The organism is Paenibacillus algorifonticola, assembly GCF_000971975.1.
GTDB lineage: Bacteria > Bacillota > Bacilli > Paenibacillales > Paenibacillaceae > Pristimantibacillus > Pristimantibacillus algorifonticola.
The window spans coordinates 57672-115342 of the sequence record NZ_LAQO01000027.1; the positions used below are offsets into that span (position 1 = coordinate 57672).

Here is a 57671-nt window from a genome sequence, read left to right on the forward strand (position 1 = left end):
TATAAATAAGTGCGATTGCTGTAGCCATGCTCCTTATAGCGCTTGCCTAAATCCTCAAGCAGCTCCTGAATTTGCGACATCGGAATTTCCGGGAAATTCGAAATGGTGCCGACGATCCATTTGTATCGCCATAACAAGCTCTGCCCATCGTATTCCTCAGGGTTTCGATCATATTGGCCTAGCTGCCAGGAGAAGGCGATAATCGCTTTCAGCGGAAAACCGTGAAATCCTGCGGTTTTCACGATTTGGTGGCGTGCATAAAAACCATTTTCGATATCGCCCTCGGCATCAGCGAGCCGAACGGCAGCCTCCAGCACCTCGAGCTGGGCAGCGCCGGGAGGAAGGTCATACGCCTGATTCATTAAATCTTCAAAGTCCATTTCCATATTTGATCCTCTTTCTATGTATTCAATGCTTGGCAGCGGAGGCGCTGCCAAGCTTCATCAGGTGGGCTAAACGAGCAAGCCCGCTGAAATCTTTTTGCTATAATAATCATTGCCATTGCGTGTATCAAAACGTTTTGCCGCCGATAGGGCGAGAGCTTCAAAGTGCGGAGCAAGCGCGGGCAGGCTCGTATCCTCATGCGCAGCGAGGAAGGAGGCTGGCAGCCGCAGCCTCGCTTCGGAGCCTTCTTTAAGCAGCTTCTTCAGCAGCCGTGCTGTGAACAGATTAAACTGCATGACCTCATAAGGATTCTCATGATCGAGGATGAACGCCAAATGCAGCTCGACGACCTCTAGCGCCTTCGCCGGATTCACATCCGTCAAATAATGAATATGCTGTGCGACGCTTTCGAGCAGATCGCGCTTGCCTTTGACCAGACGATAGCCTTTCGTATGAAGCTTTTGGGCTTCCTCTGGGGAACCTTGGCGCAGCAAAGGTGAAAGTAAATGCGGCAGCGTAATATGAGGCACCTCAGCGCATTTCATTTTGCCGGATAAAATCGGCTCCGCCGCCTTTAAAGCTTGTTCATCTTCGCCCAATTGCGCATAAAGCTGGACGATATGATTTTGCTCACAGGCGATGCAATCCGTCATAAAGTCCCGATCCACTTTCATCATCTGCTGGAGAAAATCCTTTGCTTCATCCAGCTTTCCATGGCTCAGGGCATGGCGGGAGCGGTAATATAAATAAGTGCGGCTGCTGTAGCCGTGCTCCTTAAAGCGTTTGCCCAAATCCTCGACCAGCTCTCGAATTTGCGACATGGGAACTTCCGGAAAGTTGGAAATGTTGCCGACGATCCATTTGTAGGACCACATTAAATCACTGCTATCGTAATTTTCGGGATCTTGGTCATATTGTCCCAGCTGCCAAGAGAAAGCGATAATCGCTTTTAGCGGGTAACCGTGAAAAATAGCGGTCTCCACAATTTCGCCTCTCGCCTCAAAGGCGTTATCGATATCGCCTTCTGCATCTGCGATTCTCACGGCAGCCTCCAGCACCTCCAGCTTAGCTGCGCCGGGGGGCAGATCATAGGCCTGATCCATTAAATCCTCAAAATCGAGTTCCATTTATGTTCCTCCTTGTGTATCAAGCTTTTAGGCGTTCGAGGATAGTCCCCAATCGATAAATTTAACCATGCCTTGGCCCAGTACACCAAGCTCCTGGCGCGTCATCGGATAATGTCCCATCAGCAAGGCGTTCGTGTACAGCATTTGGGCAGCGGTCGTGAACATTTGGTTGTCGGCGCTGTTGAAAATTTTCTGGACGAGCGGATTGTTTAAGTTAAAATAAAGCGTCGAATACGCCGATTCCGTAAAACTCGTGCCAAGGTTGCCGAGCACGGAAGCGAGCAGGTCTGAGCTGTTCTCCTTCGCTTTTTCCAAGGAGCGCAGCGACGATGATTCCTTCGACAGCGTATAAAGGGCGGGAAGCTCTGCCGGAGCAAAACGTTTGAGCTGAATTTGGCAGCGGAAGCGCTGCAAAGCTCCATCAGCAAGACGGATTCGCTCGTAAAACTGATTGCGCTCCTCGTTTGTTAAATCCTCGAAGGACAGCGATACATCTTCCGGCAGCAGCCTTTCCATATCCAGCTCGGGAAGAAGGATCGACAAGCGCTCAAGCAATTCATGGTTATAAATATAGCCGCCATTGAGGACGAGCATCGATTGTGCTGCGGCAACATGGGTAATTTGACGATATTCATCAACAGATAATGTGTAAAATATTTTTTTATTATCGGCCAGCAGCTCGCCAAATGTTCGTTCTCCGTATGTGCTTTCGAAAGTAAGCCAGCGGTAAATCGTTTGCAGGAAATCCTCATCCTGTGCAGCGAGTGCCTTCATCGACAAAGCATGCAGCTGAATGATGCGTTTCAAGCGGTCCGGCTCATAGTCGCCTATGCGCATAAGCTCATTGCGAATCGATTGTCCAAGCTCCTCACGCACCGATTCCAGCCGTTCATCCTCATAAAAATGCTCGCGGGAAGCCGTCGGCTGCAGCTCATCCGTCCAGATGAGGCATTTGACGAAAAAGGCCCATTCCGGTAAAATATTCTCCGCTTTGTCGGAGACGAGCATTTGCTTCAAATACACTTTATGGGAACGGCGGGTATTCAGGTTTACACTATGCGGCAAAATAAAAGCGATTCCGCCCGTTCGGCCATTCGCTGTTTGGAGCGGGATGAAATCCTGCATCGGCTCGCCCAGCAGCTTTTCACCGAAGGCAAGCACTTCACGGCGACGGCCGCGCGCAAGCTCCGGCTGCATAATCCAGTCCGGACGCGACTCATTAATCGTCTTCGCGACTCCATTTGCCTGCAGCCTAACCGGATAGGGCAGCAAGGCGCCATAATAGAACAGTAACTCTTCAACCATTTGCGGCTCGTAATAAGGCTCGCTATCTGGCTTGCAGCGCAAATAGATTTTCGTTCCCGGCGATAGCTTCGTGCTCAGCTGGCGGATCGTATACGTTCCGTTCGGCTTGCCTCGCCATTCCATAGACGGTCCGCCCTTCACCGATTGGGTCAGAACGACGATTTCGTCGCTGACCATAAAGCAGGACAGCAGACCGATGCCGAAGCGGCCGATGAACGAGGTTTCTTTTGCGATAAAATCTTGACCGACCTTGGAGGAGTGGCCGATCATCGCTAGAAACTGATGAATATCTTCCTCGGTCAGTCCTACGCCGTTGTCTTCAACAGTCATCGTCGTTTGACTGCCACTGCCTGAAATTTCTACCGTCACGTTCCCGATAAAACCAGGATCAAGCTGTCCTCGTGCCGTAATAGCGTCCGTCGCGTTTTGCAGAAGCTCGCGTAAATAAACATTAGGGCTGCTATATAAATGGTTGGAAAGTATGTTGATCATTCCGCTTAGATTAACTTGAAATCGATACTCTTGTTCGTTGCTCATCGGATTCTCCTTTATTATAGAAGGATTTTAGTTTACATCGTCCTAGCTATTCTACTATTTTCCATACATGCAATTCCAATATTTATAGCATAATGAGCCGTACGACCCATAAGCTTATTCCCTAAATTCCTATCTTTCAAACATCTATAGTCGCAGAGGCGGGCAGTTGGATGGAGGAAGCAAGAATGGAGCTTGCGATTTACCGTTTTTTCATAGAGAGCTTATCGCATATGGAGCAAAATTTTCGATACGGCTCTTCACTCATAGGGGGAAAGAAAGAGCCGCTTTAGCAGAATGAGTCATGGGGCCCATAAGCTTACACCCTTATCGTTACCTAGAGATTGCAAATAGTCACGTATGCTTCTCGGATCGGTATAGGAGGAAAGGAATGGGGTATAATAAAACTATACAGTATAATAGAAGGAGGCGGCATAAAATGATCTTTCGCAAAGGAAGCCTAAAAGTTGGCATATTAAACGGTATTCTTCTCGCGCTGCCCTTCTGGATCCTCTTAATTTGGTTATTATTCAAACTAATTAACTAGCCTTATGCGGCTATTGAATCAGGCATTTCGGGATAGAGTATTGAAACATTAGAACGCTTGCAAAGCTCAGAACATTGGTTCAGAGCGCAAGCGTTTTTTTGTTCATTTTTCTGAAAATAAAGCAAAGGTCAAAAACGCCGTCATGCCGCACGGCGCCTATAAAATAAACTGACATGCCGCGCCGCCTCATGCTAGCGAAACAACAGCTCTTTATTGCGTCAATAAGACGCAATAAAGTTCTCATTTTGCGTTATGCAGCTTAACCGCTGTACCTATGCTTGAAATGGCTTTTTGTAGACAATAAAGCATGGTTATACAATACCTTAACAATTTACTGAAATTGGATATAGGACGCGTGGGGCAGTTAATGGGCTAAATGATCAATTTATTTAATTCGACACAAACTGACACTCTTTTCGAAATTCTTCTTTTATAATTATTCAATACGCGTAATATACGACACACTAAAAAGAGCGCATTGGATAGGTTGCCTGATAAGCTTTAACGAATTTGAGCTCCTTTGGCAGCAAAGTTCGTTTGGCGTAGAAATATAAGCCGTTTATAAATTCGTCATTTATACACGCTTATATTTTCAAAAAAGAGGTGGAGGGATTAGGATGGTAACGAATCAACAATCACTCAGACAGGTGGATGATTACGGCGTTAAGGGCGAGCAGCCCGATCAAACCACTGATGATCTTCACGAGCTTGTGCAGCGAAAGCAGCGCGCTCTAAAGGCAAAGGCCTTTTTCAAAAAGCTTGCTGACGATCCATTGTTTGCACCCGAACCAGGCAGAACCGCAGGAAGAAGCCTGACGGAATGGCTCCTTATGGCGCAATATCCGATTAAGCAAGAGATGGTATTCGATTATCATGAGCAGCGTTATGTACCTTCCGAGACGAGGCCGCGTATTGATTTAGCCGAATTGCTGACGCTGCTGCTGCGTAAAAAAGGGATTAATGGCACGTTTGAAGATATGATGGATCACGTCCTTGAAGGCGGTTCGTTCCAACAATTTTTGTCGGAACACAAGCTGGCGAAAAGGGCCTCGATGTGAATAATTGTTTTGAAAATTCAGAAAACTAATTTTCAAAACACCTTGAAAAAGTTATTCTTTATGAATATAATCAAGTCGAAAAAGCTCATATTGAGTATTTTCGCAAAAGGATAGAACTGTCGAATGATAGAGAAAGGTGTAAAATGGCTGCCTGCCCGATGTTGGAAGTTGCTTATAAGGGCTGGGCAGCTAGGCGGCGAAAATGGTAGGCACCTCTTTTTTTTACCCAAAAGGTCGCGTTTTGAATAATTTAATGTGGAGGTAAATGCATTGGAATTAAAACAATATTGGCAGGTTGTGAAAAAAAGAATTTGGTTGATAGCAGCGCTCGTCTGCATGGCAGGAGTGGCGACAGGCATCTATTCTTATTATTTTCAACAGCCGGAATATGAAGCGTCGACCAAGCTGATCGTCAATCAAACAGGCAGTCAAAACGATATTATCGCCAAGCTGGATTTAAGCACGATCAACTCCAACATTCAACTGGTAAAGACGTACAAGGAAATTATAAGAACGCCGAGGGTGATGGATAAGGTTGCCCAGAAGTATCCAGAGCTTGGCCTCACGGCAGGCGAGCTGATTGAACGGATCAGCGTAACCTCGGTCAACGACACGCAGGTGATGTCGGTCACTGCAAGGGATTCCTCTTATAGCCGGGCCGCGAATATCGCAAATGCGGTATCTGAAGTATTTATGCAGGAGCTGCCGGGCTTGATGCAGGTGGACAATGTTTCGATTTTGAACGAAGCGGTCAATAAGCTCAACCCGCCTCCTGTATCGCCTAAACCGACGGTGAATATTGCCATTGCGCTGGCACTCTCTATGCTGGTGGGCATTGGATTCGCTCTGCTGCTCGATTATCTCGACGATACGATTAAGACGGAGGAAGACATTCAGGCAGTGCTTGGCTTGCCGACGCTGTCACTCATTCCGAAAATCCGCGAGGTTGATCTAGGCAAGCACAAGGACAATTCCATAGATCAACCGATGAGGGGGAAAAATAATGTCACGTTCGAAGCCTAATTGGCCGCTCATTACGGAAACGAACCCCAAGTCGCCGATATCGGAGGCTTACCGCATCCTTAGAACGAATATTGATTTCTCCAATTTGGAGGAGGAAATTCGTACCCTGATGGTCACCTCCACGAAGATGAATGAAGGAAAAAGCACAACCTCGGCCAACATTGCCGTCACTTATGCCCAGTCAAACAAGAAGGTGCTGCTGATTGACGCCGATATGCGCAAGCCGACGCAGCATCAGCTGTTCCGGGTATCCAATCAGGTTGGCCTAACCTCGGTGCTGAGCAATCAGAAGGAATGGGAGGCCGCGATTCAGACCACCTCGGTAAGCGGGCTCAGCATTTTACCGGCTGGACCGGTTCCGCCAAACCCTTCGGAGATGCTTGCCTCGAAGCGAATGGACCAGCTGCTGGAAAAAATGAAGGAGCGTTACGACATTATTATTGTCGACACCCCGCCGATCATGGTCGTGACGGATGCGCAAATTGTAGCATCCAAGTCCGACGGCGTCGTACTCGTCATCGATTCCGGCACAGTCAAGAAGGAAGCCGCGATCAAAGCGAAGGCGAGTCTGGAGCATGTGAAAGCCAGGATTTTAGGGGTAGTGCTCAATAAAATCAAGCGGAGCAGCTCGGAAGGGTATTTATATTACTATCAATGAGTGTAAGGTTTCGTTTTGAGTATTTGTAATCTCTTAATCGGGATGATTAAAAGCGTAATGAAAAAGGCTCCACTGCATGAAAAGCTTGGCTTCCGATCGCCATTTTCATCACCATTTTAAAACCGTAAGTGAAGTGATTCAACAACTCAAGAAACTCGCTTTTTTAAAAGGTAATGTCTCCTGCACCTATATCACTGGAGGCACTCGATCATGCTGTGGGCCGTGGGACGGCCTTAGACGTAGAGCGTCGGTGGTGTGGTGTGAGGAGGGGTTAGATGCCCTTTAATTTAGTGAGGAGCCCGGTGAAAGGGGCAATGGCGATCGAAATCCAAACCTTTCACGCAGCGCCGACCCCCTTTCACCGAGCTCTTCCCCATAATTACGTGCAGAAAAACGGGCGAAAAGGAGTGAAAGCATTTAGAAGTTCGAGCTATACGATCATGTATAGGAGAGGAGCCAGACACACGAGAGTATAGCTGGAACTTTTAACTCCCATGAACTGCTTCCAATTAAATAAAAAAAACGAAGAAGGATAGGGTGATGGATGATGAAAAAAGTGACAAAAGCAATTATTCCTGCAGCTGGACTTGGAACACGCTTCTTGCCTGCAACGAAAGCAATGCCGAAGGAGATGCTGCCGATTGTCGACAAGCCGACCATTCAATACATCGTCGAAGAAGCCATCGCATCCGGTATCGAAGACATTATTATCGTAACAGGCAAAGGGAAGCGGGCCATTGAGGACCATTTTGATATCGCATTTGAGCTGGAGCATACGTTGATTGAGAAAGGAAAGCTGGAGCTGCTGCAAGCGGTACAGCGTTCCTCCAATGTAACGATCCATTATATTCGTCAAAAAGAAGCAAAAGGGCTGGGACATGCTGTATGGTGCGCCCGCAAATTTATCGGCAATGAGCCATTCGCCGTTTTGCTCGGCGATGACATTGTCGAATCCGAGGTGCCTTGCACAAGGCAGCTCATTGAACAATATGATGCCACGGGAAAATCGGTTATCGGCGTTCAGACCGTATCCGTCGATCAGACGCAGCGTTACGGGATTGTCGATCCGGTAGGGATGGAAGTAGAGGGCAGCCGACTCGTGCAGGTTAACCGTTTCGTCGAGAAGCCGAAGCCCGGACATGCGCCATCCAATTTGGCGATTATGGGCCGTTACGTGCTGACGCCGGAAATCTTTGATTTTCTGGAGCTGCAGGAGCGCGGCGCAGGCGATGAAATTCAATTAACAGACGCGATTCAAAAGCTGAATGAAAGCGAAGGCGTTTTTGCTTATGATTTTGAAGGCAAACGTTACGATGTCGGAGAAAAGCTTGGCTTTATTTTAACGACGATTGACTTCGCCCTGCGCAATAAGGAGCTTAAGCTTCCACTGATGACGGCGCTTGAGGAAATTGTCGAGCAGCAGCAGGCCAGCCAGCTCCAAGCACTGAGGAGGGATAGCGTATGAGTGTAAATCGGCCACAGTACAAATCAGAAACCCGCACGCTGCCTCTCTCGCTGCAAGCCGCAGCGAAACGGATCATTGATGTCTTGTGCTCGCTTGCGGGCATTATTTTTCTGCTTCCGGTGTTCATGCTCGTCGCTTTGCTGATTAAGATCAGCGATCCGAAGGGCACGGTATTTTTCAAGCAGAAGCGGATTGGACATAAGGGCAATACGTTCAGCATCATCAAGTTTCGCTCCATGCTGCATGATGCCGAGCAGCGGCTGCGCGCCGACCCGGTATTGTACAAAAAATACATCGACAACAGCTACAAGCTTGATCCATCCGAAGATCCACGCGTGACGAAAATCGGCAGCTTCCTGCGCAAAACGAGCCTGGACGAGCTTCCCCAGCTCATCAATGTGCTGAAAGGCGAGATGAGCCTGGTGGGACCGCGCCCGATCGTACGTGACGAGCTGAAGGAATATGGAGAGAAAGCGGTCCCCTTCCTATCGGTCAAGCCGGGAGTAACCGGATATTGGCAAGTAAGCGGACGCAGCGACGTTGGATATCCTGAGCGCGTCGATCTTGAGCTTTTTTACGTATACAACCAGTCCGTATGGCTGGATCTAAAAATATTATATCGCACGGTCATAATCGTGCTGCTGCGCAAAGGCGCTTATTAAATAAGAACTCAGAAGCAAGGTGAAAAGGCAAGCGGAGTGAAAAGGTTGAGCTGTAGGAGCGTGAGCGTCCGCCTTTGTTACTTGAATCTTACCGCTAAAAAGTTAATTCAAAGAACTCAAGGAACAACAGCGGCCGAAAGCCAACCTTTTTACGCAGCGCAGTTCCTTTTCATCATGCTTCTGATTCACACGACACTAAGCAAGAAGAAGGAGATGCCTTATGAGAGTGGCTATCGTTCATGAATGGCTGGTAACCTATGCGGGTTCAGAGAAGGTAGTGGAACAACTGCTGAATATTTACCCTGACGCGGACCTGTTCTGTGTAATTGATTTTCTGGAAGAGAAGGACCGCCATATGCTGAAGGGAAAAAAGCCAATTACAACTTTTATTCAGCAGCTGCCTTTTGCGAAAAAAATGTACAAAACCTATCTTCCTTTTATGCCGCTGGCGGTCGAGCAGTTTGACTTATCCGGCTATGATGTCATCATATCGAGCTCGCATGCGGTCGCGAAAGGCATTATTACCGGGCCTGATCAAATTCATATTTCCTATGTGCATACGCCGATCCGTTATGCCTGGGATTTGCAGCATCAATATTTAAGCGAGCTGGGCAAGCTGAAGCAGCTCGTTTCCAAGCTGCTGCTGCACCAAATTCGCATGTGGGATGTGCGGACGGCGAACGGAGTGGATGTATTTCTCGCGAACTCTTCTTATATCGCCCGGCGCATTCACAAAATTTATCGCCGCCAAGCACAGGTTGTGTACCCGCCGGTTGAAGTGAAGGCGTTCGGCAATCATTCCAATCAGGATCGGAAAGAGTATTATTTTACCGCTTCGCGGCTTGTGCCGTATAAGCGAATTGATCTAGTGGTTGAGGCATTTGCCAAAATGCCGGACAAGGAGCTGATCGTCATTGGCGATGGTCCGGAGATGAAGACGCTGAAGCAGCTGGCAACGCCGAACGTCAAGCTGCTCGGTTACCAGCCGAATGCCGTGCTGCTTAAGCATATGCAGCAGGCCAAAGCTTTTATTTTCGCAGGTGAAGAGGACTTCGGCATTAGCATGGTCGAGGCGCAGGCAGCGGGAACCCCGGTTATTGCCTATGGCAAGGGCGGTGCCCAGGATATCGTTAAAGGGCTGGGCGAGAACAATCCGACCGGCTTGTTTTTTGAGAAGCAGGATGCGGAATCGGTCATTGATGCGGTACGGCAGTTTGAGCTGCTGTCCTGGATGATGACGGATGCGAACTGCCGCCAGAACGCACAGCAGTTTTCGGTGGAGGCGTTTTTATACCACATCTCCAGCATTGTCAGCGGCAGCTTTAATGAACGGTTTAATCCGATGAAAGTGCAGGCCTAGCTCGATGTTTGCCCGTTTGCCGAACAAGCTGGCGCTTTATGCCGCGATGCTGCTGTCACTGGGCGTTATATGCCTCGCTTCCGTGCAGCATGTTTATGTGCTGCTGTTCGTTATTGCTGGAGCGCTCGCCTATGTCGCGATTAGGAAAGACGCCATTTATTATGTCGTCATCCCAGCGCTGCTGGCATACCAGTTGTATTTGCCGCTTGCGGTTTCGGTGACGCTGTCGAGTCTCGTGCTCGTTATGCTTCTGCTGCGCTCGGCGTCGCAAGGAAAGCTGATGCATTATTTTCGCACACAGCGGCTTGTTCGTTATTATGTCGCCTTGCTTATCGCGATGGGAGTGGGCATTATTTATGCCCCGGACCGGGTGCTCGGCTTTAAGCTGATTGCTTACTCCATCATTGGTCTGCTCGCTTTGCTGGCAGGCTACTATTACCGGACCCGCGGGCTTTCCGTTGAACAGACGCTGCGCGGCATTCAGCATGTGTATTTGCCGATTGGCCTGCTGAACATTTATTTTATTATTGCGCCTGATCTGGAGCTGCAATTTTTAAGATCAAAGATCGCGAGCTTTCTGATCGAGCCGAATACGCTGGCGGCGTTAATTAATGTAGATATTAAAGCTAATATTTTGGACCCCTATAAAGCAGGAACGTTGTTCGTTAATACGAATGTGGCTTCGGTTTTCTTCGGAATGATGCTTTGCATTGCGCTGTCGCTGCTGCTTCGCAAGGGCAGCCTGCTGCAGCTCGGCATCTGCTTCATTTATTTAGGCGCTATGCTGGCGACACAGTCACGCGCTGGCGTGTTGGCGCTTGGCATTGTGGTGCTGGCTTATGTGTGCATCCGGTTCCGCGTGCAAAAGCTGTTCAAGCTGTCGCTGCTGCTCGTCATACCCGCAGCGATTATTCCTTTTATCGTTACCGGCGACATTATTACGAATTTGACGAGCAGGCTGAATGCCGATGCGATCGAGGGTGATCCCCGGACTTATATTTGGAAGTTCACCTTCCAAAACTTTGCCGAGCATCCGCTGCTGGGCCTCGGCTATGGCGGCTGGGAGCGGATTTTTCCTTTCTACGCAGCGACGGTTGGCTTCAGCAGCAAATATCCGCCGCATAATTTGTTTGTCATTATGTGGACTTGGAGCGGCCTGTTTGGACTGATTGCCCTTATTTTGCTGCTGTTCGGCATTTTGTGGCGCGGCATTCGCCTTTATTATCGCACGGGCTCGGCACTCGATAGCTGTGTAGTAGGAGCAGCGCTATTCGTTATCGTGCAAGGGATGTTTGATAACTTTTTCCTGCATGATCTGCGGGTTGCTTCCGTTTTCTTCTTTCTCGCGGGGCTTATCTTATACGAGCAGCGCAAGGATAGCGATGGGGAGCTAAGCAGCATGGATGGGAGAAGCCAGAGCGGAAAGCAGGCGGGTAACGGAGAAGGGCAAGCGGTTCAGGAGCGGGCTTTGACGCCGCAGACGGCAGAAGTTGGAGGGAAATAATGAGGATTGGCGTACTGAGAAATACCTTTTTGCCTGCATCGGAAACATTTATTTATGAGCAGCTGAATCAATATCGGAATGTGCAGGTGGAGGTCATTACCCGGGAGGTCGCGAATCGCGATAAATTCCCTAATCAATGGAGCATCAACACAATCGTTGGCGCAGCAGGGTCGTCGCTTCAGAAGAAGCTGACAAAGCTGCTTTACACGCTGACCTTTACCTCCACCCGCCATATTAACCGGATCGTCGAGCAGCGCGGCATTGAGCTTGTGCATGCCCACTTCGGGGTAGATGCGGTATATGCGGTTCCCGTCTGCAAGGAGCGCGGCATTCCGCTGTTCGCTACGTTTCACGGGTACGATATTACAAGGCTGCCGAAGCTGATGCCTGGGCCGCTTTCCTGGCTTGTCTATTATGTAAAGTTCAAGCGACTTGTGCGGGATACGACGTTGTTTCTCGCCGTTTCCAACCATATTAAGCAAAAGCTGATGGCGCATGGCGTGCCTGAGCATAAAATCAAAATCCACTATATCGGCATCGATTTGAACAAGGTTTTTTACCGGGAAGCGCCTGACCGGGACATTGTCACCATTATGACGGTTGGCCGCCTGACCGAGAAGAAGGGAATCGCTTATTTAATTGAAGCGTTCCACCTTCTGGCAGCGCGTCGAGACAATGTGCGCCTTGTCGTAGCTGGGGACGGGCCGCTGAGGCAGGAGCTGAAGCAGCTTGCTGCATCGCGGGCCGGAGCCGGACGAATTACGTTTCTGGGCAGCATTCCCCATAGTGAGGTGCTGCGGCAGCTCAGCGATTCGGATATATTCTGCTTGCCCAGCGTAACGGCGAAGGATGGTGATCAGGAAGGGCTCGGTATGGTCATTCTGGAAGCTTCCGGAACGGGACTTCCCGTTGTTGCCACCAGCAGCGGCGGTATTAAGGATGCGGTGCTGAATGGCAAAACCGGCTATTTGGTAGAGGAGCGCAGCGCCGCCCAGCTGGAGGAAAAGCTCGATATGCTCGTATCCAACCAACCGCTGCGTGCAGCCATCGGACAAAATGGCCGCGCCTTTGTTGAGCAGCAGTTCGATCTGTGCTTGCAGACGGAGAAGCTGGAGCAGCTCTATAAACAATATATTGGAGAGAAGCAGCATGTCTAAGCCATTTATTATTGTGTCAACTGCCGATTGGGATAACCCCTTCTGGACGAATAAGCAGCATATTGCGGACAGGCTTGCGGGCCGGGGGCATCAGGTGCTGTATCTGAATTCGCTCGGTTTGCGCAAGCCGTCAAGCAATGGCAAGGATATTAAGCGCATTATAAAGCGGCTCAGCCAATTTTTTAGCGGGCTGCAGCAGAAAAAAACAAATCTATGGGTATGGTCGCCTGTCGTCATCCCTTATCAGCGGTTCAGCTTCGTTCGGAAGCTGAACTTTTTTATTGTCCGGCAGTATGTTAAGCATTTTGCTAGGAAGCTCGGAATGGAGGATTACGTGCTGTGGACGTACAATCCGCTGACGCAGCCGCTGCTGGATATGCGCGAGCAGCTGTCGGTTTACCACTGTGTAGATGAAATTTCCGCGCAGCCCGGTATGCCCGAGCAAATTATTAAGGAACAGGAAGCGCGGCTGGTGAAGGAAGTCGATGTCGTTTTTGCTACGGCCCCCAATCTGTATGAGACGCGCAAGGCGATTAACGACAGCACTTATTACAGCCCGAATGTAGCGGAATTCAATCATTTTAACAAGGCGCTGTCGCCGGGCACGGTCATTCCCGCGGAGCTTTTGCGAATGAAGGGTCCGAAGGTTGGCTTCATTGGAGCCATTAGCGGCTACAAGCTGGATCTGGCATTGATCGAATCGGTCGCGTCTCGCAACCCTCATGTGCATTTTGTGTTCATTGGGCAGGTAGGAGAGGGCGACCCATGGACCGATGCAGATCGGCTGGGCAAGACGCCGAACATTCATTTGATCGGGCCGAAGCCGTACAGCGAGCTGCCGGGTTATTTGAAAGGCTTCGACGCCTGCCTGCTGCCGAACGTCATTAACGAATACACCACGAATATGTTTCCGATGAAATTTTTTGAATATTTATCAGCAGGCAAGCCGGTTGTCATGACGCCGCTGCCGGCAGTTAGGGATTACTATTCCTACTGCTATGTTGCGGCCGATGCCGATGCCTTCGACAAACAGCTGGGACTGGCGCTGAATGAGGGGCTGCTTGACAATTACGAGCAGTTGATCATGGACCGTGTCGCTGAAGCGAAAAAGCATGACTGGGAGTCGCGCATCGATACGATGCTTGCCGTCGTGGATGCGCATATCAAAGGTGCAGGCGCACCTGAGGCGCTGAGGGCAGCGAGCTTGCCAGGAGCAGTGCCGCTGCCCGCAGCCGCTTCGCCAAGAAACGGCAAAACGGGCAAAACCGCTCGCAGCGTAGGCAGCAAAGCGTAGACATACAGCTTAGCATCAACGGTTAGCTGCTGTGCAAGCTGCCACATCAAGCAGCGATAACAATCGAAAAAGACGAGGATAGAGGAGTGGAGGAGCTTGTTCGAACATATTGTGAACGAAGCGAATGTTCCGCTAAGCCGCATTACGACGATGAGCGTTGGCGGTCCTTGCCGTTATTACGTCGTTCCGAAAAGCGTAGAGGACATTCGTTTTGTAACGGCGATTTGCGAGCGTTTTGGCTGGAAGCTGCTCATTATCGGCAATGGCTCGAATGTGCTTGTGGGTGATGAGGGCTTTGACGGCGTCGTCATGCATGTCGGCAAAGGGTTGAAGGAATACGGCCTTCAAGACGGTGAGCTTTACGCTGAAGCGGGAGTAGCGCTGCCAAGGCTGGCATATTCCATGGCGAATGAAGGCATCGCCGGATTCGATTTTATGGCAGGCATTCCCGGCAGCGTAGGCGGCGGGCTCGTCATGAATGCTGGCTGCATCGGCAAGGAAATCGGCGATGTCGTCAGCAGCGTCACGCATATCAGCGACACGGGCGAGGTGATTACGAGCAGCGCCGAGGAGCTGCAGTTTTCCTTTCGCCGGAGCTGGTTTCTGGAGCGGCGCCACATCATTGTGAGCGCGCGTTTCCGGGCTGAAGCGGCAAGCGATCCCGCGCAGGTGATGGAAGCGACGAAGCGGGCGGCGGACATCCGCAAGGGCAAGTTCCCCATCAACGTCAAAACGGTGGGCAGCACCTTCAAAAGCCCTCCCGAAGGCCCGCATCCCGGCAGACTGATCGAAGAGGTCGGGCTGAAAGGCTTTGTTATTGGCGGCGCACAGATTAGTACGGTGCACGCGAACTGGATCATTAATCAAGGCAGTGCAACAGCCAGCGACGTAAAGCGGCTCATTGAGCTGATGCAAACGACAGTAGCCAAGCAGCTCGGCATCCAAATGGAGCCGGAAGTGTTGTTCGTATAAATAAAAAAACAAAAGGGTGAGGAAAAAGGCGAGCGGAGTGAAAAGGCTGGTTGGAGAAGTGAAACGTCCGGTTTTTGAAACAGCGGTCGGATACCAGCCTTTTCACGCAGCGATGCTCCTTTTTCCACACCCTTTACAAAGGGAGAGAAAGCATATGGTACAAGCTCATTCAAGAGCGCTCGGCACAAAGAGGATTTCGGAGCCTTATTTATTAATTGAGGGAGGTTATCCCCTTTCAGGTGAAGTCTCGCTTCCCGGAGCCAAAAACTCGGCGCTGCCGGCTATTGTGGCCGCCTGCCTCTCCGATGAGGAGGTCGTGCTGCATAATGTGCCGCTTGAGCTGAATGATGTAGCCAAGCTGATCAAGCTGCTGAACGATTCCGGCGCGAACGTTGAGATCAAAGGAGACGAGCTTCACTGCAAGGGCAGCGCGTGGATGGGCGGCACGTTGAACGCCGAGCTGGCGGGCAAAATTCGCCACTCCCTGCTGCTGCTTGGAGCGGCGGCGCACTGGCGCAGCTCGCTCTTTCTGCCGCTGCCAGGCGGCTGCAACATTGGCAGCCGCAAGCATGACATGCACGTAAGCGCGCTGCAGGAGCTTGGCTTTGCGATGGAGGAGAGCGAGCTGGGGCTTCACTTGCGCGAGAGCCAGCCGAAGGAGCGGACGGTCATTACGTTCCCGTATCCAACCTTTGGCGGCACGCTGAACGTTCTGTTCGCTTCCGTTCGTTCGAATGCGGTTGTTGAGCTGCATAACGCCGCCCGCAATCCCGAGGTGCTGGATGTGATCAAGCTGCTGAATGATATGGGGGCGAGCATTGAATGGCTGTCTTCGAACAGCCTGCAAATTACTGGCGTAGAGCGTCTGCACCGCGCAGACTTTACGGTGATGAGCGACCGCATTATCGCTTCAACGATTATTTCAGCAGTCGGTGCGACGAAAGGCTCAGCAACGATTCGCAATGCAACGACCCGCATCCTTGAGTCCGAAGTAGCCGTATGGCGGCAGGCGGGCCTGAAAATAGAAGAAATCGACAATGGCATTTATGTGGAATGGAACCGACCACTGGAAGCAGTGAACGTCACGACGGCTGCTTATCCGGGATTCCATACCGATATTCAACCGCTGCATACCGTATTGATGATGAATGCAAGCGGCACGAGCGAGCTCAAGGAGACGATTCTCGACGGACGATTCTCCTACTGCTACGAGCTGAACAAGCTGGGCGCGAATATCGAGGTGAAGGACGGCGGTTTCCTTTGCGTCAATGGGGCGGCGGGACAGACAGCTGTCATTCATGGCGTAGATGAGCTGTATGGAACTGATCTTGTTGCAACCGATATTCGCGGCGGAGCGGCTGTCGCGGTTGCTGCACTGGCGGCTGTTGGGACAAGCCGGATTACGAATTTGTACCAGCTGGAGCGGGGCTACGGCAACTTCACTGAAATTTTCACAGCGCTGGGCGCGCAGATTATGAAGGTGAACCACTAGCATGCTGTTCCAGATTTTAACGACGATCGGCACCCGGCTGCTTGTATTATTCGGAGCTTTTATCGTTTCGGTACTGACAGCCAGACTGCTGGGTCCCGAAGGCAAAGGGATGATAACGGCTATACTCGTCATCCCTACGCTCGTTGTGACAATCGCCGATCTTGGCATCCGGCAGGCGGCTGCTTATCTAATCGGTAAAAAATTATTTAACTATAACGATATTGTATCGACCTTATTATTTATGTGGCTAATCTCCTCGACCCTCAGTGTCGCAGTGGTCATGGGCATTTTGCTGCTCCAGTATGGAGGAGAGTACAGCTGGGAGCTGCTTGTCATTTGTACGCTGACCGTGCCCGTCAATCTAGCGATTCAATATTTACGCGGCATTATGCAGGGCAAAGGCAATATCGGCAGCATTAATAAGGTCGAAATGATTAAGACGGCGCTTAATTTCATCATTTTGCTCATTCTCGTCTGGGCGCTTGGCATGGGGGTTCTCGGAGCGGCGCTGACACAGCTGCTGATGGCGGCATTCACGTTAGGCTACTCCATGAAACTGCTGCTGGGCGAAGTGAAATTCAAGTTCAAATATATTCACCCTATTCCGCAGCAAATGATGCGGCAGGGCTTTTCTTTTGCGCTTGCACTGTTCATCATTCAGCTTAACTACCGGGTGGACGTCATTATTTTGGAGCGGTTCACGGGTGTAATCGAGGTCGGCATTTATTCGGTTGGCACGAATCTCGCAGAGCTGATCTGGCAGCTGCCAGCCGCTATTGGACTGATTTTATTTTCACGCAGCGCAAGCTCAAGCAGCAATCAGGCGGCGGTCGAACGGACAGCGAAGCTGATACGCGTCATTATGCCTGTGCTTATCGTATTCGGCATCTTCTTCTGGTTCATGTCGCCGCTGTTTATCCGCCTGCTGTATGGCGCTGAATTTGCCGAATCGGGGCAGGTTATTCGCTATTTGCTGCCAGGCATCATCGCCATGGTGCTGTTCAAGCTGATTCATTCCGACCTGTCGGGCAGAGGTGCGCCGCTGTTCTCGCTGCGGGTATCGGTTATTGCGCTCATTATGAACGTCGTGCTCAATTTCATTCTCGTTCCCAAATACGGTGCGGTAGGGGCATCGATTTCGTCCAGCATCAGCTACATGTATGCGGGCGTTGCTTTTATTATTTTTTACGCACGACGGGAATCGATTAGCTTGAGCAGGCTTTTAATTTTAAACAAAGAGGACTGGGCGCAAATCAAAAGTAAAATCGGCTCGATCGGCGTTCGTTTCATGAAGCTGCGAAGCCGCTAAAAGGCCAAAGATAACGGAGATGAGGACATGCTGGTATCGATAATCACGGTGTATTACAACCGGGTCAATCAAGTGAAGGAGTCGATTCAAAGCCTGCTTGACCAGACGTATGCGAATACGGAAATTATTTTGGTTGATGACGGTTCGACGGACGGCACGCTGCAGGCGCTGGAAGCTTTTCAAGATCCGCGCATTCGGCTGATCAGCCACAGCAATCGCGGCTTCACCCGTTCGGTCATTGAAGCGGTGAAGCAGAGCAAGGGAGAGGTTGTAGCCATTCATGGCTCCGGCGATATTTCGTTCCCGCAGCGTATTGAGGAGCAGGTAAAGGTGCTGCAAAGCAGGCCGGATATCGGCGTCGTTGGCTGTATCGTCGAGAACGTCAACAAGGTGACGAACACAACGACGATTTATAACAAGTACAAGCAGGGCGTCAAGGGCATAGATCAGCTGCTGCAAAATAACTTCTACACCCACGGCGAGGTTATGTTCCGCCGCGATGCTTACGAGCAGGCGGGCGGCTACCGCGAGCTGTTTAAGTTCACGCAGGATTACGATTTATGGCTGCGGATGGGGCTCGTCACGGAGTTTGCACTTGTCGAGAAGCTGCTGTATCGCAGATACACATTGCCTGACGGCGTAAGCGGCTCCGTGGAAAAAATGATGGTCCAGCAATATCTCGCTGAGCTGGGCAGGCAGTGCGCCGAGCTTCGCATTCGCGAAGGGCGCGACCTGATCGACCGTTACGGCGTGCATGCCCTATTTTTCCTGAAAAGATCGAAGCGCCTCGCGCTCAAGCTGTTTAATCTCGGCGTTTCCGCCATTGTAAATGAGCGGGACATGGATAAGGCGAAGCGGCTCGTGCAGCTCAGCCTTGAACAGAACTGGACGGCAAGAGGCAGTGTGTTATCGGGCCTGCTGGCTGTGCTGACAAGGTTCGAGGGCGGCAAAAAAGCGATGCTGTCGATGCTGCTTTTACTGCGGCAGGTGAAGAAAAAGGTAGAGAAGACGGCGTAAAGCAAGTAGCGCTATATTCTAGCATTTTTTAGTAGCATGGGAAAAAAGCGCAGTCTTTATATAACCACAGTTTCAGATGTAAAAGGAGGAGCAAAACCAATGAAGCTGATTCTTTTATCCGGCGGTTCAGGCAAACGGCTGTGGCCGCTGTCAAATGATGCTAGGTCGAAGCAATTTTTGCGTATTTTGGATGGGCCCGGCGGGCTAAAGGAATCAATGGTCGAGCGGGTATGGCGCCAGCTTGGCGAGACGGGCCTGCAACGCTCATCCTACATCGCCGCAGGCAAGGCGCAGGAGGAAATGATTCGCGTGCATGCGGGCTTGTCCGTTCCGCTCATTATTGAGCCAGAGCGGCGGGACACGTTCCCGGCTATCGCGTTATCGGCGGTTTATTTGTATTCCGTTGCCGGAGTCAGCTTGGATGAGGTTGTGACGATTCTTCCGGTTGACCCCTACGTGGAGGATGCCTTCTTCCATAAAATAACCGAGCTGGAGCAGGTCATTCACGATTCTGGCTGCGATATGGCGCTGATGGGCGTCAAGCCGACCTTCCCCTCGGAAAAATATGGCTACATCGTGCCGGAGACAGGCGAGCCAAAGCTGATTATTAATGCAGCAGGCGACGTCACGGAAGCGGAAGCAAGCGATGCCGAGACAGGAGATGCCCGTTCTTACCAGCTTGTGCGGCGCTTTACGGAAAAGCCGCGCGAGGAAGCGGCAGCCGAGCTGATGCAGCGCGGAGCCTTGTGGAACTGTGGTGTGTTCGCCTTCAAGCTCGGTTATTTGATCAATCTGCTTATAGAGAAACGGATTCCGATTCAATACGACGAACTCGTCAATCAATACAGCACGCTGGTGAAGACAAGCTTCGATTACGAGGTCGTTGAGCGGGCGAAGCAGGTGGCCGTGCTTCCTTTTGACGGCTGCTGGAAAGACCTTGGTACCTGGAACACGCTGACGGAAGAGATGGGAACGGCGGAGCTTGGCGAGCATATTACGACAGAGCTTGCAACGGATACGCATGTCATTAACGAGCTGGGCATTCCGATTACGATTCTGGGCATCAAAAATGCCATTATCGCTGCAAGTCCCGACGGCATTCTCGTTTCCGACAAGGCGTCCAGCCCGCGGATTAAAGAAGTGCTGAAAAATCGCGACAAGCGCCCGATGTACGAGGAACGCAGATGGGGCTACTACATTGTGCTCGATTATTTGAAATATCCCGACGGCAGCGAGGTCATGACGAAGCGCGTCTGCTTGGATAAAGGGAAAAACTTCAGCTATCACTATCATAACAATCGCTGCGAGGTGTGGACGATTTTGTCCGGTGAAGGCGAAATGATGCTCGATGACCAGCTGCGTACCGTGAAGGCTGGCGACATTATCAACATCCCTCTGGGCAGCAGACACTGCCTGCTTGCCCGGACACCGATGGAAATGATTGAGGTTATGAGAGGGACGCAGCTTGTAGAAGAGGAGAGCGTCAGGCTGGAAGCGGATTGGAAGGACATTATGCAATATTGCATGATTTGAAGGAGCTAACAGGATGATGAATGCTATTGCAGAGCAGCTGGATTATGCGATTGATCGGAGATACGAGCGCTGGAAGGAAGCAGAACTGCCCTTTTACCTGCGAAAAGAGCTCGGAGAGCTTGGGGCAGGCGATTTAACCGACCGCTTCTATAAGCATCTTCACCTCGGGCCGGAGGGCGTGCGGGAGAAGGTAGGCGCAGGAACGAACCGGATGAACATCTATACGGTACGCCGCATTGCACTGGCGCTTGCTGGGGAAATCCACAGCGGCGGCGAGGAGGCAAAGCAGCGCGGTGTTGCGATTGCCTTTGACAGCCGAATTTTATCGCGGGTGTTCGCAGAGCAGGCGGCGCTCGTGCTGGCCAAAAACCGGGTGAAGGTCTACCTTTTCGAGCAGGCTCGGCCTACGCCGGAGCTCTCCTTCGCTGTCCGTTTTCTGCATGCGGCAGCCGGGCTGATGATTACAGCCGGCCATTATCCTTATGATTACAACGGTGTCAAGCTGTTCAGCTCAGATGGCGCTGTCATGGCGCCGGAATACAACCAGCTCGTAGCAAGGCGCATGAAGGACATCGAGGAGGAGGTAGCCATCCCGCTGATGGATGCGGAGGAGGCGGTGCGGCAGAGGCTGCTTGTGCTTGTCGGTACAGAGGTGGACAAGGCTTACCACCGCAAGCTTGCGGACATCATTGTGCGCCCGACTGCCTTTCGGGCAGGGCGCACGCGGATGCGTGTCATTTATACACCGCTGCATGGCAGCGGGGGGCAGACGCTGCTTGAGCTGCTGAAGCAAATGGGCTATCGCGATGTGGAGAGCGTGCCGGAGCAGTTTCAGCCAGACCCGCTTTTCCCAACAATCGATAAGCCAGACCCTTATAATCCCGATTCTTACAGGCAGGCGCTGCTGCTGGCCGAGCGGAAGCAGACGGATCTAATTATGGCGACCGATCCCGAATCGCAGCAGCTTGGTGCAATGGCAAGGGACAAAAGCGGCAAGTGCCGTTTGCTGTCTGCGAACCAGCTGGGCAGTCTGCTGCTTGAATATCTTTGCACGCAGAAGCGGGCTAATGAGCCGGTTTACCCGGCAACGTTCTACAAGTCGCTGCTAACGACGGAGCTTAGCACAGCGATAGCAAGGCGCTACGGTCTTCATATCGTAGAGACGCCGCCGGGCTTCCGCCATATTGCCGCCCGAATAGCGGAAGAGGAGCAGCTCGGGGCGAGAAAGTTTTTTTTCGCCTTTGATGAGACAGGCGGCTGCCTGCCGCAGGCGTTCGTCAGAGATAAGGATGCGCTGCAGACGCTGCTGCTGACGACAGAGATGGCCGCCTTTTATAAAAGCCGGGGCCTGACACTGTGGGATCAGCTGCACAAGCTTTATGAGGCATATGGCTTTTATTTGGAGGATCAGGTCAGCCTGTCCTTTCCTGGCCTTGAAGGCTCGCAGCGGCTGCGTAATGTGATGCGCAAGCTGCGGGGCGAAGTGCCGGAGAAGCTTTCCTCGCTGCGGATTCGCAGCATTTACGATTCGGAGGAGCACGGCGTTCGAGCGCTCGGCTTCAGCAAGGAAGCTGCGAATCAGGAGCTGGGGGCAAATGTGATCAAATACGTTTTCGAGGATGGAGCTTGGTGTGCGCTTCAGCCTACAGGGGCAGGCACGTCGCTGCGGCTTTATTACGGAGCGAAGGAGTGGAGCGAAGTGCGCTGCAGGCGCAGGCTGGCAGCCATTCGTACGGCGCTGCTCTACGATGTGGAGACGATTTTATAATAGAAGATTTTAAATCAAATGATAGGAGCTGGAGCTTGATGAACGTAACAGTGATAGGAACGGGATATGTGGGCTTGGTATCGGGCGTATGTTATGCGGAGAAAGGCAATCATGTCATCTGTGTCGATAAGGATGTAAGCAAAATCGAGCGCCTTCGGAGTGGTGAAATTCCCATTTATGAGCCAGGGCTCAAAGAACTGGCCGATAGCAATACAGCGGCAGGGCGCCTCTCCTTCACCGATGATTTGACCGAAGCGATGGTAGCGGCTGATGTCGTCATTATTGCAGTAGGCACGCCGCCGCTGCCGAATGGCGAGGCGGATATGCGGTTTGTCGAGCTGGTAGCTCGTGAAATCGGCTATGCGCTTAACGGCTATAAGGTTGTTGTTGTGAAAAGTACGGTGCCGGTCGGCACGAACGAACGCGTTCGCGGCATTGTGGCAGCGATTAGCGATTACCCGTTCGATATCGCCTCCGTTCCTGAATTTCTGCGCGAAGGCTCAGCCGTCAAGGATACTTTGAATCCGGATCGCATCGTCATCGGCTCGGAAAGCACGCGTGCAGCAGAGGTGCTGACCCGCCTGCACCAGCCGTTCACCGACCAGCTGATTATGACGGATATTCGCAGCGCCGAGATGATCAAATACGCCTCCAATGCGTTTCTAGCCACGAAAATATCGTTCATCAATGAAATTGCCAACATTTGCGAAAAAGTAGGCGCGGACGTTACGGAGGTTGCCCACGGCATGGGGCTGGATCGCCGTATCGGCTCCTCCTTCCTGCGCGCTGGCATCGGCTATGGCGGCTCTTGCTTCCCGAAAGATACGAAGGCTTTAATTCAAATTGCGGGCAACGTCGAATACGACTTCAAGCTGCTCAAGTCGGTCGTAGAGGTCAATCAGCATCAGCGCTACGGCGTAATCGACAAACTCAAACGGGCGCTTGGCAGCATGCATGGCAGACGTGTTGCCATTTGGGGACTGGCATTTAAGCCGGAAACCGATGATGTAAGGGAAGCGCCAGCGATAGAAATTATTGAATCGCTGCTTGCGCTTGGCGCGATTCCACGCGTGACTGACCCCATTGCGGTCGAAAATTTCCGTTCCCTGCTGAACCACCCTTCCATTGAATGGTGCGATTCCGCGCTTGATGCGGCCAAGCAATGCGATGCTGTCTGCCTGCTGACGGAGTGGGAGGACTATGCGAAGCTTGATCTTAAGGAAGTGGAGCGCGTCATGGCGAGTCCCATCCTCATCGATGGCCGCAATGCGATCAGCAAAGAGCAGCTTGAGGGCACGCTGTTCGCCTACTATCCGGTAGGCAGACCTATGATGAACATCGAAGACATTGCGATACATGAATTGATTTAGGTAGATTAGCTTGTTGAAAAACAAGCGAATTCAATAGATTTGAATTCAATAAATTTCAACGGGTTTGAATAGGTGATACGCAGTGTTTACCGCTGCTTTGCCTACTGTCTATAAATGAAATAGCTAGAAGGATTTTTGAAAAGGCAAGCGGAGTGAAAGGTTGGGGTTAAAGCTTTCCGAAGGAAATCAGCTTCGTAAGCATAGGCTTTGCCCCGTGATTTCCGCCGCTTAAGCGGCTTAATTCAAGGAAATCAGGAGGCAACAACGATCGGAAACCAAGCCTTTCACGCAGCGCAGCTCCTTTTCAACAGCCTTCTACACAGGTTTTCAATCAACGAAAGAAGAGGTGAGGACGTAATGAGGTTTACGAAAAAAATCGTATCCGCTGCTCTGGCGGCAGCTGTTGCAGGTACGGCGCTGTCCGGATTGCCACTCAGCGAGCGGGGCGTGCTGGAGAAGCTCGGCTTTGTCCAGACAGTGCATGCGGGGGCAGCCGAATCCTTTTACAGCAGTGAGTTTATCAAGCGCTTGCTGGAGCTGCATCAGTATTTGCAGATGGGCGATCCTGTTGATGTACAGGAGGTCAGAGACCTGAGGGACGAAATCGGAACGCTCAGCTTTGAAGCCAACGGCGATCTGATTGCTCCGATATGGAACAAGCTGTCTGGCAAAATAGATCCCGCCATTCAGCAGCCGCTTTTCGACTTTATGGTGGCGGCAGGAAGCCTGCAATTTGATCCTTCTTTTGATAATTTGGAGGCGATTCGCAAAAACCCGGCCTATAGCGGCGCTTTGCAGGCAGTAGCAGCGCTCGCGAGGCAAAATCATCTGACAGTCGATGATGCGATGCAGTTTATGAATGCGCTGGAGCAAAAGACGACGTCGCTGGTCTCGGAGAAAAGCAATACAGAGCTGCTGCTTCTAATGGCGAGCGAAAGTGAGCAGACGAAGCTGCTTGGCGATGCGCTGGAAACGGTTCTTGCCGATACCTCGACCTACAAAGTGAGTGCTGTTTTAGCCAAGCTGGACATTACGAAAAAAGATATGGTAGATACCGTCACCAATTTCCGCCAACAGCTGAAGAAGGAAGTTCCAGCTATCCGCTCCATGATGATTGCTTATATGCGATCGGGTACGAAGGAGACGGTGGAAATTAGCAATAAGGGCCGAAAGCATACGTACAAGCTCTCGATTTTTGGCCGTGAGGTTCCAAAAGAATTGCTGGTCTGGTCAAAACCGGCAGGCAGCAAAGATGTAAAAGTTGCACAGTCGGGCGTGGTGACGATACCTGGCTCGGTGGTTTCCGCGAAAGCGACGCTGCGGGCAAGCCTGCTCGGCAAAGTGCTTTTCGAGAAGGAAGTGACGCTTGGCAAGGAAGAGCCTGAGGTACCGGAGGACGACCTTCTAGCCGCTTACCACAAAGAGATGGATTCGATCATTTCACAGTGGGCCGAGGCATCGTCCGAACAGAAGCAAGAGCTGCTAGGCAAGGCGGTTGTACTGCTGCAGACGACCTGGAAGCTGGAAAATACATTCGATGTTACGCCGTATATTACGGTGGACCAGGGCTTTATCATTTTTAAGCCGACGGTTGAAGCGATGCAAAACTATTTGACTCGCCGCGAAGCGGTATGGAAGGTACTGGGGGAAAGCTTCTCCAAGCTGGAAACGGGCAGCAGCATTGACCAGTATATTGTGAATACGCCTTATTTCAATTTTAGTGAATATTTAAGCGGTTTGACATCGACAGCAGCAGCGCAAGAGGGAAGTGAGCCGGATGAAACGACCGATTCTGCAAATTCGGCCGTCGACGAGGCAGTTGCTGAAGCTGCGACAGATGCTGCGACAGAAGCTGTAACAGGAGCCGTGCTGGAGGATACGCTTGAAACGGAGTTGTCGATTGTTATCCCGGCCCAACCAGCAGCGGTGATCGAAGATCAAGCATCCATATCCTTTGAAGACCTAGGCAGCGTATATGCTTGGGCTGGCAAAGAGATTGAAGCGATAGCAGCCAAAGGCATTATTGAAGGTGTGGAGAATTCGCGCTTTGATCCAAACAAAATGGTGACGCGGGCGGAGTTTGCCAAAATGCTCTTTCGGTCGCTGGATTTGAAAAATGCTTCGTCAGCCAGCACGTTCAAAGACGTGCCCATAACCCAGTGGTATGCGCCATATGTGGGTGCAGCTGTGCAGAACGGCCTTGTACAGGGACGAAGCGGCAATCGCTTCGAGCCGGAAGCGACCATTACGCATGCTGAAATGGCGACGATGATCGCAAGGGCGGCGAAGCTGTCGAAGGGGCTGGAAGAGCCTTCCGACGTAAAAGCTGCACTTGCCGATTTGGAGGATGCGGGAAACCTTCATCCATCGTTGAAGACGGGCGTTGCCTTCGCGGCAGCAAACAGCCTGCTTCCACTGGAGAAGGGCAGCTTCCCGGTCAATGCCAATACGACTCGCGCTGAAGCAGCGGTCATGCTTTATCGATTGATTAATCTGTAGCTCAGGTCTCAGGTTTCAGGATGCAGCATGATGGCCCAAATGCCGGATAAAGGTGATAACACCTTTGTCCGGCTCTTTTCGCGTAAGAAAGGATGGATACAGGATGAAAAAACGCATTTGGAAGACGATTTTAATAGCCGCCGCAACGATTGCAGTTCTGCTTATCGGCACCGTTGGTTTTTTCTATTGGAAAATCAGCTCGATCAGCCTGGAGGATATCCAGCAGCGGCGTACCGCTTTAGTGGCTGATCAGGATGGGACGGCGCCAGCCTCTGGAGGAGTGGGCAATCAGGCGGAGCTGCCATCTTCACTTGATGGCGCTGTTGGCAAAGCGGAGCAAATCGCAGGCAAGACAATCGAAACCGATGATGCGCTGGACGTTGCCGCCATTTTGCTAAACTCCGGGCTGTCTTTCCGCGAAATGTATATTTTGCTGGGGCAATCGGACGAGGAGCTGACGACGGAGGAAAAGCAGGCGATTCGCAATTTGCTGCTGGCAAAGCTGACGACGGAGGAAATTGACGCCCTGCGTTCCATTACGAAGCAATACGGCAAATATTTGGCGATTGTGGACACGAACTATCCGATTGAAGCGGTCGGCGAGAAGGACGATGCGAAGCGCAAGGCGATTTTGGAAAAAGCGAAGCAGGCCAAGGAGGACGAGGGCAAGCAAGCTGCGGAGGTGGATGGTCAAGAGACAGCTTCCTCTCAGGCAGGCTCGGCAGGCAAGACGGACGGTGCAGTTAAACTGGATGAGCCGGGCAAGCAATCAAGCGGAAAAGCAGATACGGCAACGGACAACAAGACAGCCAGCCAGACGAAGGATAATCAAAGCAAGACCAAATCACTCGACAGCAAATACGAGTCACAGCTAGCAGCTTTAAAAGGAAAATGCGTCAGCAGTGCGAATCAATTAATGACACAGGTCGTTGCGGCAATAAACAAAAGCTCGGAACTGGATGAAAAGGCGTTACAAGGGGAGCTGCTGGGGAAAATTGCTGCTGCAGAGGCTTCTTGCGATAAACAATACCAAGCATTAATTAACAAGGCTGAAACAGAATATAAGGAAGCTGGTATAGCCTTTGCTAAAAAATCAACGTGGACGCAGGAATATCAATCCATTAAAGCGGAAATTCGCAGCAGCGCCATCAACAAATTGAACGCTGTTCAAGCAAGCGGATAAGGGTCACCGACTAGGAAGGATTTTGCGAAGGGTCGCCAGATGAGGTGCGGTCGCGCACAACGCGTTCAAGCAGCATCCGGACAAGCTCTAAATCCTCCTGCTCCAGCGGAACGCCGTCCCAATGAAGCTGCTCATGATTGAAAAACTCCTTGGCGTTGTTGCTCGGCTCCTGTTGGTCAGGATAGTCCGTTAATCCTAGCAAATAATCGGATGTCGTACTTAATTTCTTGGCAATGCTTTGAATGGTCTCCAAAGTAGGCTGCCGATAGCCGGATTCATAGCCTGCATAGGTACTCTTAGCCACGCCTACGGTATCCGCTAATTGCTGCATGGAGTATTTTCTTTTTTTTCTGAGTTGTTTAAGGCGTTTAGCAAACATGAGGACCTCCTATTAACCTTCGGTAACTACAAACATTTTACAGTTATTAAAAACCAATTACAACCGATGTCAGCCCCTGCGCATAGGCGCAAAATGCTAGATATTTCAACGGCTGATCATTTAGGCCTATGTTAAGATTAACAACCTCAGAGCAGCAACACAAGTCTTGTAATTTGAACAATTTCTTGAATAAATATATTTTTTGCGCTTGATGAAAAATAAAGTATATATTATTACAAATTATGACACGATATTCGGTTTTCGACATGGCCTTTTGTCGCTAATAGTCGTTTAATGCTTACGAAAAAATACCCTGAAAAACCAAACAACCTGACATAGAACCGTTCTGGCGTCAGGTTGTTTGGTTTTTCTACATATATTTTTTGAAAATTGTGCGTGTTGAAAACGATTACGCCCGTCTTCGGCCGGCCAAGATCAGGCTGAGAATAAACACTAGCACGACTGCGCCTATTAACGCTGGGATGAAATAGAAGCCGCCGATGACCGGACCAAGCTCGCCGAAGATCAAGCCTCCGAGCCATGCGCCAATAAACCCTGCAATAATATTTCCAATGATGCCTCCGGGAACATCACGTCCAACGATCATTCCTGCGAGCCAACCGATTATGCCTCCTATAATTAACGCCCATAAAAAACCCATATTGATCACTGCCTTTCTCTTTGTCTTTGTGCTGTTCACCACTGCTTTGCTTGTGTCAGCTGTTGTAGTCTGTCATGTAATCTATGTAACCATAATTACGCTCCGCTAATCACAAATAATACAGGAAGGTTTTGGATAATCTAATGGAGCTTGGCCTATTGACATGAAACCAAATGGTTTCGTATAATTCGAAAGGAAACCATTTGGTTTCGTAAAGCTTGAAGGAGGAATCCGGATGATTGATGAGGGACTGTTGAAAAAGCTGCGCTATAAAGAGGGGCAGGCCGCGAAGGTATGGAATGCGCCGGAAGGCTATGCGCCTGGCATTGTGTCCGCAAGAACTTAGATGATAAATCAATTATAAGAGGAGACGATCAGCAATGAGCAGTGAAGCGGCAAATACGCTGCCGGATATCCGGCAGACGCTGGTGCTTAAAGCGCCAATAGACAAAGTGTGGAAGGCAGTGGCGACGTCGGAAGGCATCGCCGCATGGTTTATGCCGAATGATTTTCAGCCGGAGGAGGGTTATGAGTTCCAGCTAGAAGCGGGCGCGTTCGGAAAGTCTCCCTGCAAGGTGACGGTCATCGATCCACCCAATCGTCTCTCATTCAAATGGGGCAAGGACTGGACGCTCTCCTTCGAGTTAAAGGCTGTCGGAGAAGAAACGGAGTTTACGCTCATTCACAGCGGATGGAATGAGGGTGCGGTGACGGAGTTCGGACAGCCGCATGAAATCGTTCGCGGCCATATGGACAAGGGCTGGACGGGCATTCAGCAAAGGCTGGCTTCGTATGTCGAAGCACAATAGCAGCGCGGCGGCGGAGCCGAAGGCAGAGGTGTTCCAAGCGATTGCCGATCCGACCCGTCGCAGCCTGCTTCGGCTGCTTGTCGATGAGGAGATGCCCGTCACTGTCATCAGCAGTCATTATGAGATGAGCCGGACCGCGGTATCGAAGCATTTACGAATTTTGGCAGAGGCAGGACTGGTCAAGGAGCGTAAGGTTGGACGGGAAACCCGTTATCGGCTCGATACTGAGCCTTTGCAGCAGCTAAAGCGCTGGCTCGCTTTCTACGAACGTTATTGGGAAAATAAGCTCAGTGCGCTCAAGCGTTACGTAGAGGACGATGGTCAGGGGGAGGCATCGGATGCCCTTCAGGCTCCAGCAGCAGTGAAAACACTAGATACGTAGCGGGAGTGATGCAAGAGCCCGCCCATAGCCCGATGCTTCCGGTCCTATGATCTCTGAGCATATGTATATACGACAGATGAGTTGACAATTTCCTGATTTTTCGTCATACATATAAAGAGCACGGGAAGCAAGGAAGAGAATGGGCAGCAAGGAACCGGAGGTTATAGACAATGGGCAGGAAAATTATGTTTACAGGCGGAGGGACGGCAGGCCATGTGACTGTTAACTTGGCGCTGATTCCCCGCTTCGCGGAAGCCGGCTGGAAGATCCATTATATTGGATCGGAAAACGGCATAGAAAAGCAACTTACTGCTCCACTAGAGCAGCTTACATATCACGGCATTGCGACAGGCAAGCTTCGTCGTTATTTGGACTGGCAAAATGTAAAGGACCCCTTCAAGGTCGTTAAAGGGGTCTTTCAAGCATATCGGCTCATCCAGCGGGAGAAGCCGAACGTTATTTTTTCCAAGGGCGGCTTCGTTTCCGTTCCGGTTGTGCTGGGCGCATGGCTCAATCGGGTGCCGGTGCTTATTCATGAATCGGATCTGACGCCGGGGCTGGCGAATCGCATTGCAATCCCTTTTGCGTCGGGCGTTTGCACGACTTTTCCTGAGACGGCGCAGCATCTGCCTTCAGGCAAGTCCCATTATGTCGGCGCAGTTATCCGCGATGAGCTGCGGCAAGGCGTTGCCTCACGAGGCAGAGCCTATTGCGGTCTCCTGCCCGCATCCGAAGCAGCTGATGCAGCCGCCGCGGGTGCTGCAGGCAGCTCACAGACGCTGGGCAAGACGCCGCAGGAGCAGGCGGCAAAGGCCGATGCCGCCTATTCAGCTAATCCTGCCAAGCTGGTCGTGAGCATTTCGGGAAAAAGCGTGGACGCAGCCGAGCCGTTGGCGGCGATGGAAGAAGCGGAGCGCGTAGAAACAGGCGGAGTGAAGCCCGTTCTGCTTATAATGGGCGGCAGCCTCGGCTCGCGGGCGATTAATAAGGCGGTGCGCAGCGCGCTTGGTGAGCTGACCCGCAAATTCAGCATCGTGCATTTATGCGGCAAGGGACAGGTGGAGCCTGCCCTTGAGACGGCGGATTACAAGCAGTTCGAATACATTAATGAGCAGCTTCCCGATGTGCTGGCGATGAGCGATATCGTGCTTTCCCGCGCGGGCTCGAACGCGATTTTTGAGTTTCTGCATTTGCGCAAGCCGATGCTGCTCATTCCGCTTACGAAGGCGCAGAGCCGGGGCGACCAGCTGCTTAACGCAGATTCGTTTAAGTCGTCGGGCTTTTGCGAGGTGCTGCATGAGGAGAAGGTGACGCCAGAGACGCTGCTGGCGGCGATTAAAGATGTCTACGAGAACCGCGCCGCGTATATCCAAAGGATGGAGCAGGAGGAGCGCCGCGACACCTTGTCGCAGCTGTATGAACTGATTGTGTCGTCCGCGCGGGAATAACGGGCAAATCTCGCAGCGCAGCGCAGGCGTTTAGGCGATAAAATGCAGGGAGGATTTCAATAATCCATTCGATTTTAACCGGAAACGATGATATGATGTTACAAAAGAAACTCGGAGGGATTACCCGGTGGAGTATATTAGCACAAGAGGAAATGTTGGCAAAATCGGATTTATCGACGCTTTTCTAATGGGGCTTGCAGATGACGGAGGTTTGCTCGTTCCGAGTGAAATTCCTGTTTTTTCGGCAGAAAAGCTGAAGGCGTGGCAGAACCTGTCTTATCAGGAGCTGGTGCTGGAGATTTTCGGTTATTTCACAAACGATGAAATTCCGGCGGAAGATTTGCGGGCGATGGTGAATGCCAGCTACGGAACATTCCGCGATCCAGGCGTAACGCCCGTTCGCCGTTTGAAGGACAACCTGTATTTGCTGGAGCTGTTCCACGGCCCAACCTTTGCGTTTAAGGACATTGCGCTGCAATTTATGGGGGAATTATATACGTATGTATCCCGCAAGCAGAACAAGACGATCCATATTCTTGGCGCGACGTCCGGCGATACAGGCGCATCGGCGATTCAAGGCGTTCGTGGCAAAGACGGCATCAAAATTTGCATTTTGCATCCGCATGGCAAAGTCAGCAAGGTGCAGGAGCTGCAAATGACGACGGTGCCGGATGACAACGTCTTGAATTTGTCGGTCGATGGCAATTTTGACGACTGCCAGCGCATCATTAAAGATTTGTTCGCTGATTTGGAGTTTAAGTCCGCAAACCATCTGTGTGCGATTAACTCCATTAACTTTGTGCGAATTTTGGCGCAGACGGTTTATTATTTCTATGCGTACTTCCAGGTTGCGAAGCAGCAGGATGTGAAAGAAGTCAATTTCAGCGTGCCGACAGGCAACTTTGGCGATATTTTCGCGGGATACCTTGCTAAGCGCATGGGCCTTCCGGTGAATAAGCTGATTTTGGCGACGAATGAAAATAACATTTTGGAGCGTTTCATCAAGGAAGGCGTGTATATGCCGGGAGATTTCCGCAGCACGTACAGCCCTTCGATGGACATTCAGGTGGCTAGCAACTTCGAGCGTTATTTGTATTATGTGCTCGGTGAAAATCCGCAGCTGATTACCGAGCTGATGAACCAGTTCCGCAAGGAAGGCAAGCTCGTTATTTCTGGAGATGATTTGCTGCGGGTTCAAGCCGAATTCGGCGCTCATGGCGTTGGAGGACAGGAATGTCTCGATACGATTAGCAAATACAAGGCAGAAACCGATTATTTGCTCGATCCCCACTCCGCTTGCGGCGTGGCGGCAGCCGATCAATGCGCAGAAAGCGGCGATGTAACGATTTCGCTGGCTACGGCGCATCCTGCCAAGTTCGATGAGGCAATTCGCCTTTGCGGCATTGAGCAGGCATTTCCTGAGCAAATTTCGTCCTTGTTTGAGAAAACGCAGCGCCAGACTCGCGTAGAAGGAACACAGGAAGCGATTGTCAGCGAGCTGATGAAATTTTATAACGCCTAATCGCGCATAAACAGCGGGAGCAGCCGATCAGAGCCTATCTGATCGGCTGTTTGTGTACAATGAAGGGACGTAGAAGGAGGTAGCTGATCATTGGACTATAGTGGAAAAATAGTGCTGGTAACCGGCGCCGCGCGAGGCATCGGCTTAGCGGTTGCCGAAGCCTATGCGGGGAGGGGAGCTCTCGTTATTGCGGCAGACCGCGTCAGCGAAGGAGCCAAGAAGGCGGCGCTTCGTATACAAGAGCAGGGCGGTAAGGCTGCTGCGTATGCAATTGATTTGGCTCAGCCAGCCGAAATTGAAGCGATGTTCGCTTTTATCCGTGAAACCTACGGCGGCCTAGATGTGCTGATTAACAACGCGGGTTATGCGGTGTGGAAGTCGCCGTACGACCTTGCGGTTGAAGAATGGGATGCGCTTCTCCATACCAATTTGCGCGGCACTTTTTTATGCGCAAGGGAAGCCGCTAAGCTGATGCGCGGCAAAGGAGGCGGAGCCATCGTCAATATGGCCTCGACCCGCGCCTTAATGTCTGAGCCCAATACGGAGGCGTATGCGGCTTCCAAGGGCGGCATCGTTGCACTGACGCATGCGCTGGCCCTTTCTTTTGGCCCGGATCGTATTCGCGTGAATGCGATCAGCCCCGGCTGGATCGAAACAGGCGATTATGAAGCGCTGCGGCCGGAGGATCACAGCCAGCATCCGTCCATGCGGGTCGGCAAGCCGGAGGATATTGCGAAAGCCTGCTTTTATTTGACCGATCCGGGCAATGATTTTGTTAATGGCATTAATCTCGTCGTCGATGGCGGCATGACGCGTAAAATGATTTACGAGGAGTAGCATCATTTCGTATCAGCATCGCAAGCCCTAAGCCTAAGCTACTATTGCAACTTGCCTAGTGCTGGCGTAGAATAAGACAAAATCAACAAGGGAATGAAGGAAGGAGACGGGGGTATGGAGCGAAAGCTAAGGCAATGGCATGGCCAATTTTGTCCGTCCGGTCCGAAGCGCGTTTCTATTTCCATTCCTTTGAAACACCAAGGCATTTGATGCTTTGGTGTTTTTTTATGCCCTTTTTCAAGTCGCTATGTAAATGGCTTAGTCCCCGATGTTCTGCTTCTTGCGAACGTTAATCTAACTGGAGGTGCATGATCAATGATGAACAACAGGTATAAAAGAGTGCTGATTAAGCTAAGCGGAGGAGCGGTTGCGGGAGGAAGCGAGTTTGGCTTTGAACCCGAAAAGCTGGAGCATATCGCCAGCGAGGTGCTGTCCGTCGTAAAAATGGGCGTAGAGGTGTCACTCGTTATTGGTGGAGGCAATATTTTTCGCGGCAATATGGGCGAGAGCTGGGGCATTGAGCGTGCAGAGGCGGACAATATCGGTACGCTGGCGACCGTTATTAACAGCCTGATGCTCAGAGGAGTGTTGAAAGCCAGAACGAAGAAGGAAGTGCGCGTTATGACGGCGCTGCCTGTCAGCAGCGTTGCCGAGCCTTACATCCGTTTGCGGGCGGTGCATCATTTGGAGAAGGGGTATATCGTCATTTTCGCGGGCGGCAACGGGCAGCCGTATGTGACGACGGATTATCCATCGGTGCAGCGGGCGATTGAGGTAGGCTGCGATGCGCTGCTGGTCGCCAAGCAGGGCGTAGACGGCGTGCTTGACGCCGATCCCAAGCTGCACAAGGGAGCGCGAAAATTCAAATCGCTGCACTACAACGATGTGCTGGACCAGCAGCTTAAGGTGATGGACCAGTCGGCGTTTATTTTGGCACGGGACTATAACCTGCCGATTCATGTGTTTAATTTCGACCAGCCGGGCTCAATGAAGGCAATTTGCCATGGCAGCCATGTCGGTACGCTGATCAGCAACAGCTCAGTGCTGGAGATGGACGCTTGATTTTTTCCATACCCCTCATCTTTCATTACTAATGACCGAATGACCGTCAGGCTGCAACTTTTCAATTGGGAATATCGTCCATATAGACAGCTTGTAAATGGTCATAGGGGGTTAGAATGAAGATGCTCAACACAACTACGACAAGGAAGACGAAAAAGAGAGGGAAGGCTTGGCGCAGCTTGCTGGCGCTTACGCTCCTATTAGCGATTGCATGGACGGGCGGCCCGCACAGTACGGTAGCTGCAAACGGGAAACTAGTACCAACCCTGGCGCAAGAGAAAGAGCAGGAGCAAGCGGTCGAAGCCGTCGCAAAAGGCTTTACGCAAATAGAAGCAGCCCATAACTATACGATTGCGCTGCGCAGTGACGGCACGGTTTGGGCTTGGGGACGCAATTTGTTGGGGGAGCTTGGGCTGGAAGGAAATACAGGCTTTCGCAATACAGTAGCTCCCGTACGCTATGCAGGACTTTCCGATATTGTATACATTCATATCAATAAGAGCGATCAAAACTATTTGGCGGTGAAAGCAGACGGATCGGTCTGGATCTGGGGATTGAATGACAGCAGCGGAACAAATACGAATGGGCTTCGGCAGGTGGCAGGCGCTGCTGGCGTAGCGAAGGTGGCAGGCGGCTACGGCTATGATATAGCTTTATTGAAGAATGGCACGGTCGCAACATGGACGAAGCAGCAAGACGACACCGGAAAGCTCAGCTTTGGAAAACCAGCTGCCGTGAAGGGCTTAAATCAAGTCGTGCAGGTAGCATACGGTTATCCTAAGGCTTACGCCGTGAAGAAGGATGGAACGGTATGGAGCTGGCAGCCTGTGGCGGCGCCCCGAGATGGTGCGGAGACGATTAAGCCTACAGCTCCGGCTAAAATATCCAGCTTGTCTGGCATAACCTCCATCGTCGCGTATAGCGGCGGCGTGATGGCATTAGATACGAAAGGAAAAGCGTGGAGTATTGCTGAAAATGGCAAAAAACAAGCTCTGTATCCGATACTGACGCTGAAGGAGATAAGCGGGAGTGCGGGCAGCCTGCTTTTGCTGACGACCGATGGCGAGGTTTTTGCTTATGGATATACCGCAACTGGCAAGCAGGGCAAAGTGCGAGGTCTCACCCGGATCAAGCATATCGCAGCGGGGGAAGAACACGGCGTTGCCATCGATGAGGATGGCAAGGCATGGGGCTGGGGCCATAACAAGTTTTATGAAGCGGGCGGGCCATCTGTGCGCAGCGATGGCATGGTTTATACGCCTATGCTGGCAAGGCCAGCCGTTGATACGTTCATAAATGGGCAATGGCTAAGCAGCATTTACCCTACTCTGCCGCAAGGGGAGACGGTATACGTGCCTATAAAAGACGCAGCTAAAGTATTAGGCATGACGATGAACGCCGTTCTTAATAACGAAGGCTTTAGAATTTATACGCTTAAATACAAGGAGCGCTCCGTAGCCTTCCGCGTGGGGGATAAGCAGGCGAAGTCAGGCAATACGACGTTTGAGCTGCCAGAGCCGCCGATTGTTTATACCGGTGCGACGGCCGTTCCTTACCAGTTGCTGGAGCAAGGCTTGGGGCTCTCGGTTCAATGGAACGAGAAGCTCAGCCAGTTGACGATTTCGGATCAGTCCAACGAATAATGGAAGAAATCTTTTAACAACCTCAAATAACCCTTGGCCCACATTGCTTCGTGGACCGAGGGTTATTTTTGCATAAGCCGCTATATAATTTGCTGATTCGGCAAGCAGGGTAAAGCGAGCGCCATGTCGAAAGTAATGGGATACAGCAGCGTTCATGCTGCAAGACATCCACTAATGACACAACGCATTAATAGTATAAGACGCTATTGCTGAATCTCTCTTCTCCTGTACCAACAAGCTCTGTCGCTGATTTCTCATACTGTTCTAAATGTTCAAGCGCCTTCAATTTGCTGCCGCTGCCAGTCATAATCTGAGCCACAATTGCTTCGCCGGGGGCGACGACGGCTATATCTCCGTGATTTCTCTCCCCGATGATTGCACCGTCATGAATAACGGCGTTTTCGCCAATGATGGCTCTATGAATAATAACATTGCGCCCAATTTTTGCACCAGGCATGATGATGCTTTCGGCGATGCCGCTGCCTTTTCCAATGCTGACTCCTGCGCCCAGCACCGAGCGGGAAATCCGGCCTTCGATTGTGCAGCCTGGATGAGCGATGCTGTTGCTCAGCACAGCTTGCGGGCTGACATAGGGCTTGGGCGCCGGAAGAACCTCCTTGGAACGCAGAGGCCAAGTTTCTGTTGACAAGTTCATCTCGCCGTCAAGCAGCTCCATATGCGCTTCCCAGAGGCTTTCCACGGTGCCAACATCGCGCCAGTAGCCCTCATACGGATAAGCGTTCAAGTTTTCCTCTGCAGCCAAAATGGCGGGAATAATATCTTTGCCAAAGTCATGGCTTGAATGAGGATTAGCGGCGTCCTCCAGCAGGAAGCTTCTTAAATCTTGCCAGCGGAACAAATAAATGCCCATTGAAGCCAAGTTGCTTTCCGGGTTCGCCGGCTTCTCCTCAAACCTCACGATGCGAGACTGCTCGTCCGTATGCATAATGCCGAAGCGGTGGGCCTCACGCCATGGCACCTGCTTGACGGCAATCGTTGCCATCGCCTGGTTTGCCTTGTGAAACTCCAGCATTGGACGATAATCCATCTGGTAAATGTGGTCGCCTGACAAAACAAGCACATGCTCTGGATGATGCTCGTCCACATAAGCAATGTTGCGAACAATCGCATCGGCCGTTCCCGTGTAGCAGCCTGAGCTTGATACGCGAGAAGCAGGCAGCATCGAAATTTCGCCAGAATGCTTCGTAGTTGCTGAGCGCAGCCAGGCTTCTCCGTCCGAAATGTGGTCGTGAACCGAATCAGAGCAATATTGGGTGAGCACGCCAATTGTGCGGATGCCCGAGTTGATGCAATTGCTTAATGGGAAATCAATCATGCGGAAACGATCGCCAAACGATACGACGGGCTTGGCCATATGGCCTGTAAACGGTGCTAAACGACTTCCTTGTCCTCCAGCTAGCAGCATAGCGATGCAATCAGTTTTATGCATAAGGCTTTTTCCCTCCAGGCCGTCCGTGACGGGTTGTTGTAAGGTATTTTTAAACGACTGAAGGGCGCTTGAAACGGTTGAGTCAAAATCAGTTTTTAAGGTTAATATTAGCTTTCGTGTGCTTTACTATACGTTCATTGCGAACATAAAGTGGGTGAAACGGATGGAAATCTCCACATTGTCCGAAGAAGAAATTTTCCTGTTTCATGAAGGAACATGGGCGCATAGCTACCGAAAAATGGGCGCTCACCAATCAACCGAGCATGGGATCGAAGGCATACGCTTTAACGTTTGGGCGCCGGAGGCGCGGGAGGTTCGTCTGGCGACGGATTTTAACGGCTGGCACGGCGACAATGAGCCGCTAACCCGACTGAACAAGTCCGGCATATGGACAGGCTTCTTCCCGGATATGCCGAAGGGCGCTTTGTATAAATATGAAATGATAGCCCAAAATGGTGAGAGGCTGCTCAAAGCCGATCCTTACGCCGTATATGCCGAAGTAAGACCGCAAACCGCATCGCGCGTCTGGTCGCTGAACGGTTATTCGTGGCAGGATGAGGCATGGATGCGCGGAAAGAAAACGCCGTATGCCCGTCCGATGAACATCTATGAGGTGCATCTTGGCAGCTGGCGCAGGCATAAGGATGATACGCTGCTTTCCTACAGCGAGCTGGCTGATCAATTGGTCGCTTATGTAGCGGACATGGGGTATACCCATCTGGAGCTGCTGCCGCTGACCGAGCATCCGTATGATAAATCATGGGGCTATCAGCCGACAGGGTATTATGCCGCGACCAGCCGTTACGGTGAGCCGCAGCAATTAATGGAGCTGGTAGACCTGTGCCATCAAAATGGTATTGGTGTCATTCTGGACTGGGTGCCGGGGCATTTTGCCAAAGATGCGCATGGCTTGCGCCGCTTCGACGGCTCCGCTTTGTTTGAGAATGAAGATCCGCTCATTGCCGAGAAGCCCGGCTGGGGAACTCTAGCCTTCGACTATGGAAAGCCGGAGGTCCGCAATTTTTTAATTTCGAATGCGTTGTTTTGGTTCGACCTGTTTCATATTGATGGGTTGCGCGTAGATGCGGTCACCAGCATTTTGTATCATGATTTTGATAAAAAGCCAGGCCAGTGGCGGCCGAATGAATTCGGCGGCAAGGAGCATCTTGAAGGCATCGCTTTTTTGCGCCAGCTGAATAAGACGGTTTTTCAATATTACCCGCATGCCCTTATGATGGCCGAGGAGTCGAATGCTTATCCCGGCGTTACGAAAGCGGTCGATGAAGACGGACTCGGTTTTAACTATAAGTGGAATATGGGCTGGATGAATGACACGCTAAGCTATGCGAAGGAGCATTTTTTCAACCGGAAAAATCATCATAATTTGCTGACCTTTCCGATCTGGTATGCATGGCAGGACAATCATGCGCTGCCGCTTTCCCATGACGAGGTTGTGCACGGAAAAAAATCGCTGCTGAACAAAATGCCCGGCAGCTATGAGCAAAAATTTGCCGGACTGCGGCTGTTTTACGGCTATATGATGACTCATCCTGGCAAAAAGCTGCTGTTCATGGGCGGCGAATTTGCCCAGTTCATCGAGTGGAAGGACGATGCCGAGCTGGACTGGCTGCTGCTGAATTATGAGCCGCATTGGAGGATGCAGGCTTATACCCGCAGGCTGAATCAGCTGTATGCGCAAGAAAAAGCGCTGTGGAAGCTCGACCATGATTACAAGGGCTTCGAATGGATCGAGCACGAGGATGATTTGCAGAGCGTCCTTTCTTATCGCAGGCTGGCTAGCCCGAAGGGGGAAGCGCTCATCATGCTGTGCAATTTTACCGATTACGCGCATCCAGTTTACCGCATTGGCGTGCCGAGCGCAGGCGATTATGAAATTGTGCTGAACAGCGATGAGCCTGCTTATGGCGGGTCGGGTTTTCAAGCCGGGCTGCTGCGTGAAGGTGGAACCATTGCATCCCAGCGCATCAACTGGCATGATAAGAAAAACAGCGTAGAGCTGCCGCTGCCGCCGTTATCTGTCCTTATTTTGCGGCGGGTAAAGGTGAAGCGTTCCCGTTAGATTGGCAATGCAGCATTATGAAACCAAAGAGCAGGGGATGACAAGCATGAACGTATTGTTTGCGGCAGCGGAATGCGTGCCATTTATGAAGACGGGCGGCCTTGCTGATGTAGCAGGCTCACTGCCGGAAGCGTTGAATGAGAAAGGCGCGGATGTGCGCGTCATTATGCCGCTTTATGCTTCGGTAAAGGACGTTTATCGGGCGCAGATGAAGGAGCTGGGCTTCATTTATGTTTCCATAGGCTGGAGGCATGTTTACTGCGGCATCAAGGAACTTGTGCATGACGGCGTTGTCTATTATTTTATCGACAATGAGCATTATTTCCGTCGCGGCTCGGCTTATGGCTATGGTGATGATGGGGAACGCTATGCGTTTTTCTGCCGGGCGGTGCTTGATGCGCTGCCCGTGATGGGCTTCATCCCGGATGTGCTGCATTGCCATGATTGGCATACGGGCATGATTCCCGCTCTGCTCAAGCATCATTATTGGCATCGGCCAGAATATTCCCGCGTGAAGACGGTGTTCACTATTCATAATTTGCAATATCAGGGCAATTACCCGCGGGCGGCATTGGGAGACTGGCTAGGCTTGCCAGACGAGACGTTTACAGCGGACGGTGTAGAATATTACGGGTCTGTCAGCTTTATGAAGGCGGGCATCCAGCTTTCGGATCGGGTGACGACGGTAAGCCCGACCTACGCCAATGAGATTCGTACAGCCGAATATGGCTATGGTATGGATGGCACGCTGCGGGCCAAAGGCGATCGGCTAATCGGAATCGTTAACGGTATTGATGCACGCAGCTACAATCCTGAGACGGATCTGTTCATTCCATTTCAATATAAGAACAGCCTAGAGCTGAAAAAACAAAACAAAGCCGCACTCCAGAAGGAGCTCGGACTGCCGGTCAACGATTTGATTCCCCTGATCGGCATGGTCGGAAGGCTCGTAGATCAAAAAGGGCTGCCGCTTGTGCTGGAGGTGTTGGACGAGCTGCTGCAAACGGAAAACATTCAGCTCGTGCTGCTTGGCACCGGAGAACCTGAGATGGAGCACGCGTTCCGCGCCGCCCAGCATCGTTATCCGGACAAAATGGTATCGTGGATCGGCTTTGACGATGGCGTAGCCCGCCGAATTTATGCCGCATCCGATATGTTCCTCATGCCGTCGCTATTCGAGCCGTGCGGCATCAGCCAGCTTCTGGCGCTGCGTTATGGCAGCTTGCCCATCGTGCGCGAGGTTGGCGGACTGAAGGACACCGTTCAAAGCTACAATGAGTGGACGGGAGAAGGCAACGGCTTCTCCTTCACGAACTACAACAGCCGGGATATGCTGAATACGATTCGTTATGCTATTTATATGTGGTGGAATGAGTCGCATCGCAACAAGCTGACCGCAGCTGCCTTTGCCGGCGATTACAGCTGGGGGGCGTCGGCTGAGCGTTACATAGCGCTTTATAAAGAGTTGGGTCAATAAAGATGCTATGAAGCGTTGTTTGCCTCTGACCGTTTTACCCGCCAGCCGCATTTTCATTCCAAGCTGCGCCATTATACGCTAACCTTGGATGAGGTGATCGCACTCGGCAAGCTTCAGCTCAAAGTGCAATTTCTGTTTATTCAGGGACGTGGCGGACGTTATGCTTCGCATCTGTACGATAAAGCAGCAAAAAAAGGGGATAGGCACTCGAAAAATCCGATGCCTGTCCCCTTTTTTTGCTGCTTTTTTTAAGCTGATTTTAAATATTGCGGTACAATATCCGGTAGCCCATCGGCTCAAGCTCAATGCGGAGCTGATCCTTGAACGTCGCCACTTCTTCCTCTGTGAGCGCATCACGCCAGCCGCCGGCCAGCATCGGGTGGGCGAGAAATACATCTTCCTCTGTATTGTTCATCCAAATGGTGAAATGCTGCTTATTGTTCATCCGCTCATAAACGAAGGTGGCTTTCTCGCTGCTCGCTTGCAGGAAGCGGAAGCGGCCGCAGCGCAGCGCCTCATGCTTTTTACGGAGCGAAATGACGATCCGATAAAAATCATGCAAATCCCGATCCTGCTTGGCCTCGTCCCATTCCATGCATTTGCGGCAATCCGGGTCGCCGCCGCCTTGTATGCCAACTTCATCGCCATAGAAGACGCAAGGTACGCCCATCGACGTCATCATAAACACTGCCGCCAGCTTCGCCCTCCGTTTATCGCCACCCATCCGGGTTAAGGAGCGCGGAATATCGTGGCTCGATAGCAGGTTAAGCAGCGCTTCGTTCGTCTGCTGGGGATAACGTACGAGCAGGCGGTTTACCTCCTCGGCAAAATCCGAGGCATGCCTGCCGTTGTTGGAGAAAAAATCGAGCACGCTGTTCGTAAAGGGATAGTTCATCGACGAATCGAACTGGTCGCCTTGCAGCCAGCGCAGCGCATCTCCCCACACCTCGCCGATAATGTAGGTGTCATACTTCACTGCCTTGACTGCGCCGCGGAATTCCCGCCAGAAATGATGATCGATTTCGTCGGCGACATCAAGCCGCCAGCCGTCAATGTCCGCTTCACGAATCCAATGGACGGCGACATCGAGCAAATATTTTTTCACCTCGGGGTTGGCGGTGTTGAGCTTAGGCATATTGCCATAAAAACCGAACGTATCATAGTTCGCCTTGCCATCCTGAACGGCTACCGGAAAGTGATTCAAATGGAACCAGTCCTTGTATTTGGACTTTTCGCCGTTTTTCAGCACATCCTGAAAATGGGGGAACTGCTCGCTCACATGATTGAACACCGCATCCAGCACGACGCGAATGCTGCGCTTATGGCACTCGTCGACCAGCTTCTTGAGCAGCTCGAGATCGCCGAACTGCGGATCAATCGTATGATAATCGACCGTATCGTATTTATGATTGGAAGGCGAAGTGAACAGTGGTGTCAAATAGATCGCGTTTACGCCTAAGTCGCTAATGTAATCCAGCTTCTCTAAAATCCCCTGCAAGTCGCCGCCGAAATGTGAATGAATATCCGGCTTTTCTCCCCAAGGCCTCACGTAATCGTGGTCGTTTTCCTTGTTTCGGTTATTGAAGCGGTCCACCATGATTTGATAAAAGACCGCGTTTTTCGCCCAGTCTGGCGCATCGAACAAGTCGACCTCATGAATGTAGGGCACCTCGAAATAACCGCCTGGAGGTGTCGGCTGCTGCGCATAAAAACCTGTCTCGATCTTCCACAGCGTCTCTGTGCCGGCATGCATACGGAAACCGTAGGAAAAGCGTTTGTATTTAGGGATAATAACGCCTTCCCAGTAATCAAACAGCTGATCGGAGGCGATTTTTTCCATTACAATTTCCTGGAGGTTGCCGTTCCAGTCGTATTTGTCTCCGGCGACCATGACGACGTCCTCCACATCATTTTTTTTCGTGCGCAGCCGAATGTGATAGGTTCTCAGATCATAGGCATAGGCCCACTTGTGGCTCGGGGTGTGATGAATGGCTTCTCTTTGCATAAATAGTCGTTTCTCCTCTCCTATTAAGCAGTTGGCTTAACTAGCCGTGAAGCAAGGATTCCGCTCCGTCAATGTAAACCGTTGTGCCTGTAATATGATGCGAATCATCCGAGCCGAGGAACAGCGCAAGCTGGGCGACCTGCTCGGGCGAGCCAGGTCCCTTCTCCAGCGGCTGATCGCCTTCTGGGAAGTTGACCGGAATTTGCACCTCCTCCAAATAAGGCGAGCGTTTCGTGCTTTTATCGATATTCGTCTTAATCGAGCCGGGGCAGATTGCATTGACGCGAATGCGGTAATTCGCCAGCTCCAGCGCCGCCATCTGTGTGAAAGCAACCTGCGCCGCCTTCGTGCTGCTGTAAGCGCTGAACCCGATATTCGAGAAGACGCGGTTGCCATTAATGGAGCTCGTAATCAAAATACTGCCGCCCTTTTCCTTAAGCGCCGGAATGGCATGCTTCACGGTCAGAAACGTACCGTTCAGGTTAATGTTGATCGTCTTGCTCCAATCCTCCAACCTCATCAGCTCTATGGGGGCCATGGAGCCATTAATACCAGCATTGGCATAAATGATGTCAAGCTTGCCCAGCTTGTCTAACGCAACTTTATATGCAGCCTCGATCGCTTCCTCGCTTGATATGTCGGTCACGGCTGTTGCGCAGGTGACGCCGAAAGCTTCTGCCTCCTGCTTGACTATGGCGAGCCCTTCCTCATTCACATCGAGCAGTGCCACATTAGCGCCTTCCTTGGCGAACAGCAGTGCCGCCGCGCGGCCGATACCGGAGCTGGCTCCGGTTATCAGGGCGGCTTTGCCCGCCAGCCTGCCGCTGCCTGTCTTCGTTTGTTCATTCGCCATCATTGAAAACCTCCTGCAATGTATAATTATGATCGGGGAACATGCGCTGCAAATCCGTATTCTGTTAAGATGATCTAATTTCTCTTACCCTAAACCCATTGGGTATTCCCAACTATTTCAATTTTTATTTTGCGGTTTCTGCGCTGCAACATTGAACAACCGAAAGGAATGCAGCAGTGGCGACCATAGTGCACATATCCATCCTTTGTTCACACATGTTTACAAGTTGGAAACAAGTTCGATATATTGGCGATGTACAGCTGCATTATGCTAAGCGTTAAAGGGTAATATGGGTTAGACAGGCATGAGGGGGAGCGATGTCGGATGACAGGTCAAATGATAGATAAAAAAATATTGGTCGTGGACGATGAAGCGAGTATCGTCAGCGCTGTCGCTTACGCATTCAGACGCGAGGGTTATTTGGTCGAGACGGCTGGCGATGGGGAAGAGGCGCTGGAGAAGGTTGCAGTCTTCCAGCCGCATGTCATTATTCTGGACGTCATGATGCCGCGCATGAACGGCTATGAAGTGTGCCGGAAGCTGGAGAACCGTCATGGCGTCGGCATTATTTTGCTCACGGTCAAAAATGACATCGTCGACAAGGTGCTGGGGCTTGAGCTTGGCGCCGACGATTATATGACGAAGCCGTTTGATTTGCGCGAGCTTGTCGCCAGAGCGAAGGCGCTGATGCGGCGCGTCGAGAAGCTCGCTGGACGCGAGGAGGAGCCGGGTGTGTATGAGCTGGGCAGCATTCGCGTGCATATGCAGCAGCGGCTCATCATGGCTGGAGATACGGCGCTTGAGCTGACGCCGAAGGAATTTGATCTTGCCGCGCTGCTGCTGTCGCATCCCGAGCGGGTATACACCCGTGAGGAGCTGCTTGATCTGGTGTGGGATATGGAATACGCGGGCGGAACACGTACCGTAGATATTCATATCCAGCGACTGCGCAAAAAGCTTGGCGATTCGAGCCAGACGCTGCTCCAGACCGTATATGGCATCGGCTATAAAGCTTCGAAGGCCGGAGCATCGGCAAAAGCGAGTGAGCCGTCATGAGAATCAGCCTGAAGCTGCGGATGAGCATTGTGCTCGTCGTGCTGCTGGCGCTCACCGTAAGCGTACTGAGCATGATGGTGCTAAGCGGAATCAAGCGCGATCAGCAGGAGCGTACCGAGAAGCTGCTGGCCAAGCAGAGCGAGGTGGCGGCACAATACGTTCGGCAAAGCTTCGCTACAAGCGAACCGCAGCTTGCGCGTGTAACCTTCATGCCTTTAAGAGGGCAGCGGCTGGCGCTATACATTTCTATGATCAGCGGCATGCAGACGACGTTGTATGACACGCAGGGCAAAGAAGCCGGCAGCTCCATTCCCGTTGGCGGAGAAAAAGGAGCAAATTTGTCCGACACGCTGCAATACGCCCTGAATGGCAAAATCGCCTATCAAACGGCGGGAGATTCCCTGATTTATTTTGCGCCTTTGCAGGGCGAGGACGGATTGCTAGGCGTGGTTAGCTTCCATTACTCGTTGAAAAATGACCATCAGTTCGCCCAGACGATCCGCGAGCTGTTTCAAACCGCGGGCATTATTGCCTTGGTGGCAGGAGCCGCTATGGGCTATGGGTATTTTTATAGGCTTGCTGCGGTCATTTCCCGGCTGAGAAGCGCTGCGGGCAGCATTCGAGAAGGGCGGTATTTGCAGCAAAATCCCGTACGCAGGCGCGATGAGCTGGGCGACTTAAGCCGGGATATTTTTTTTATGAGCGGCGCAATTGAACGGCATATTGAGGAAATGCAGGAGGAGCAGCGCAAGCTTACGCTGGCCATCCTCAAGCTGCAGCAATTGGAGCAGCAGCAGAAGCAGTTCATCGGCAACATCAGCCATGAATTCAAGACGCCGCTCACGTCGATTCGGGCGTATGTGGATTTGCTGGATATGTACCGCGATGATCCGAAGCTCATTGATGAGGCGATTCAAAGCATGGGCAAGGAAACCGGACGGCTGTACGATATGGTCGAGAAGGTGCTGCATTTGGCGGCGCTGGAAAAGTATGAATTTGAGCAGCAGGCGGAGGTCGTGCAGCTGGATGCGCTGCTGCTGGATTTGTGCACGCGGATGCAGGGCAAAGCGGCAAAATTTGATTTGACGCTGCATACGCAGCTGGAGCCTGCCGTTATCTGGGCGGATCAGGAAAGCCTCATGCAAATATTCATCAACTTAATTGATAATGCGATTAAATACAATCGTCCAGGCGGGCAGATTAAGGTCGCGCTGTTTGTTGACGGAAACAGAGTTGACGTAACCGTACAGGATACAGGGATAGGCATTCCAGCCGAAGCGCATGGCAAAATTTTTGAGCCCTTCTATACCGTCAATCGCGACCGCTCCCGCATCTCGGGCGGAACGGGGCTCGGACTGTCGCTCGTTAAGCAGCTTGCCGAGGCGCAGAAGGGCGAGCTGGCGCTGGTGAAGTCAGGCGAGGATGGAACGACGTTCAGGGTCTATTTTCCGCTATATAACGGTTAAAGGTTTACAGGCCCGAAACAAGCTGGAGATGATGCGGATACATCGGCTGATTACAATAAACGCATAGCAATAAAGGGGAGGGGAAATGAGAGATGAAACAAACCCATTTCAAATGGATAAGTACAGGTGCGGCTGCATGTTGTGTGGCGCTGCTGCTGGCGGGCTGCGGAGACGGAAACGCCCCAACACGCGAAACGATACAAAAGCCGGATAAAACGATAACCGTCGTCGAGCCGGATCAGTCGACCGATACGAAGGTCGCTGTCAGCCAAATTGCACAAATAGACAGAACGCGGGGGATTAGCTTTATTACCGAGGAGCAGTTGGTCATTGTCAAACGCAATGAGAATGAGCAGAAAATAGCGGTGGAAGGGGAAATGATGTTTCCCAACAATTTGTATTTGCACAATCTGGCAACGAAGCAGGAGGAGGCCTTGAATGAGCAGCCTGCGCATCAGGGATTTGCCAAGCCGTCTCCGGACGGGAAATATTTATTTTATAAGCTGAATAACGAAGAGAGTGCCCACGGCTATATTATGGATCTAGAGACGAGGGAATCGGTCGAACTGGGCAACGATGTAATCGATACGACGACAGGCATGTGGATGGACGATACGCATGTGCTGTTTATGACGATCGAGGGCAAAGTGATCAAGGCGGGCGCCGATGGCACATTGGAGACGATATACGATAGCGAGCAGCGGATATTTACGGCGATGCCCGGCGAGGGCGGCATTTATTATGTGGTGAATGAAGTGCTGTATTTCCTGCCTGATGGCAGCAAGCAGGCGGAAAAGCTGGCAACGGACGTCGTTTGGGTCATTCCGTCGCCAGAGCGCAAGCAGCTCGCTTTGGTGAAGCGAACGTCGAATACGACACGGACGCTGATGATTACGGACGCGAAGGGCAATGAACCGATTGAGCTTGGCAGCGCGACGCAAGTATTTGGCACAAGCTGGTCGCCGGATGGCAAGAAGCTGGCCTACAGCCTGACATCGGAAGGAACGGGCGGCGACAACGGTGTTTTTGTAGCGGATGCTATTAGTGGCGATACAGTGCCGATCAAGCTGGATGTCCAGTATTTATCCGATGATCTCAGCTGGAGCCCCTCCGGCAAAAAAATCGTCGCAGCGACTTATTCGCAGGAGCAGAACGATTTTATTACGTTTGTGATTACGTTGAAATAGATCAATTGTATACTGCTCGCAGCTTAATATTCTATGGGGAAAACACGTTCAAGGAAGGGTCTACTCTTCTATTGAACGTGTTTTGTTGTGTTATTTTGGTGAAATGAAAATTAATCTCTAAATTCGATGAAATTAATATAGTTCTTTTTTCCTATTGGTTTAAAATTTGGAGTGAATTATGATTGGTAAAAAAGGAAGTGATTGGATTTTGAGTAAAAAAATTATAAGTTTATTGGTGATTATGACATTGGTTTTTTCAAATGCTGTTTCAGTAGTATTTGCAGAGAATGCAAATATACATGTGATATCGGATACAACAGAACTTAAGACAGTAGAAGGAGAAATTTTAGGCAATGTCACTACTGTTACAACTATAGAAAGGAGCGAAGGCTCGCAAGGTGTAAAGAATGTTATTACAGAGTCGAAAAAATTCAATCTTAATCCTGAATATGAGAATAACAAAAATTATACTGAGATATTTTCGGACACTCTAACGGTAAATACGATATTTGCTACTTATGACTATAAGGTTTATATAAACGGGGAACTAATGAATGATAAAGAGCCTAGCATGGGACTGATGGCTGTTGACAAAGCGGGTATACCATCAGTTTGTCATTATTATAGTAATAATACAATGACAAGCTATACTTTTGCCTGCTATGAAAGTATGAATTATAATTGGGTAGGTGATCATGCAAAACCTGATCCTGAAGGAAGCAATATTCAGAAGCAAGCTACAGCTTCTAATCAATGGTTTGCTACCGCGAAAAATGGGGTTGATTTGTTCGCTATGCAATTCAGCACGTTTGATACTGCATTAATGACTCTCATGATAGAAGTAGGCGGGACAATAGCTGGGTTATCATGGAGTGCGATTGGGGCTATTATTGTAGGTGGGGGGCTAGCAGCAGCGCTAGCAGGAAATGTTATAAATCAATGGAGCAGTTCAAAGACTTATTTAGGCAAGGCTTATAGCTATATTGAAAAACTTTAGTATACTTTTGTGCGAAAAGTAATGTTTGGAAAATGAGACGTATGATTTGTCTTGATTATAGGCGGTGAAGTTATGCTTAATTTAATGGCTGTGATCGCTTATGTTCTGATCACACTATGGGTTATTTTCAGCATTGTGAAGGTCGGAAGAACGCCTCAAAGAAGAGTGCAAAATATCTATTTACTATTTATTTCAGGGATTACTATGTTTGCAATGGCTCCTAATGAGCTTTGGAAAGCGATTTTACCGCTGTTTAATCTTGCTTTAATTATAGCCTATCTCATATTTATCTACGTCATGAGAAAAAAAGGATAAAGCCAAAACCAAATATGCCGCGTATGGCAGGATGGATTCACCGAAGCGGGATTTCCTTACTTTCGTATGAAGATATTTAGGTCAAAACGATGGTCTTAACGGCAGAAATATTGACTTAAGGCGCTATAAAGGGTATTATTACACAATCTTGAATACGAACAGTAAGGGTGAAAATCTTGAATTCGAAACTGCAGATTAAGAACGTTATTTTAGCCGACAAAGATCTTGCCTCAGGGTTATATCAGTTCATCATGACACTTAGTGAAGGTTCTAAGGCGCGTTTGTTCTACAGCCAGAAGCCAGTATGGAGATTAACAGGCGTTACGCGTATGCTGAACGTGCCTTGTCCATTGTGCCGGAAAGACTACTACTGTAATTGCTTTGAGAAGAACATCGCTCATTTCAATCAGCAGATCATCGAGAAGGATCTTATTCCGGAACCGACGAATAGCTAATACTTGTTTGAAAAAGATTAAAAAAACAGGCATCCCCGCCTCTGGCTGGTGGATGCCTATTTTTTGCAAATATAAGAATGTATAAGTTTCATACTCATAATCGGCTTATATTTCACCCTCGAAACGGTAGCTTTGCCGCCAGAGGACGGCTTCAGCCGTTTACGCTTGAAATATAGGAAAGGATATCCTAACGCTATCCTTTCTCTATATTTCTCGGAATGAAACGCACCGCGCCGCCAAAGGATGGCGACAGCCGTTTCACCTTGGTTTTACGCCTAAATTTCCTTCGGCGTTTTCAAGCCGAGCAGCTCTAATCCTTCCTTAAGCACATCAGCTGCCGCCTGCACTAGCTTAAGCTTGACGATTCGCTCCGCTTCTTCACCTGCGAGCACCTTGTCATGATGATAAAAACGATTAAACGCCTGCGCGAGCTGAATCAAATATCTGGCGAGAATCGACGGCTCATGCCGTTTGGCGGCGTCACCCAGGGCTGCCGTGTAGCGCAAAAGCATCTTCATTAGCAGCCAGGCATAATCGCCCGTAACATACACATAATCGGCAGGCTGAGGTGCTGCTGCTACGTCGCCGTCGGCCGCTTTTGCCAATATCCGCTGCGTTCTGGCATAAGCATATTGTACGTACGGGCCCGTCTCCCCTTCAAAGTTCAGTACATCCTCCAGCACAAAATCAACCGCAAGCATTCTCGTATTTTTGAGATCTCCGAATACGACGGCGCCAATGCCAACCGCCTCGGCTACCTCGGCCTTGCCTGCAAGCGCGGGGTTCTTTTCCTCTATTTTCTGCAAAGCTCGCTGCACAGCTTCATCCAGCACCTCTTCTAGAAAAACGACCTTACCGCGGCGGGTGGACATTTTTTGCCCGTCCAGCTTCATCAGCCCGAAGGGGATATGCTTGCAGGCTGCTGCCCACGCAAAGCCCATTTTCCCAAGCACGAGAAACAGCTGGCGAAAATGCAGCGATTGCTCCGAGCCTACGACATACAGCAGCTCGCTGCCCTTCATCTCCTCATGGCGATAAATTGCGGTCGCCAAATCACGTGTCGCATAGATGGATGTGCCATCGGATTTGCGAATGAGGCAAGGCGGAAGCTCATGCTCATCCAGGCGGACGACCTGTGCGCCGTCGCTTTCCTCCAGCAGGTTTTGCTCCTGCAGCTGCTGCACGACGGCGTCCATCTTATCGTTATAGAAGCTTTCGCCGAGAAAATGGTCAAAGCTCACGCCGAGCCGGGCATACAGCTTGTTGAATTCCTTCAGGCTGTCGGCAATAAACTGGCTCCAGCAGCGAACCGCTTCAGCATCGCCAGCCTCCAGCTTGGCGAACCAGCTGCGCGCCTCATCCTCCAGCTCGGGGTGCTGCTCTGCTTCCTCGTGGAAACGCACATACAGCTCCAGATAACCTTTAATGGGGTCGGATGCAAGCTGCTGCTCGTCGCCCCATTTTAGATAGGCGGTAATCATCTTGCCGAACTGCGTGCCCCAATCGCCAAGATGATTGACGCTGACCGTCTCATAGCCAACCTTGCGCAAAATGTGGTACAGCGCATTGCCGATCATCGTAGAGCGCAAATGTCCAATACCGAACGGCTTCGCAATATTGGGAGAAGACATGTCGATGATGACACGCTCTCCGTTCCCGATGGCTGCGCGCATGAGGCTTCCGCTGTGCCAATCCGCAATAAGCTGCGCCGCCGCCAGCTCCCGATTCCACTTGAAATTCAAATAGGGGCCGGCAGCCTGGACGCTCCAGCTCGCATCTGCCAGCAGGGGCTCAAGCTGTGCAGCAATGTTAGCGGGGCTTTGTTTCATGGTGCGGGCTAACGTAAAGCAGGGGAAAGCGACATCGCCAAGCTCCTCATCGGGCGGATATTCCAGCAAGGGCCGAATTTCCGCTTCGGGCAGAGCTAGCGCATTCGCCAGCGCCAGCGCGATTTTGTCCATTAACAGCATCATCATCTTCCTCTCCAAAATTATTGTTCAGGCCAGAGCAGCACGCAAAAAAGGCCCCGTCTCTAAAATTAAGAGACGAGGCCTGTTATCCCCGCGGTACCACTCTTGTTGCCGCCTCCGCACAAAATAAAGGAAGGGCATCTCGCCGTTGTAACGGTGCTGAACCGGACGTCCCTAGCGTGATTGCTCGTTTCAGGCCGCCATCTCCCGGGTGCGCTTCGCCTAACGGTCCATTGCCGGCTTTCACTGTTCCGGCTCGCTTGAAATGGCACCTGTTTAGGTTACTCTCCCGTTCCTTGATGTTAATTAACAGCTATCATATCGAATACGATCAGAAAAATCAATCCGTTTTTAATCGGCAGTGCTTCCGCCTATTCTTTCTCGGTTACGAGGCACAGGCTCTCAATCGCCTGGCGTATAATCGAGCACGAACGCTCCATCAGCCGCTGCTCCCGCGTCGTAAGCTTTAGCTCGACAATTTCCTTTACCCCACAGCTGGCGATGATGGCCGGTACGCCGGCGCATACTTGCCGCTGGCCATATTCACCGTTTAATATGGCGGAAACGGCAATAATGCGATGCTCGTCGTTTAGAATCGAGCGGGTAATATGAGCCAGTGCATTGCCGATGCCGAAGCTTGTCGAGCCTTTGCGCGTATAGATTTCCCAGCCGGCATTGCGGGTCTGCTCCGCCAGCGCTGCGAGCTTCACATGCCCGAAGCGCTCGGGATGCTGGGCCAAAATATGCAGCAGCGGCTTGCCGCCAACCGTCACATGCGACCACGCGGGAAACTGCGACTCGCCATGCTCCCCAAGCACATAGCCCTGCACGCTGCGGGCATCAACGGGGAAATGCTCGCAGAGCAGCGTTTTGAGCCGCGATGAATCGATGGACGTTCCGGTGCCAATTACTTGGCAACGCGGCATGCCGGACAGCTCCCAAACGACATACGTCACAATATCCACAGGATTGGCGGCCGCTACAAAAATTCCGCTGAACCCGCTGTTCATAATGCGCGGAATCATTGTTTCATAAATCTCGCGCACCGTATGCAGTACATCCAGTCGATCAGCGCTGCCCACGGGATACGCCCCTGCACATAAAAGGATCACATCCACATCTCCGCATTGCTCCAGCGTTCCAGCGGCAACCTTCGTGCGTCCGTGGACAAAATCCATGCTGTGCGACAAATCGAGCGCCTGCGCGTAAGCCCGGTCGAACGTGCGGTCAATGAGCAGCAGCTCATCGCAAATCGACTGGTTAATTAAGGCATACGCGCAGCTTGAACCGACCTGACCGACTCCTACAATGGCGACCTTGCGCGCTTTGTTTGCCATCTCAGTTGCATCTCCTCTGCCGTTAACCTCGTTACGCTATTATATGCGGCATCCAGCCCATAATGTGACGGCCATGTTCATTCGATGTTTGTCTATGTCACATGGATGCGAAAGCGTGAAAATATGCACATTTTCATCTGCCAGCCAGTGGTGGGGAAAGTTCTATTTTTCAACATATCCACAGAGTTATGCACATTATCAACAGTGTTCAAGTTGAGTATTTTCCGCTGCCTCCAATACTTATCCACATGTAAACAGGGAGGATTGTCCACATTGTGCAGGTCGGAAGTCCTAAGGTTGAATATAGATAAACCGCTTATTTTCGTGCATTTACAATCTAACCTTCAGCTGTCATGATAGGGAAAGTATATGTGGGCAGACAGAGAGATGGAGGAATGGAATTCATGTGGCTTGTATTATCCCTGCTGGCGGCGACGAGCTTTGGGCTGCGGGGGATTTTGTATCATTGGACGAGCCAGCAGGCGCTTAATCGCAATGCGCTGCTGTGCGGAGTGTTTTTCTCGGGAGCGCTGATTACACTTGTTTGTACGCTGGCAACAGGGTCGGCTTTCACCGTTTCATCGCTCATTGGGGTGCAGATGGGGCTGCTCTCTTTCGGGGCAAATGCGAGCATGTTCAAGGGCTTTGCCGTGGGCAAAGCCTCTATTGTTGCGATTTTGACTGCGCTTCCTTCGGCGATTGTCGTCGTTGTTGCTTTTGCGGTATGGGGCGAGACGCTGAATATGGCGCAGCTAAGCGCCTTTATTATCATTATCGCGGGAATATTGCTGGTGCGTTATTCCAATGATATTACCCGTGGCAATTTGCAAGGAGCGCAATGGGGGCTGCTGGCCATGCTGTTGTTTGCCGGAAACGATTTGTCGGGAAAATGGTCGACGCTGATGGATGCGCCGTTGTTTCCGACGCTCGTCTGCATGTTCGGCAGCGGCTCAATCTGCTTTGGGCTTTGGTGGCTGCGCGATCTGCGCTCGATGCGCTTTGCTTCCCTGGCAGCAGGTCAAGCTGCACAGGAGATAGCCGCTGGGACCGCTACAATGTCTGGTACTGCTGGGATCACTGTTGGCGCAAGGAACGGGACTTCGAGTCAAAGTGCAAAGCCAGTTGCGGCTTCGGCAGCTAAAGCCGCCAACGCAGCGGGCTTAGCTATTAAACGGAGCTGGAGCTTCCGCCGCACGTTTTCCGTCGGGATGGCGGTTGGTATCACGAATGCGGTTGGCATGATGTTCATTGTGACCGCTTTTGATGTGGGGAAGGCAGGGCTGGTATCGGCGGTAACTGCGCTTAACGTGCTAATTGTGCTGCTGTATACGCGATTTGTCGTCAAGGAGCGCTTCTCCAGACTGGAGACGATCGGGATATCTGCCGCCTTCGCAGGCATCCTGCTCATGCGTTTGTATGGTTCATAAAGTGGAGCAGCCCGCGCTGAATACAGGCGAGTTAAGTACGAAATGTCTATAACTTTAGAAAACTCAGTGAAAGTGTTATAATACAACCGTTCACTTATTTTAATTAACGGGAGGTTTCACTTACTATGAAAGATTTTGAATTGTACAATCCTACCAAGCTGGTATTCGGAGCAGGGAAGGTACAGCAGCTTGGAGAGCTGGTCAAGCCATACGGAACGCAAGTACTGCTCGTATACGGCGGCGGAAGCATCAAGCGTTCGGGGCTTTATGACGAAGTGATTTCCCAATTAAATAGCATTGGAGCAACCGTTCATGAACTGTCCGGCGTGGAGCCGAATCCGCGTCTGACGACCATTAATAAAGGGATCGACATTTGCCGCAGCGAAAAAATCGAGTTTGTACTCGCCGTTGGCGGCGGCAGCGTGCTGGATGCTTCCAAGGCGATTGCGGCTGGGGCGCTGTACGATGGCGACGTATGGGATTTCACAATCCGCAAAGCGGTCATCCAGAAAGCTTTGCCTATCGGCACCGTGTTGACACTTGCCGCGACGGGCTCGGAAATGAACGGCAACGCGGTTATTTCCAACTGGGAAACGCAGCAGAAACGCGGTCTTGGCAGCAAGCTTGTCTATCCAAAGTTTTCGATTCTTGATCCGAAGCTGACGTATTCCGTGCCGAAGGACCAGACAGCGAACGGCATCGTCGACATTATGTCGCATGTGTTCGAGCAATATTTCTCCCTGACGACCAATACGCCGCTGCAGGAGCGCTTCGCTGAATCCATTTTGCAAACCGTTATTGAAAACGGTGAAAAAGCAATCGATAACGGCTCTGACTATGACGCCAGAGCGAATCTGCTGCTTGCCGGCACCTTTGCGCTCAACGGCACGCTGCCGATTGGCGTCGTGACGGACTGGGCGTCGCATGGCATTGAGCATGAGGTAAGCGCGATTTACGATATCGCGCATGGCGCAGGACTTGCGATCATTTTCCCGAACTGGATGAAGCATGTTTATCAAGAGCGTATTGACCGCTTCGTGCAATATGCGGTACGGGTATGGGGCATCGATCCGAGCGGCAAATCCGATGAGGAAGTGGCGCTTGCAGGTATCGCAGCGACACGCGCCTACTTTACGCGCATTGGCGCGCCTGCGACACTCGGCGAGCTGGGCATAGGCGGCGAGAACATCGACCGGATGGCGGCGGAAGCGACCGTATTCGGCCCAATCGGCTCCTTCAAAAGCTTGGACAAGGAAGCGGTCAAGAGCATCTTGACGGCGAGCCTGTAAGTCAGGCGGCTAAGCCATTTTTTAAAAAGCATTCAGGTGTTGCTGCGCAAGCAGTACGCCTGAATGCTTTTTTTCTGGGCAGCAACGGAGCCGTTTATTCTCGAACACTTGAAATTTCAATGATGAAATAGAAAATCTCTATTATTCGTGCCGTTGACCGCTGCATATATGGAGTGATAAGTTAAATTCATATAAAAAAATCGGAATAATCGGATATTCGAGGAGGCTTTATCATATGGGAGATCAAGCAGCAGCGTATCGCTTTGCCCGCAATTTGCCCGCACGATCGATTGGCGGAACGAAGGTGACAGATCCGCAGCATGTCCATTTGTCCTATGGTTTTCCGGCAACGGATTTGCTGCCGGTTGAGGAGCTGCATGCAGCGGCGGAGGAGGCCCTGAAATGGGACAGGGCGGATGCGCTCCATTATTCGGGAGCGAAGGGGCCAGCCCGCGTCAGGGATTGGGTGCTGGCACGTTCCCGCAAGTTCGGCATTCATGCCGGGGCGGAAAACTTTATTCCGACCTTTGGCGCCATTCAAGGCATCGATCTGACTGCGCGGATTTTGCTAAATCCGGGGGATGAGGCTTGGGTAGAAGCGCCAACTTTCTTTAATGGCTTGCAGGCTTTCCGTGCAGCGGGTGCCGTCATTAAGTCGATCCCTGTCGATGAGCAGGGGCTTCAGGTCGAGCTGCTTGAGGCAGCTTTGAAGCGGGTGGCTGAACACAATGAGCCGATACCGAAGCTGTTATACTGCATGCCGAACTATCATAATCCAACGGGCGTCAGCCTGTCGCTTGAGCGCAGGCAAAAGCTTGCGGAGCTGGCGGTGGCCTACAATTTCCTCGTCCTGGAGGATGATGCATATGCCGAGCTGAACATTAGTGGTGAGACGCTTCCCTCGATCTACTCATTTGCGCCGGAGCAGGTCATTTATGTCAGCACGTTCTCGAAGACGCTGGGTCCTGGGCTGCGTCTCGGCTGGGCAATTGCCGCACCGGAGGTCATTTCGCATATGGCGACGCTGTCGCTGGGAAGCCAGCTCAATCCTTTTACCCAAGAGGTGGTTGGCGAATTGCTGCAGCATTATGGGTTTGATGAGCAGGTAGCAAAGCTGACCGAGCGCTACAGGTCGCAGCGCGATACGATGATTCAAGCGCTCAAAAGGGAGTTTGCGGAGCATATTGCGGTGCAGGCGCCGGATGGCGGTTTTTTCGTCTGGGTGACGTTTGGCGAGCAGGTTGATGTGAGGCAGTTTGCGCCAGCTGCGTTGGCGAAGGGTGTCAGCTTTGTAGCGGGCAATGCTTTTTTCGCGGACGGGCAGGGCTCGCACCATTTGCGGCTGTGCTTTAGCTTCTGCAGCACGGAACAGATCGAACGTGGCATTAAGGCTTTGGCAGAAGCTTATTTTGAAGCTTTGCAGAGCCAATCGGCGGAGCAGGCTGTTCCCGAACTGCAAGCCTAGCTGGACATCCGCATCGTTTTATAGCCAACATAAAGCGTGAAGCTTCGCCATCAGCAGAAAATTTGCGAGGCGAAGCTTCACGCTTTTTAAAATATAAGAATTTATAAGTTTCACCCTTATAATGAGCTTATATTTCACCCGCGAAACGGTAGCTTTGCCGCCAGAGGACGGCGACAGCCGTTTACGATTGATACGCCATATGTTCCGGGTAGGAGGGTTAGCTGGAAGAGAGCGAGCAGTAGGTGCGGCTGAAATTGCGGGCCAGCAAGTCTTCTTTTCGAATGAAAAAATGAATGACGCCAGCATCCAACCACTGATAGCCGACCTGTTCATTGCTGTCAATTTCCAGCAGCATGATCATATCCTCGATTTCCGCTTCGGCACGCTCCCGGCTTCTGCCGAGCTTGTCCATCAAATGCTTCATCACCTTCTCGCTGTCATATTCGGTCGTCTTATCCGCCAAAATGAACAGTGCCGCTTCCTCCTCGGCATCATGATGCTGTCCGGTCGGATAGCCGAACATCGTCCCCCAGTTGGTTATGCGATCGCCCTGCATCTCGGCAACAAGCTCAAAATAGCGGTCGGTCGAGCCCTCCTCAAAATCAATTACCTCATAATCCACATAAGCCATGTTCGGCAGCTCAACCGCTGAAACGGCTGCGGCTTTGTAAGGATGAAACGACGTTTCATAAATATCCTCAAGAATCGTCGCCGCCCCGGGATGTCGGAAGGCAAGCTGTTCAGGGTACTGGACGAAAATAATGCGATGCTCGATGTTCGCAGCTCCTTCGTCCATGCCGCAAAAGAAATACAGCATGCCGGTTTCCGGCAGCCAGCCCTGCCTGCATGCAGGCGCAATCTCCGCCAGATTCAGCTGG

General features: G+C 51.3%; 48 protein-coding genes and 1 other annotated feature (2 of these 49 cut by a window edge). Of the genes, 37 read left to right on the top strand and 11 right to left on the bottom strand.

Going from position 1 to position 57671, the window contains the following annotated elements:
- The 3 genes from WH37_RS25985 to WH37_RS25995 all read right to left on the bottom strand — a co-directional run.
- Positions 1-386, bottom strand: the start of a protein-coding gene (locus WH37_RS25985) for a hypothetical protein (protein ID WP_046233564.1). 673 nt of this gene lie to the left of the window's left edge; 386 of the gene's 1059 nt are visible here — the first part of the coding sequence; the start codon lies at positions 384-386; the stop codon falls past the left edge of the window.
- Positions 387-452: 66 nt separating this feature from the next.
- The gene (locus WH37_RS25990; protein ID WP_046233565.1) at positions 453-1511 is read right to left on the bottom strand and encodes a hypothetical protein; all 1059 of its coding nucleotides are present in this window, start codon (positions 1509-1511) and stop codon (positions 453-455) included.
- Positions 1512-1538: 27 nt separating this feature from the next.
- On the bottom strand, positions 1539-3353 hold the full coding sequence (locus WH37_RS25995) for an HSP90 family protein (RefSeq protein WP_046233566.1): 1815 nt from the start codon (positions 3351-3353) through the stop codon (positions 1539-1541).
- 1161 nt (positions 3354-4514) lie between these two features.
- On the opposite strand from WH37_RS25995, the gene WH37_RS26000 reads away from it, so the two are divergent.
- The 18 genes from WH37_RS26000 (at position 4515) to WH37_RS26090 (ending at position 27221) form a co-directional block, all read left to right on the top strand.
- The gene (locus WH37_RS26000; RefSeq protein WP_046233567.1) at positions 4515-4955 is read left to right on the top strand and encodes a hypothetical protein; all 441 of its coding nucleotides are present in this window, start codon (positions 4515-4517) and stop codon (positions 4953-4955) included.
- A 270-nt stretch (positions 4956-5225) separates the two neighbouring features.
- Positions 5226-5978 (top strand): YveK family protein, encoded by a 753-nt coding sequence (locus WH37_RS26005; RefSeq protein WP_046233568.1) that lies wholly within the window; start codon positions 5226-5228, stop codon positions 5976-5978.
- The gene (locus tag WH37_RS26010) at positions 5959-6636 is read left to right on the top strand and encodes a CpsD/CapB family tyrosine-protein kinase (protein WP_046233569.1); all 678 of its coding nucleotides are present in this window, start codon (positions 5959-5961) and stop codon (positions 6634-6636) included. Before WH37_RS26005 ends, WH37_RS26010 begins: the two co-directional genes overlap by 20 nt.
- Positions 6637-7183: 547 nt before the next feature.
- Positions 7184-8101: a UTP--glucose-1-phosphate uridylyltransferase GalU gene (gene galU, locus WH37_RS26020; RefSeq protein ID WP_046233612.1), complete on the top strand. Its 918-nt coding sequence runs from the start codon at positions 7184-7186 to the stop codon at positions 8099-8101.
- A complete protein-coding gene (locus tag WH37_RS26025; protein WP_046233571.1) occupies positions 8098-8763 on the top strand; it encodes a sugar transferase in 666 nt (221 codons plus the stop codon). Before galU ends, WH37_RS26025 begins: the two co-directional genes overlap by 4 nt.
- A 220-nt stretch (positions 8764-8983) precedes the next feature.
- The gene (locus WH37_RS26030; RefSeq protein ID WP_046233572.1) at positions 8984-10123 is read left to right on the top strand and encodes a glycosyltransferase family 4 protein; all 1140 of its coding nucleotides are present in this window, start codon (positions 8984-8986) and stop codon (positions 10121-10123) included.
- A 4-nt stretch (positions 10124-10127) separates the two neighbouring features.
- The gene (locus WH37_RS26035) at positions 10128-11627 is read left to right on the top strand and encodes an O-antigen ligase family protein (RefSeq protein WP_046233573.1); all 1500 of its coding nucleotides are present in this window, start codon (positions 10128-10130) and stop codon (positions 11625-11627) included.
- A complete protein-coding gene (locus WH37_RS26040) occupies positions 11627-12784 on the top strand; it encodes a glycosyltransferase (protein ID WP_052737225.1) in 1158 nt (385 codons plus the stop codon). The genes WH37_RS26035 and WH37_RS26040 overlap by 1 nt, the downstream gene beginning before the upstream one ends.
- Positions 12777-14078, top strand: a complete 1302-nt coding sequence (locus tag WH37_RS26045; RefSeq protein WP_052737226.1) for a glycosyltransferase — start codon at positions 12777-12779, stop codon at positions 14076-14078. Before WH37_RS26040 ends, WH37_RS26045 begins: the two co-directional genes overlap by 8 nt.
- A 96-nt stretch (positions 14079-14174) precedes the next feature.
- Complete coding sequence (gene murB / locus WH37_RS26050; protein ID WP_231594369.1) at positions 14175-15050, top strand: UDP-N-acetylmuramate dehydrogenase; 876 nt, start codon at positions 14175-14177, stop codon at positions 15048-15050.
- A 154-nt stretch (positions 15051-15204) separates the two neighbouring features.
- Positions 15205-16542, top strand: a complete 1338-nt coding sequence (locus tag WH37_RS26055; RefSeq protein ID WP_046233575.1) for a UDP-N-acetylglucosamine 1-carboxyvinyltransferase — start codon at positions 15205-15207, stop codon at positions 16540-16542.
- A 1-nt stretch (position 16543) separates the two neighbouring features.
- Entirely contained in the window at positions 16544-17851 is a 1308-nt protein-coding gene (locus WH37_RS26060; protein WP_046233576.1) for an oligosaccharide flippase family protein, read from the top strand.
- 27 nt (positions 17852-17878) lie between these two features.
- Complete coding sequence (locus WH37_RS26065; RefSeq protein ID WP_046233577.1) at positions 17879-18868, top strand: glycosyltransferase; 990 nt, start codon at positions 17879-17881, stop codon at positions 18866-18868.
- Between the two features lie 99 nt (positions 18869-18967).
- Positions 18968-20401 (top strand): sugar phosphate nucleotidyltransferase, encoded by a 1434-nt coding sequence (locus WH37_RS26070; protein ID WP_046233578.1) that lies wholly within the window; start codon positions 18968-18970, stop codon positions 20399-20401.
- 13 nt (positions 20402-20414) lie between these two features.
- Positions 20415-22169 (top strand): phospho-sugar mutase, encoded by a 1755-nt coding sequence (locus WH37_RS26075; protein WP_046233579.1) that lies wholly within the window; start codon positions 20415-20417, stop codon positions 22167-22169.
- A 38-nt stretch (positions 22170-22207) separates the two neighbouring features.
- A complete protein-coding gene (locus WH37_RS26080; protein ID WP_046233580.1) occupies positions 22208-23539 on the top strand; it encodes a UDP-glucose dehydrogenase family protein in 1332 nt (443 codons plus the stop codon).
- 357 nt (positions 23540-23896) lie between these two features.
- On the top strand, positions 23897-26038 hold the full coding sequence (locus tag WH37_RS33955; RefSeq protein WP_052737227.1) for an S-layer homology domain-containing protein: 2142 nt from the start codon (positions 23897-23899) through the stop codon (positions 26036-26038).
- A gap of 103 nt (positions 26039-26141) precedes the next feature.
- Positions 26142-27221, top strand: a complete 1080-nt coding sequence (locus WH37_RS26090; protein ID WP_046233581.1) for a hypothetical protein — start codon at positions 26142-26144, stop codon at positions 27219-27221.
- Positions 27222-27231: 10 nt separating this feature from the next.
- On the opposite strand, the gene WH37_RS26095 is transcribed toward WH37_RS26090, so the two are convergent.
- Positions 27232-27600 carry a helix-turn-helix domain-containing protein gene (locus WH37_RS26095; protein ID WP_046233582.1) on the bottom strand — a complete coding sequence of 123 codons (369 nt, stop codon included), beginning with the start codon at positions 27598-27600 and terminating at the stop codon, positions 27232-27234.
- 409 nt (positions 27601-28009) lie between these two features.
- Positions 28010-28261 (bottom strand): GlsB/YeaQ/YmgE family stress response membrane protein, encoded by a 252-nt coding sequence (locus tag WH37_RS26100; RefSeq protein ID WP_046233616.1) that lies wholly within the window; start codon positions 28259-28261, stop codon positions 28010-28012.
- Positions 28262-28641: 380 nt separating this feature from the next.
- Between WH37_RS26100 and WH37_RS26105 the strand changes: the two genes are divergently transcribed.
- From WH37_RS26105 to WH37_RS26135, 7 genes are all read left to right on the top strand, one after another.
- Positions 28642-29070: an SRPBCC family protein gene (locus WH37_RS26105; RefSeq protein ID WP_046233583.1), complete on the top strand. Its 429-nt coding sequence runs from the start codon at positions 28642-28644 to the stop codon at positions 29068-29070.
- Positions 29054-29452 carry an ArsR/SmtB family transcription factor gene (locus WH37_RS26110; RefSeq protein ID WP_046233584.1) on the top strand — a complete coding sequence of 133 codons (399 nt, stop codon included), beginning with the start codon at positions 29054-29056 and terminating at the stop codon, positions 29450-29452. Before WH37_RS26105 ends, WH37_RS26110 begins: the two co-directional genes overlap by 17 nt.
- A gap of 170 nt (positions 29453-29622) precedes the next feature.
- Entirely contained in the window at positions 29623-30900 is a 1278-nt protein-coding gene (locus WH37_RS36695; protein ID WP_046233585.1) for a glycosyltransferase, read from the top strand.
- A 127-nt stretch (positions 30901-31027) separates the two neighbouring features.
- Entirely contained in the window at positions 31028-32422 is a 1395-nt protein-coding gene (gene thrC / locus WH37_RS26120; protein WP_046233586.1) for a threonine synthase, read from the top strand.
- Between the two features lie 90 nt (positions 32423-32512).
- Positions 32513-33259 carry an SDR family NAD(P)-dependent oxidoreductase gene (locus WH37_RS26125; protein WP_046233587.1) on the top strand — a complete coding sequence of 249 codons (747 nt, stop codon included), beginning with the start codon at positions 32513-32515 and terminating at the stop codon, positions 33257-33259.
- Between the two features lie 318 nt (positions 33260-33577).
- The gene (pyrH, locus tag WH37_RS26130) at positions 33578-34321 is read left to right on the top strand and encodes a UMP kinase (RefSeq protein ID WP_046233617.1); all 744 of its coding nucleotides are present in this window, start codon (positions 33578-33580) and stop codon (positions 34319-34321) included.
- A gap of 116 nt (positions 34322-34437) precedes the next feature.
- Positions 34438-35964, top strand: coding sequence for a stalk domain-containing protein (locus tag WH37_RS26135; RefSeq protein ID WP_046233588.1), 1527 nt, complete (start codon positions 34438-34440; stop codon positions 35962-35964).
- Between the two features lie 187 nt (positions 35965-36151).
- Here WH37_RS26135 and WH37_RS26140 read toward each other — a convergent pair whose 3' ends face one another.
- Positions 36152-37414, bottom strand: a complete 1263-nt coding sequence (locus WH37_RS26140) for a glucose-1-phosphate adenylyltransferase (RefSeq protein ID WP_046233589.1) — start codon at positions 37412-37414, stop codon at positions 36152-36154.
- 163 nt (positions 37415-37577) lie between these two features.
- On the opposite strand from WH37_RS26140, the gene glgB reads away from it, so the two are divergent.
- The 3 genes from glgB to WH37_RS26155 are packed head-to-tail and all read left to right on the top strand — an operon-like array spanning position 37578 to position 41223.
- Positions 37578-39494, top strand: coding sequence for a 1,4-alpha-glucan branching protein GlgB (gene glgB, locus WH37_RS26145; protein ID WP_046233590.1), 1917 nt, complete (start codon positions 37578-37580; stop codon positions 39492-39494).
- A gap of 46 nt (positions 39495-39540) precedes the next feature.
- On the top strand, positions 39541-40971 hold the full coding sequence (glgA, locus tag WH37_RS26150) for a glycogen synthase GlgA (RefSeq protein ID WP_046233618.1): 1431 nt from the start codon (positions 39541-39543) through the stop codon (positions 40969-40971).
- 15 nt (positions 40972-40986) lie between these two features.
- Positions 40987-41223 (top strand): hypothetical protein, encoded by a 237-nt coding sequence (locus WH37_RS26155; protein WP_046233591.1) that lies wholly within the window; start codon positions 40987-40989, stop codon positions 41221-41223.
- A 7-nt stretch (positions 41224-41230) separates the two neighbouring features.
- Here the strand turns inward: WH37_RS26155 and WH37_RS26160 are convergent, their stop codons facing one another.
- Together WH37_RS26160 and WH37_RS26165 are read right to left on the bottom strand one after the other, a co-directional pair.
- Entirely contained in the window at positions 41231-42976 is a 1746-nt protein-coding gene (locus tag WH37_RS26160; RefSeq protein ID WP_046233592.1) for an alpha-glycosidase, read from the bottom strand.
- Positions 42977-43016: 40 nt separating this feature from the next.
- The gene (locus tag WH37_RS26165) at positions 43017-43832 is read right to left on the bottom strand and encodes an SDR family oxidoreductase (RefSeq protein ID WP_231594370.1); all 816 of its coding nucleotides are present in this window, start codon (positions 43830-43832) and stop codon (positions 43017-43019) included.
- Positions 43833-44168: 336 nt separating this feature from the next.
- On the opposite strand from WH37_RS26165, the gene WH37_RS26170 reads away from it, so the two are divergent.
- The 6 genes from WH37_RS26170 to WH37_RS26195 all read left to right on the top strand — a co-directional run bounded on the left by WH37_RS26170 (position 44169) and on the right by WH37_RS26195 (position 49305).
- Positions 44169-44885 carry a response regulator transcription factor gene (locus WH37_RS26170; RefSeq protein ID WP_046233619.1) on the top strand — a complete coding sequence of 239 codons (717 nt, stop codon included), beginning with the start codon at positions 44169-44171 and terminating at the stop codon, positions 44883-44885.
- On the top strand, positions 44882-46351 hold the full coding sequence (locus WH37_RS26175; protein ID WP_046233594.1) for a sensor histidine kinase: 1470 nt from the start codon (positions 44882-44884) through the stop codon (positions 46349-46351). Before WH37_RS26170 ends, WH37_RS26175 begins: the two co-directional genes overlap by 4 nt.
- 92 nt (positions 46352-46443) lie before the next feature.
- Positions 46444-47538 (top strand): TolB-like translocation protein, encoded by a 1095-nt coding sequence (locus tag WH37_RS26180; RefSeq protein ID WP_046233595.1) that lies wholly within the window; start codon positions 46444-46446, stop codon positions 47536-47538.
- Between the two features lie 178 nt (positions 47539-47716).
- On the top strand, positions 47717-48535 hold the full coding sequence (locus tag WH37_RS26185; protein ID WP_046233596.1) for a hypothetical protein: 819 nt from the start codon (positions 47717-47719) through the stop codon (positions 48533-48535).
- A gap of 72 nt (positions 48536-48607) precedes the next feature.
- Positions 48608-48850 (top strand): hypothetical protein, encoded by a 243-nt coding sequence (locus WH37_RS26190; RefSeq protein WP_046233597.1) that lies wholly within the window; start codon positions 48608-48610, stop codon positions 48848-48850.
- A 176-nt stretch (positions 48851-49026) separates the two neighbouring features.
- Positions 49027-49305 carry a hypothetical protein gene (locus WH37_RS26195; RefSeq protein ID WP_046233598.1) on the top strand — a complete coding sequence of 93 codons (279 nt, stop codon included), beginning with the start codon at positions 49027-49029 and terminating at the stop codon, positions 49303-49305.
- Positions 49306-49580: 275 nt separating this feature from the next.
- Here the strand turns inward: WH37_RS26195 and argS are convergent, their stop codons facing one another.
- Positions 49581-51281 carry an arginine--tRNA ligase gene (argS, locus tag WH37_RS26200; RefSeq protein WP_143088627.1) on the bottom strand — a complete coding sequence of 567 codons (1701 nt, stop codon included), beginning with the start codon at positions 51279-51281 and terminating at the stop codon, positions 49581-49583.
- A 62-nt stretch (positions 51282-51343) separates the two neighbouring features.
- Positions 51344-51581, bottom strand: a binding site (T-box leader).
- A 65-nt stretch (positions 51582-51646) separates the two neighbouring features.
- The gene (locus WH37_RS26205; protein WP_046233599.1) at positions 51647-52612 is read right to left on the bottom strand and encodes an L-lactate dehydrogenase; all 966 of its coding nucleotides are present in this window, start codon (positions 52610-52612) and stop codon (positions 51647-51649) included.
- A gap of 404 nt (positions 52613-53016) precedes the next feature.
- On the opposite strand from WH37_RS26205, the gene WH37_RS26210 reads away from it, so the two are divergent.
- The 3 genes from WH37_RS26210 (at position 53017) to WH37_RS26220 (ending at position 56793) form a co-directional block, all read left to right on the top strand.
- Positions 53017-54039, top strand: a complete 1023-nt coding sequence (locus tag WH37_RS26210; RefSeq protein WP_046233600.1) for an EamA family transporter — start codon at positions 53017-53019, stop codon at positions 54037-54039.
- A 125-nt stretch (positions 54040-54164) separates the two neighbouring features.
- A complete protein-coding gene (locus WH37_RS26215) occupies positions 54165-55328 on the top strand; it encodes an iron-containing alcohol dehydrogenase (protein ID WP_046233601.1) in 1164 nt (387 codons plus the stop codon).
- A 235-nt stretch (positions 55329-55563) separates the two neighbouring features.
- Entirely contained in the window at positions 55564-56793 is a 1230-nt protein-coding gene (locus tag WH37_RS26220; protein ID WP_052737228.1) for an aminotransferase-like domain-containing protein, read from the top strand.
- Between the two features lie 217 nt (positions 56794-57010).
- Here the strand turns inward: WH37_RS26220 and WH37_RS26225 are convergent, their stop codons facing one another.
- A protein-coding gene (locus tag WH37_RS26225) for a YwqG family protein (RefSeq protein ID WP_046233602.1) crosses the window boundary here: on the bottom strand, positions 57011-57671 show its 3' portion. It continues 239 nt past the right edge of the window; 661 of the gene's 900 nt are visible here — the last part of the coding sequence; its start codon lies off the right edge, out of view; it ends in the stop codon at positions 57011-57013.

What these genes read in the sequence shown, in the direction of transcription:
- WH37_RS26080 (WP_046233580.1), top strand. Translation starts at nt 22,208, where the DNA reads ATGAACGTAACAGTGATAGGAACGGGATATGTGGGCTTGGTATCGGGC.
- WH37_RS26110 (WP_046233584.1), top strand. Translation starts at nt 29,054, where the DNA reads ATGTCGAAGCACAATAGCAGCGCGGCGGCGGAGCCGAAGGCAGAGGTG.
- glgA (WP_046233618.1), top strand. Translation starts at nt 39,541, where the DNA reads ATGAACGTATTGTTTGCGGCAGCGGAATGCGTGCCATTTATGAAGACG.
- WH37_RS26205 (WP_046233599.1), bottom strand. Translation starts at nt 52,612, where the DNA reads ATGGCAAACAAAGCGCGCAAGGTCGCCATTGTAGGAGTCGGTCAGGTC.
- WH37_RS25995 (WP_046233566.1), bottom strand. Translation starts at nt 3,353, where the DNA reads ATGAGCAACGAACAAGAGTATCGATTTCAAGTTAATCTAAGCGGAATG.
- WH37_RS26070 (WP_046233578.1), top strand. Translation starts at nt 18,968, where the DNA reads ATGAAGCTGATTCTTTTATCCGGCGGTTCAGGCAAACGGCTGTGGCCG.
- WH37_RS26190 (WP_046233597.1), top strand. Translation starts at nt 48,608, where the DNA reads ATGCTTAATTTAATGGCTGTGATCGCTTATGTTCTGATCACACTATGG.
- WH37_RS26175 (WP_046233594.1), top strand. Translation starts at nt 44,882, where the DNA reads ATGAGAATCAGCCTGAAGCTGCGGATGAGCATTGTGCTCGTCGTGCTG.
- WH37_RS26075 (WP_046233579.1), top strand. Translation starts at nt 20,415, where the DNA reads ATGATGAATGCTATTGCAGAGCAGCTGGATTATGCGATTGATCGGAGA.
- galU (WP_046233612.1), top strand. Translation starts at nt 7,184, where the DNA reads ATGAAAAAAGTGACAAAAGCAATTATTCCTGCAGCTGGACTTGGAACA.
- WH37_RS26095 (WP_046233582.1), bottom strand. Translation starts at nt 27,600, where the DNA reads ATGTTTGCTAAACGCCTTAAACAACTCAGAAAAAAAAGAAAATACTCC.
- pyrH (WP_046233617.1), top strand. Translation starts at nt 33,578, where the DNA reads ATGAACAACAGGTATAAAAGAGTGCTGATTAAGCTAAGCGGAGGAGCG.
- WH37_RS26000 (WP_046233567.1), top strand. Translation starts at nt 4,515, where the DNA reads ATGGTAACGAATCAACAATCACTCAGACAGGTGGATGATTACGGCGTT.
- WH37_RS26215 (WP_046233601.1), top strand. Translation starts at nt 54,165, where the DNA reads ATGAAAGATTTTGAATTGTACAATCCTACCAAGCTGGTATTCGGAGCA.
- WH37_RS26060 (WP_046233576.1), top strand. Translation starts at nt 16,544, where the DNA reads ATGCTGTTCCAGATTTTAACGACGATCGGCACCCGGCTGCTTGTATTA.
- WH37_RS26185 (WP_046233596.1), top strand. Translation starts at nt 47,717, where the DNA reads ATGATTGGTAAAAAAGGAAGTGATTGGATTTTGAGTAAAAAAATTATA.
- glgB (WP_046233590.1), top strand. Translation starts at nt 37,578, where the DNA reads ATGGAAATCTCCACATTGTCCGAAGAAGAAATTTTCCTGTTTCATGAA.
- WH37_RS36695 (WP_046233585.1), top strand. Translation starts at nt 29,623, where the DNA reads ATGGGCAGGAAAATTATGTTTACAGGCGGAGGGACGGCAGGCCATGTG.
- WH37_RS26045 (WP_052737226.1), top strand. Translation starts at nt 12,777, where the DNA reads ATGTCTAAGCCATTTATTATTGTGTCAACTGCCGATTGGGATAACCCC.
- WH37_RS26025 (WP_046233571.1), top strand. Translation starts at nt 8,098, where the DNA reads ATGAGTGTAAATCGGCCACAGTACAAATCAGAAACCCGCACGCTGCCT.
- WH37_RS26105 (WP_046233583.1), top strand. Translation starts at nt 28,642, where the DNA reads ATGAGCAGTGAAGCGGCAAATACGCTGCCGGATATCCGGCAGACGCTG.
- WH37_RS26180 (WP_046233595.1), top strand. Translation starts at nt 46,444, where the DNA reads ATGAAACAAACCCATTTCAAATGGATAAGTACAGGTGCGGCTGCATGT.
- WH37_RS26210 (WP_046233600.1), top strand. Translation starts at nt 53,017, where the DNA reads ATGTGGCTTGTATTATCCCTGCTGGCGGCGACGAGCTTTGGGCTGCGG.
- WH37_RS26100 (WP_046233616.1), bottom strand. Translation starts at nt 28,261, where the DNA reads ATGGGTTTTTTATGGGCGTTAATTATAGGAGGCATAATCGGTTGGCTC.
- WH37_RS26220 (WP_052737228.1), top strand. Translation starts at nt 55,564, where the DNA reads ATGGGAGATCAAGCAGCAGCGTATCGCTTTGCCCGCAATTTGCCCGCA.
- WH37_RS33955 (WP_052737227.1), top strand. Translation starts at nt 23,897, where the DNA reads ATGAGGTTTACGAAAAAAATCGTATCCGCTGCTCTGGCGGCAGCTGTT.
- argS (WP_143088627.1), bottom strand. Translation starts at nt 51,281, where the DNA reads ATGATGATGCTGTTAATGGACAAAATCGCGCTGGCGCTGGCGAATGCG.
- WH37_RS26055 (WP_046233575.1), top strand. Translation starts at nt 15,205, where the DNA reads ATGGTACAAGCTCATTCAAGAGCGCTCGGCACAAAGAGGATTTCGGAG.
- WH37_RS26040 (WP_052737225.1), top strand. Translation starts at nt 11,627, where the DNA reads ATGAGGATTGGCGTACTGAGAAATACCTTTTTGCCTGCATCGGAAACA.
- WH37_RS26065 (WP_046233577.1), top strand. Translation starts at nt 17,879, where the DNA reads ATGCTGGTATCGATAATCACGGTGTATTACAACCGGGTCAATCAAGTG.
- WH37_RS26030 (WP_046233572.1), top strand. Translation starts at nt 8,984, where the DNA reads ATGAGAGTGGCTATCGTTCATGAATGGCTGGTAACCTATGCGGGTTCA.
- WH37_RS26140 (WP_046233589.1), bottom strand. Translation starts at nt 37,414, where the DNA reads ATGCATAAAACTGATTGCATCGCTATGCTGCTAGCTGGAGGACAAGGA.
- WH37_RS26165 (WP_231594370.1), bottom strand. Translation starts at nt 43,832, where the DNA reads ATGATGGCGAATGAACAAACGAAGACAGGCAGCGGCAGGCTGGCGGGC.
- WH37_RS25990 (WP_046233565.1), bottom strand. Translation starts at nt 1,511, where the DNA reads ATGGAACTCGATTTTGAGGATTTAATGGATCAGGCCTATGATCTGCCC.
- WH37_RS26010 (WP_046233569.1), top strand. Translation starts at nt 5,959, where the DNA reads ATGTCACGTTCGAAGCCTAATTGGCCGCTCATTACGGAAACGAACCCC.
- WH37_RS26090 (WP_046233581.1), top strand. Translation starts at nt 26,142, where the DNA reads ATGAAAAAACGCATTTGGAAGACGATTTTAATAGCCGCCGCAACGATT.
- WH37_RS26035 (WP_046233573.1), top strand. Translation starts at nt 10,128, where the DNA reads ATGTTTGCCCGTTTGCCGAACAAGCTGGCGCTTTATGCCGCGATGCTG.
- WH37_RS26160 (WP_046233592.1), bottom strand. Translation starts at nt 42,976, where the DNA reads ATGCAAAGAGAAGCCATTCATCACACCCCGAGCCACAAGTGGGCCTAT.
- WH37_RS26135 (WP_046233588.1), top strand. Translation starts at nt 34,438, where the DNA reads ATGAAGATGCTCAACACAACTACGACAAGGAAGACGAAAAAGAGAGGG.